Annotated in this window: 36 protein-coding genes; 18 read left to right on the top strand and 18 right to left on the bottom strand. The window is 48.7% G+C overall.

What is annotated here, in order from left to right:
* A partial coding sequence (locus KK062_RS26670; protein ID WP_254087437.1) for a DEAD/DEAH box helicase occupies positions 1 to 1,113 on the bottom strand: 1,113 nt, incomplete at its 3' end.
* Positions 1,074 to 1,724 carry a cellulose binding domain-containing protein gene (locus KK062_RS26665; RefSeq protein WP_262899326.1) on the bottom strand — a complete coding sequence of 217 codons (651 nt, stop codon included), beginning with the start codon at positions 1,722 to 1,724 and terminating at the stop codon, positions 1,074 to 1,076. The genes KK062_RS26670 and KK062_RS26665, both read right to left, overlap by 40 nt.
* A gap of 257 nt (positions 1,725 to 1,981) precedes the next feature.
* Here KK062_RS26665 and KK062_RS26660 point away from each other — a divergent pair, with 257 nt between their 5' ends.
* The 8 genes from KK062_RS26660 to KK062_RS26625 all read left to right on the top strand — a co-directional run bounded on the left by KK062_RS26660 (position 1,982) and on the right by KK062_RS26625 (position 10,576).
* The gene (locus KK062_RS26660; RefSeq protein WP_254087435.1) at positions 1,982 to 3,328 is read left to right on the top strand and encodes a hypothetical protein; all 1,347 of its coding nucleotides are present in this window, start codon (positions 1,982 to 1,984) and stop codon (positions 3,326 to 3,328) included.
* A 131-nt stretch (positions 3,329 to 3,459) separates the two neighbouring features.
* Complete coding sequence (locus tag KK062_RS26655) at positions 3,460 to 4,002, top strand: Crp/Fnr family transcriptional regulator (protein ID WP_254087434.1); 543 nt, start codon at positions 3,460 to 3,462, stop codon at positions 4,000 to 4,002.
* A gap of 73 nt (positions 4,003 to 4,075) precedes the next feature.
* A complete protein-coding gene (locus KK062_RS26650) occupies positions 4,076 to 5,248 on the top strand; it encodes an epoxide hydrolase family protein (RefSeq protein ID WP_254087433.1) in 1,173 nt (390 codons plus the stop codon).
* A 1-nt stretch (position 5,249) separates the two neighbouring features.
* Positions 5,250 to 6,299 carry a winged helix DNA-binding domain-containing protein gene (locus KK062_RS26645; protein WP_254087432.1) on the top strand — a complete coding sequence of 350 codons (1,050 nt, stop codon included), beginning with the start codon at positions 5,250 to 5,252 and terminating at the stop codon, positions 6,297 to 6,299.
* A 28-nt stretch (positions 6,300 to 6,327) separates the two neighbouring features.
* Entirely contained in the window at positions 6,328 to 6,801 is a 474-nt protein-coding gene (gene greB, locus KK062_RS26640) for a transcription elongation factor GreB (RefSeq protein WP_254087431.1), read from the top strand.
* A 17-nt stretch (positions 6,802 to 6,818) separates the two neighbouring features.
* Positions 6,819 to 7,394, top strand: a complete 576-nt coding sequence (locus KK062_RS26635) for a Crp/Fnr family transcriptional regulator (protein ID WP_254087430.1) — start codon at positions 6,819 to 6,821, stop codon at positions 7,392 to 7,394.
* Between the two features lie 83 nt (positions 7,395 to 7,477).
* On the top strand, positions 7,478 to 7,924 hold the full coding sequence (locus KK062_RS26630) for a DUF4267 domain-containing protein (RefSeq protein ID WP_254087429.1): 447 nt from the start codon (positions 7,478 to 7,480) through the stop codon (positions 7,922 to 7,924).
* Positions 7,925 to 8,113: 189 nt separating this feature from the next.
* Positions 8,114 to 10,576 carry a glutaminase family protein gene (locus tag KK062_RS26625; protein WP_254087428.1) on the top strand — a complete coding sequence of 821 codons (2,463 nt, stop codon included), beginning with the start codon at positions 8,114 to 8,116 and terminating at the stop codon, positions 10,574 to 10,576.
* An 86-nt stretch (positions 10,577 to 10,662) separates the two neighbouring features.
* Here KK062_RS26625 and lgt read toward each other — a convergent pair whose 3' ends face one another.
* Together lgt and KK062_RS26615 are read right to left on the bottom strand one after the other, a co-directional pair.
* Positions 10,663 to 11,478, bottom strand: a complete 816-nt coding sequence (gene lgt, locus KK062_RS26620) for a prolipoprotein diacylglyceryl transferase (RefSeq protein ID WP_262899324.1) — start codon at positions 11,476 to 11,478, stop codon at positions 10,663 to 10,665.
* Between the two features lie 162 nt (positions 11,479 to 11,640).
* Entirely contained in the window at positions 11,641 to 12,237 is a 597-nt protein-coding gene (locus KK062_RS26615) for an RNA polymerase sigma factor (protein WP_254087426.1), read from the bottom strand.
* 311 nt (positions 12,238 to 12,548) lie between these two features.
* On the opposite strand from KK062_RS26615, the gene KK062_RS26610 reads away from it, so the two are divergent.
* Together KK062_RS26610 and KK062_RS26605 are read left to right on the top strand one after the other, a co-directional pair.
* Positions 12,549 to 14,939 (top strand): RICIN domain-containing protein, encoded by a 2,391-nt coding sequence (locus tag KK062_RS26610; protein ID WP_254087425.1) that lies wholly within the window; start codon positions 12,549 to 12,551, stop codon positions 14,937 to 14,939.
* Positions 14,940 to 15,049: 110 nt separating this feature from the next.
* Complete coding sequence (locus KK062_RS26605; RefSeq protein WP_254087424.1) at positions 15,050 to 16,264, top strand: FG-GAP repeat domain-containing protein; 1,215 nt, start codon at positions 15,050 to 15,052, stop codon at positions 16,262 to 16,264.
* A 16-nt stretch (positions 16,265 to 16,280) separates the two neighbouring features.
* Here the strand turns inward: KK062_RS26605 and KK062_RS26600 are convergent, their stop codons facing one another.
* From KK062_RS26600 to KK062_RS26580, 5 genes are all read right to left on the bottom strand, one after another.
* Positions 16,281 to 17,444, bottom strand: a complete 1,164-nt coding sequence (locus tag KK062_RS26600; protein ID WP_254087423.1) for a DUF4998 domain-containing protein — start codon at positions 17,442 to 17,444, stop codon at positions 16,281 to 16,283.
* A 4-nt stretch (positions 17,445 to 17,448) separates the two neighbouring features.
* On the bottom strand, positions 17,449 to 18,630 hold the full coding sequence (locus tag KK062_RS26595; protein ID WP_254087422.1) for a DUF5000 domain-containing lipoprotein: 1,182 nt from the start codon (positions 18,628 to 18,630) through the stop codon (positions 17,449 to 17,451).
* A gap of 44 nt (positions 18,631 to 18,674) precedes the next feature.
* Positions 18,675 to 20,570 carry a RagB/SusD family nutrient uptake outer membrane protein gene (locus KK062_RS26590; RefSeq protein ID WP_254087421.1) on the bottom strand — a complete coding sequence of 632 codons (1,896 nt, stop codon included), beginning with the start codon at positions 20,568 to 20,570 and terminating at the stop codon, positions 18,675 to 18,677.
* A 10-nt stretch (positions 20,571 to 20,580) separates the two neighbouring features.
* A complete protein-coding gene (locus tag KK062_RS26585; RefSeq protein ID WP_254087420.1) occupies positions 20,581 to 24,021 on the bottom strand; it encodes a SusC/RagA family TonB-linked outer membrane protein in 3,441 nt (1,146 codons plus the stop codon).
* A 146-nt stretch (positions 24,022 to 24,167) separates the two neighbouring features.
* On the bottom strand, positions 24,168 to 25,199 hold the full coding sequence (locus KK062_RS26580) for a FecR family protein (protein ID WP_254087419.1): 1,032 nt from the start codon (positions 25,197 to 25,199) through the stop codon (positions 24,168 to 24,170).
* 133 nt (positions 25,200 to 25,332) lie between these two features.
* Between KK062_RS26580 and KK062_RS26575 the strand changes: the two genes are divergently transcribed.
* Entirely contained in the window at positions 25,333 to 25,911 is a 579-nt protein-coding gene (locus KK062_RS26575; RefSeq protein ID WP_254087418.1) for an RNA polymerase sigma-70 factor, read from the top strand.
* Here the strand turns inward: KK062_RS26575 and KK062_RS26570 are convergent.
* The 9 genes from KK062_RS26570 to KK062_RS26530 all read right to left on the bottom strand — a co-directional run bounded on the left by KK062_RS26570 (position 25,888) and on the right by KK062_RS26530 (position 35,454).
* The gene (locus KK062_RS26570; RefSeq protein WP_254087417.1) at positions 25,888 to 26,592 is read right to left on the bottom strand and encodes a hypothetical protein; all 705 of its coding nucleotides are present in this window, start codon (positions 26,590 to 26,592) and stop codon (positions 25,888 to 25,890) included. The two genes, KK062_RS26575 and KK062_RS26570, sit on opposite strands and share 24 nt — an antisense overlap.
* 256 nt (positions 26,593 to 26,848) lie before the next feature.
* Entirely contained in the window at positions 26,849 to 27,244 is a 396-nt protein-coding gene (locus tag KK062_RS26565) for a YciI family protein (RefSeq protein WP_262899323.1), read from the bottom strand.
* A gap of 10 nt (positions 27,245 to 27,254) precedes the next feature.
* Entirely contained in the window at positions 27,255 to 27,863 is a 609-nt protein-coding gene (locus KK062_RS26560; protein ID WP_254087415.1) for a dihydrofolate reductase family protein, read from the bottom strand.
* Positions 27,864 to 27,969: 106 nt separating this feature from the next.
* Positions 27,970 to 29,220, bottom strand: a complete 1,251-nt coding sequence (locus tag KK062_RS26555; protein ID WP_254087414.1) for an RNA polymerase sigma factor — start codon at positions 29,218 to 29,220, stop codon at positions 27,970 to 27,972.
* Positions 29,221 to 29,575: 355 nt separating this feature from the next.
* Positions 29,576 to 30,451, bottom strand: a complete 876-nt coding sequence (locus KK062_RS26550; protein ID WP_254087413.1) for a lysophospholipid acyltransferase family protein — start codon at positions 30,449 to 30,451, stop codon at positions 29,576 to 29,578.
* On the bottom strand, positions 30,448 to 31,374 hold the full coding sequence (locus tag KK062_RS26545; RefSeq protein WP_254087412.1) for a DUF6268 family outer membrane beta-barrel protein: 927 nt from the start codon (positions 31,372 to 31,374) through the stop codon (positions 30,448 to 30,450). Before KK062_RS26545 ends, KK062_RS26550 begins: the two co-directional genes overlap by 4 nt.
* Before the next feature lie 327 nt (positions 31,375 to 31,701).
* Positions 31,702 to 32,457: a LytR/AlgR family response regulator transcription factor gene (locus KK062_RS26540; RefSeq protein ID WP_254087411.1), complete on the bottom strand. Its 756-nt coding sequence runs from the start codon at positions 32,455 to 32,457 to the stop codon at positions 31,702 to 31,704.
* Complete coding sequence (locus tag KK062_RS26535; RefSeq protein ID WP_254087410.1) at positions 32,454 to 33,479, bottom strand: sensor histidine kinase; 1,026 nt, start codon at positions 33,477 to 33,479, stop codon at positions 32,454 to 32,456. Before KK062_RS26535 ends, KK062_RS26540 begins: the two co-directional genes overlap by 4 nt.
* A 205-nt stretch (positions 33,480 to 33,684) precedes the next feature.
* Positions 33,685 to 35,454 (bottom strand): glycosyltransferase family 39 protein, encoded by a 1,770-nt coding sequence (locus KK062_RS26530; protein WP_254087409.1) that lies wholly within the window; start codon positions 35,452 to 35,454, stop codon positions 33,685 to 33,687.
* A 492-nt stretch (positions 35,455 to 35,946) separates the two neighbouring features.
* On the opposite strand from KK062_RS26530, the gene KK062_RS26525 reads away from it, so the two are divergent.
* The 7 genes from KK062_RS26525 to KK062_RS31280 form a co-directional block, all read left to right on the top strand.
* Positions 35,947 to 36,978, top strand: a complete 1,032-nt coding sequence (locus KK062_RS26525) for a helix-turn-helix domain-containing protein (RefSeq protein ID WP_254087408.1) — start codon at positions 35,947 to 35,949, stop codon at positions 36,976 to 36,978.
* A gap of 120 nt (positions 36,979 to 37,098) precedes the next feature.
* Positions 37,099 to 37,584, top strand: coding sequence for a (2Fe-2S)-binding protein (locus KK062_RS26520; RefSeq protein WP_254087407.1), 486 nt, complete (start codon positions 37,099 to 37,101; stop codon positions 37,582 to 37,584).
* A gap of 6 nt (positions 37,585 to 37,590) precedes the next feature.
* Positions 37,591 to 39,762: a xanthine dehydrogenase family protein molybdopterin-binding subunit gene (locus KK062_RS26515; RefSeq protein WP_254087406.1), complete on the top strand. Its 2,172-nt coding sequence runs from the start codon at positions 37,591 to 37,593 to the stop codon at positions 39,760 to 39,762.
* Between the two features lie 156 nt (positions 39,763 to 39,918).
* Positions 39,919 to 44,106, top strand: a complete 4,188-nt coding sequence (locus tag KK062_RS26510; protein ID WP_254087405.1) for a hybrid sensor histidine kinase/response regulator transcription factor — start codon at positions 39,919 to 39,921, stop codon at positions 44,104 to 44,106.
* Positions 44,107 to 44,313: 207 nt separating this feature from the next.
* Positions 44,314 to 47,442, top strand: coding sequence for a SusC/RagA family TonB-linked outer membrane protein (locus KK062_RS26505; protein ID WP_254087404.1), 3,129 nt, complete (start codon positions 44,314 to 44,316; stop codon positions 47,440 to 47,442).
* An 11-nt stretch (positions 47,443 to 47,453) separates the two neighbouring features.
* The gene (locus KK062_RS26500; RefSeq protein ID WP_254087403.1) at positions 47,454 to 49,130 is read left to right on the top strand and encodes a RagB/SusD family nutrient uptake outer membrane protein; all 1,677 of its coding nucleotides are present in this window, start codon (positions 47,454 to 47,456) and stop codon (positions 49,128 to 49,130) included.
* A gap of 65 nt (positions 49,131 to 49,195) precedes the next feature.
* Positions 49,196 to 49,713: glycoside hydrolase (locus tag KK062_RS31280; RefSeq protein ID WP_317195815.1), on the top strand; the 518-nt coding region annotated here is incomplete at its 3' end.

Here is a 49,713-nt window from a genome sequence, read left to right as displayed (position 1 = left end):
GATGTACAGGCATACAAAATACGGCGGCGGGGGGAGCACGAGTTTCGGGCTTAGTTTAATCTCGGTGATTTCGTCATCCATGTACGGCGGAACTATTTCATCTTCGGCGAGGACAAAATACGCTTCCCCTTCGGCGTGCATGCGTGCGGTGCGACCGTTGCGATGAATGAATGCGTCGCGTTGCTGGGGCAATTGATAATGGACAATGTGTTTGATCTCCGGAATATCGAGGCCGCGGCTGGCGAGGTCGGTGGCGATGAGAACATTGTGCGCGCCGGCGCGAAACTTGATGAGGTTTTTCTCGCGGTCGATTTGTTCCAGGGCGCCATGCAGGATGCCGTGGGCAAAGTTATGCCTACTGAAAAGCGCGCTGATGCGATCCACCGCTTCACGGTGATTGCAAAACACGAGGCATACTTCCTGGTTAAAGCCTGCCACCAGGCGCATGAGCGTTTCTACTTTCTCTGTGCTGAGTGTGTGAACGCTCTTAAGCTTCAGCCGGGTGGGAGCGGTGTCGTGGAGGTAGCTGATGCGTTCGGGCTGCGAGAAGGGAATAAAGGACGGCATTACATCCAACGACGTGGCCGACGTGAGTAAGTGACGCTGTTTGCCGGTGAGGGACTTGAACACGACGGCGAGCTGAGGCTCGAAGCCCATTTGCAGGGATTTGTCGAATTCGTCGAGCACTACCCAACGAATCGTTCTGGTGTCGAAGGTTTTGCGCAAAATGTGGTCGGCCAGGCGACCCGGGGTGCCTATGATCACCGCCGGCGGTGTGCTAAGACTGCTTTCTTCGATTTTCATGGCATGGCCACCGTAGAAGCAAGAAACCTTATAATTTGTCTTGAGGCTGCGAAACACCTGCTCGATTTGAAGCGCCAATTCGCGTGAAGGCACGATGATGAGCGCCTGCACCTCACCTTTTTCGGGTTTCAGGGCCTGGATGACCGGCAACAAAAAGGCAAGGGTCTTGCCCGACCCGGTGGGCGCGAGAAGCATCAAATTCGGGTTAGTGGCCGCCTTTGCAATCGTTTCTTCCTGCATCGGATTGAGTGTTTCGATGCCTATATTCTTTAAGTAGTCAGCCTGGGTGGCCTTGGCGGTGATTTGCATGGGGCAAAGGTACGGTAATCTGACGGCAACTTTTTTAAAATTCCTTTGGTTGTGGCTCCATCACCGTAGAGGTAGGCTGGCGTGAATCCATCCGGGTGGTACTGGAAACAGATGGCCCGACGGGCAGAGAAAATCTTTAGCTTTATTACAGGAGCTTCTGTCAGAGGTTCTGTTCCCCAAACAAGCACACCATTACGGTACAGTGTGATCGTACTCTTATCAGCATACGGAGAGTTCGTTCCGATGGAATGATCGTTTGCTTCGTTGAAGGTAGACCAGTCTGTATTCGCGTATCGCGACTGAATTTCTCCTGAATTACCTCCGGCTGCAAGTGAGCCCGCGGAAGTTGTGAAACTGTATTCAATGTATCCAAGGGCGTTCACTCCTGGAGTGCTAAGTGATACATATTTCATGATCACCTTACTATTTCCCAGCGGTGCATAATCGATCCACATGCCCAGGCTGCCTTTAAAATTTTCAGGTGTGATCCAGTAACGTGCGGTTACCTGGTTGTAAGGCACTGCTGTGGTTCCCGTATTAACGATCTTCAAGTAAGGTTTACCTTCGTTATTGGTAAGTGATCCGTCTGCATTACGATACTGGACTTTCAGATTCAGTGGTTCCGTTGTCAGTACTTATAGTTCTCCGGGCACGAAAGAAATGGAAGCGGGGGAGGTGCACTAATGTATATATAACTGTTTATAATACATATAAATTTGGTGAAACGAGGGACTACGAATCCCATTACCTGCCGCGGTAATGGGCTTTTTTATTATTGCTTTGTAGCAACAGTCAATGGAAAATCTTAACTTCCATTACATCATATCTACTTTTTTCGAGCCTACCATTGCATCTAACCCCTCATTATATGCATATTTTTACCCTATTGTTTCACCCTAACCTCCGAAGGTTATTCATTTCTTTGACGGTCTTGTTTTGCAGTGTAGCCCATGCGCAAGATACGTTGACCTATAAGACCGATGACCTATTCGATCTATCGCTGGAAGAGCTCCTGCAAATAAGTGTAACGGAACTGAACCGGGAGCTCAAGCTGTACGGATACATCAATACCAATGCGGAGCAGCAGTTTGTTTTTCCCAGCGTGGGTGCCGACGGTATCACCGTCAAAAAAAACGACCCTTTTGAATGGGTGCCGGTCAAAGCCTTTCACCTTTACGGCTCCGCATACCTGTCTGAAAAGATCGACGTGCTCTTTAACCTGGCATATGTTGACGAGACCATCGAAGTTCGTAACGCGTGGGGCAATTTCAAGATCACCCGTGAGTTGCAGGTAAGGGTTGGCAAGATGTATCGCCGTTTCGGGTTGTACAATGAAAAGCTCGATCAGATCCCTACCTTCACCGGTATCGAGCCTCCGGAGATTTTCGATGCGGACCACCTCTTCATTACACGCACCACTAACTTCATGCTTCATGGCAATCGTAATTTCGGATCGACCAATGTTCAATATTCCCTTACCACTGAAAATGGTGAAGGCGGCGCAGCGCCAGGCGTAGTGCCCCTCGGTTGGGATCTGCGTATGAAATCCGACAGGCATTCGCTGGTGTTCGGCACCTCCGGTTTTGCCAGCAGCATGAATGGCAGGAATACCACATCGACCGTGGAGTTTAACGACGGGCCTCCCCAAGGCGGCGTGCTGCCCTGGATGGACGGCGATCATTTTTTTCTCACGGGCCTCTTCGGTGAAAAACAGATCGGCAGAGTCAACCTGCAAGTAGAATACTGGATCGCCAGACACGATGCCCTCCGCAACCCCGACAATGTGCTGACACTGGTCCGCGAGGCCGGGATCAATCCGCAACAGCGTCAACGGTTCCTGGGCGCCAACAGCAACAAAGCGGACGACCAGCTTACTACCGCCGATGTCGTCGTGCCCGTATCATATGACGTCAAAACCTACTATATACGCCTCGCCTATAATATCGATACCCGTTACGGCCAGTTTGTGCCCTATCTGTTTCTCGACTGGATGTCGCATCCCGAAGTGATCAACAATAAAGACTTTGGCGGCGACAAAGAATCCGGCCTGGCCGACGATGGCGTCTTTACGAAAACCTCCGCAGGCATGGTGTACCGGCCTGTACCTACGGTGGCCATCAAGCTGGACGGGAGTATTCACAGCCAGAAGTTCAATGGCCAGACGGTGAAGTATCCAGAGATCAGGCTCGACCTTTCGTGGGCATTTAAAAATTAACTTTCAGTAATAGCATACTAACTTACCCGGGATCAAGCATCGTAAAAAGGCAACCTCTTTGATTTGCAAATGCCTCTCATCTCGCGTTACATCGCCAGCCAGAAAATAGCAGAATTTTATTAATTTTCGCGATGGTAAAAGACCGCGAACAACTCAACGCTGAATGGGAGAGGTTCAGGCATTTTTTTAAACGTGAAGAAATGCCTGCCAAAACAGTTTTATTGAAGGAAGGTCAGATTTCTGAAAGAATGTTTTACATAGAAAAGGGATGTATCAGACTGTCTTTTAACAAGGACGGAAAGGATATAACTTTTCAGTTTTTTTTTGAAGGGGAGGGGGTTTCATCAGCCGAGAGTTTTCGCGGCAATGAGCCGAGCTTATTTTCGATTGAAACGATTGAACCTTCCATACTCCATACCTTAAAAAAAAGGGATTGTGTGACCATGGTAGAAAGCTCTTCACTTATCAAACAGGAATTGGAGGACCAGACCTTTCAGCGATTAATGTATTACCAGAAGCTATTTCTTTCAAGAATTAAAAATAGCCCCGAAGAGAGATATAACGAGCTATTGCAGCAAAGTCCTCACATCCTGCAAAGAGTGCCCCAACACTACATCGCGTCGTTTCTGGGGATCACATCCGTGTCACTAAGCAGAATTAGAAATAGAAGGTGACATTTCTTAACAATTGTTATCGCTTTAGGGGCGTGTCTCAAGCCAACTTTGTCTTAAACAAAAGCCAAAAGCGATGAAACAATTCAAAATCCAAATTGCTGAGCATGAGATCGACGACCTGAACCAAAGATTGTCAAAGACACGCTGGCCCGGTGAAATGATTAATGAAGGATGGAAAAAAGGAGCGCCAATAGATTATTTAAAAAAACTGGCGGATTATTGGCAGCACAAATTTGACTGGAAAAAGCAAGAAGCGCTGTTAAATAAGTATCCCCAGTTTATAACTGAAGTCGATGGCCAGAACATCCATTTCCTTCATATAAGATCGAATGATCCCAACGCAACTCCGCTTATGTTAATTCATGGATGGCCGGGATCCTTCGCAGATTTCGCCCAAGTGATTGAGCCACTTGCTAATGGGAATGGACTCAACTCATTTCATTTAGTTATCCCGTCTATTCCCGGGTTTGGTTTTTCAACTCCGGTTAGAGAAAAGGGGTGGAATATGTTTCGAATTGCTGCGGCCTTTGCCACGCTGATGGAGCAATTAGGATATGCAAAATTTGCCGTTCACGGCGGTGATATGGGCGCGGGGATCGCCAGTATAATGTCGGCAGTAGCAGCAAATAAACTGATCGGAACACACGTGAATACCGATTTCTACTCCGTGGCAGGACTGGGGATGTTTCCATCGGATACTTCATTTTTATCTGACGAGGAAAAGTTAAGGCTGGAACGAATGAAAGAATATAAGAAGAACGGCACAGCGTATCTTGAAATACAATCGACAAGACCACATACCGTTGCTTATTCCTTGTCGGATAGTCCGGTGGGTCAGCTGGCATGGATCGTTGAAAAATATAAAGAATGGACCGATGAGGACAAGGAATTACCGGAAGACGCCATGGGCATAGATCAAATTTTGACGAATGTCTCTTTGTATTGGTTTAATAAAATCGGGGCTTCGAGCGCTGAGGTGCTTTATGAAAACATGAGCATGGCTTTTAACTGGGGAAGTGAGAGTGGGACACAGGATTCCAGTCAATGGACGCCACCGAAGGTACCTTCTGCCATGACTGTGTTTGGTAAAAGCGCTGATAAGTCTCTCTTTAAGAAACTGCTGTCCATGACCGGAGAACCAGATCACTATATCTTTCATGAAAAAGGTGGTCATTTTCCTGCCATGGAGGTTCCTGAATTATTCGTGAAGGATCTCAGAGAAGTTTTTGGACAAAGTGGATCTTAATATGACGGTTAAAGAATTGATACAACGAAGGTTGATTAATCAAAGATTAGCCTCTACGGAGTTTGAGTCTTGTGTGGATGTTGTCTCTCATTTCGGTGCCATGCAATCCCAGGATTACGCCATGGCGAAATGGGCAGTGGGTATGCGAATGCGCACGGCTTCCGACCTGGATATTGAGATGTGTGTCAATTCGGGCGAGATCATCCGCACGCATGTTCTTCGGCCCACCTGGCATTTTGTTAACCGTAACGATGTCCGCTGGATGATGGAGTTATCTGCACCGTATGTAAAGAAAGCAACACAATATTACGATCGGCAGGTAGGTCTTACAGACGAAGTTTTCAAAAAAGTATGGAAGGTGATCGAAGTTGAATTGCAACGCGATGACAATCTTTCAAAAGAGGATTTAATGGATCGACTCGCGAAAAGGAAGATCGACGTTGATAATTTGATGGCTACGCAGATCTTGATACGAGCCGAGTTGGAAATGCGTGTGTGCAGTGGGGTAAGAAAGAAAAATAAAGCTACTTATTCTCTCTTCGATAAAAAGATTCCGCAGGCGGAGAAAATAGCCAAAAAGGACTCGCTTGTAAAACTCGCGTCGGTCTATTTCAATTCGAGGAGTCCTGCCACCGTAAAAGATTTTATGTGGTGGAGTGGGTTGAGTCTGTCAGATGCAAAATTCGGAATATCCGGACTGGGCGAGGGCCTCCAGCGCGCTTCTCTGGATGGTTTGGAGTATTTGTACTTTGAAAAGACGCATTATCAGAAAAAGAAAATATCGGTGCTGCTTCCTGCTTACGACGAATATATGGTCGGTTATTCTGAAGGCAGAAACATTGCCTTCCCGCCTGATATTGATAAGTCCCTGTTGGGCAATGGAATATTTAAGCCAATAGCTTTATTTGATAATACGATAGCCGGTACATGGAAAAAGATAAACAAGGATCCCTTTGTCGAAATACAATTTCTGGATGACAACAAAAAGTACAATGGTGTAAAATCAAAACTCGGAGCGTTTGGGCGTTTTTTACGGAAACAAGAAAAATAGATACCTTGTCGGCCAAGACGACAAAACCATGAAAACGCCCTTGATTACGCCAGAAGGTTTGGAGAAGCTAAAAGCTGAGTTGGATCATTTGTGGCGCGTTGAGCGGCCGGACACCACGCAAAAGGTGGCCTGGGCCGCGAGCCTTGGCGATCGTTCTGAAAATGCAGATTATCACTACAATAAAAAGCGCCTGCGCGAAATTGACCGGCGATTGCTCTATTTACGGAAATGTATTGACGACTTGAAGGTCGTGAGTTATTCACCCTTTCAGGAAGGGAAAGTATTGTTTGGCGCGTGGGTGGAAATTAGAAATGACAGAGGTGATCAAAAACGCTTCCGTATAGTAGGGTATAATGAGATTTTTGACACGAAAGATTACATCTCTATAGACTCACCGATGGCAGTCGCACTCATGAAAAAAGAAGTGGGTGATGAAGCTGTGGTGAAAACAGATGCAGGTGAGTTTGTCTGGCATGTTACCAAAATTGAGTACCAGAAATAACTGACTGCCGAACGCCGATGACCCGACTCATAGCTACGATAAGGAACCTGATCCAGATCAGTGCCGATGAAGAAGTAATACTAGCTGGTTTATTCAAACCGCTTAAATTGAATGCCGGCGAATATTTTCTCGAAGAAGGGCAGCTATGCCGTTATGTCGGATTCATTGAAGAGGGATTAGTACGTTATCACATGAACGATAACGGCAGTCAGAAAACTTTATATTTCAGTAAAGAAGGTGAATTCGTTTCTAACTACCAGAGTTTTCTTCCCCGGGAACCTTCTAATACCAGTATACAAGCCATTGAGGATACCGCTTTGCAGGTTATCAATTATGAAAATTTGCAACAGCTGTATTCAGGCGTTAGCGAAGGTGAAAAATTAGGGCGGTTAGCGATTGAAAACGTTTTTTTAAGCAGCTTGCAGCAGTTAAAATCTTTTTATAAGGATTCTCCTGCTGAACGATACCAACAGTTTTTGCGATCCTATCCCAGTCTTGCGCAAAGGATTCCGCAATATCATATTGCCTCTTATGTGGGTATCAAACCTCAGTCATTGTCCAGGATCCGGAAAAGAATGGTCACGCAAAAATGATCCGCGTTTCTTGTATTAGTTAACCAGGGTGAACGAGAAAGGTTGGTCAGTGTAGGAGATTTGTGTCATTAATCAATATTATAATGGAAACACAAGTCAAACAACAACAACACTACTGGGGTATGCGTTCGGTTTCTTACTGGATCACGCTCGTCTTGGCACTGGGAATTATTTTTATCGGCGTACGCTTTATTCTGCAGCCCGTGGTTGGTGCGATCGGCTACGGCGTAGCTTTTAGCGATGAGCAGGATGCCGTGTATGGTAAAATCAAGGGTATTCGTGATGTGTTTTCGGGCATTGTTTTGCTGCCTCTGCTGATCATGCGGATGCGAAAAGCCGCGGCCTGGGTGTTTACAACTGCCATTGTCGTTCCTGTGGTCGATTTCCTGATCATACGCTTCACGAATGGCGCCGGGGATCTTGAGCACCTTTTAGTGCATGGCGTAACGGCGCTGGTGATGATCGCAAATAGCTTCCTGCTATTCCATATGCGTAGCAGCCTTAAAGGCGATCACGCACATAGGAAATAGTTACGCGGTGCGGGAAACGATTTTCCCCGTGAGAAATCAATTACTAAAAGACAACTTAGGGCTGCTGCCCCAGTGTCCCGGCGGTGGTAGGGGGTCCGTGACATGAAATTCTGACCGATTGCGTAGTTTTGCTGTGCATTTCTTTGCAGAGAAGCGCTATTTTGTAAACGTCATAACTACGAATCTTAAATGCTTACACGAAACAAACCAGGATTTCTGGCTCTGCTTGCTTGCATCGCGTCGATCGGTGCGCTTGCGCAGGACCGGAAAGCACCAGCCTATCCGCTGATCACGCACAACCCCAATTTCAGTATTTGGTCGAACACAGACGAGCTGAATTCCTCGACCACCACACACTGGACAGGCTCGGAGCATTCGCTGCTGGGGCTCATCAACGTAGACGGCGAAATCTATCGTTTCCTTGGAAAAGAGGAGACAAATTACAGCACTGTGTTGAATGCGTCGGATGAAGCTGCTTATACGGTAGCCTATACCGAAGCAGCGCCACAGGGAAACTGGTTCTCACCTGACTATAAAGCGGAAGGTTGGAAGTCTGGCCCGGCGCCGATCGGCGACGATAACAAAACTGCAAAAACGCTCTGGAAGTCTCATGACATTTGGGTGAGACGGTCGTTTAATGTCGGCAACCCTGCCAGCATCAATGAATTGTTTTTGAAACTGAACCACGATGATAACGTCACGGTGTTTCTGAACGGCGAGCAGGTCTATGAGAAAACGGGATGGACCAATAGCTTTCAATATCAGCCAATCAGTAAGAATAGCCTGAAGGCCGGCCAGAATGTCATTGCCATCCATCTGGTAAATACAGCCGGTGGCCGGTTCCTGGATTTCGGGCTGGTGGATAGGGTGAAAGACAATTCCGGTACTACACAGCTGGCCGCGCAAAAGAACGTGGAGGTAACGGCTACGCGGACTATTTATAATTTCACCGCCGGAAAGATCGACTTGCAGGTGACGTTCACGTCACCTCTTTTGCTGAACGATCTAAACCTTTTGTCGCGTCCTGTATCCTACATAACATATAGCGTAAAGGCGAACGACGGGAAAAAGCATTCTGTGAAGGCTTTTCTTGGTGCATCGTCGAGTATAGCCGTATACCAGCCATCGCAGGCTGTCACGGCTCAAAAGTATGCCACGGACAAGCTGTCGATCCTGAAAACAGGTACGGTTGAGCAGCCCACGCTGCAAAAGGGCGCCGATGACATGCGCATTGACTGGGGCTACTTCTATGTAGCCGCTCCTAAGTCCAGTGGCGCCGAGCAATTTATCAGCAAGAGCGCTGAAGCGGCCGGTGCCTTTAAAAAGGGCACTGTAAAATCGACCGAGTCAAAAGGCCGGTCATTGTCGCTGAATACGGTGATTCCTTTTGGAACCGTCGGGGACGCCACGGTGGAGCGCTATGTCGAGCTGGGGTATGACGAGATCTATTCCATCCAGTACTTCAATACTAACCTGAGACCCTATTGGAACAATTCCGGCAAAGAGACGATAGAGGGTCAGTTGACCAAAGCGTCGGACGAATACAGCGCGGTCATGCAGAAGTGCGCGGCCTTTGATAAGGCTGTTGCCGGCGAGGCATTGAAGGCCGGAGGCGAGCAATATGCGCATTTGTGCATTCTTGCATATCGTCAAAGCATCGCAGCGCATACGCTCGTGAAAAGTCCCCAGGATGAAATTCTGTGGTTGTCGAAAGAAAATAACAGCGGTGGGTTTATTAATACGGTAGACGTAACGTATCCTTCTGCTCCGCTTTACCTGCTCTACAATCCGGAGTTGATGCAAGGTATGCTCACGGGTATTTTCTATTTCAGCGAATCAGGAAAATATCCTCATCCGTGGGCGGCACACGACCTTGGCACGTATCCTAAGGCGAATGGACAGACGTATGGTGAACCGATGCCGGTAGAAGAGTCCGGCAATATGATCATCCTTACGGCGGCTATCGCAAAGGTGCAAGGCAACGCGGACTACGCAAAAAAACATTGGAAAACGCTCTCCACGTGGGTGGATTACCTTGTCAGGGAGGGCCTCGACCCCAAGACGCAATTATGTACGGATGATTTCGCGGGGCACCTTGCCCGGAATGCCAACTTGTCTGTTAAAGCGATTGTAGGAATTGCCTGCTATGCGCAGCTGGCCGAAGCGCTGGGCGAACACGAAACTGCAAAAAAATACAGTGCTATTGCTGAAAGCATGGTACCGAAGTGGATCGAAATGGCGGATGCCGGCGACCACTACGCCCTGACGTTTGATGACAAGAACACCTGGAGTCAAAAGTATAACCTGGTTTGGGATAAAGTGCTGCAACTTAACTTGTTCCCGCAGAAAGTTTATGAAACGGAGACCCGGTATTACCTGACGAAGAACAATAAATTCGGTATACCACTGGACAGCCGCAGAGCCTATACCAAAAACGATTGGATTTTGTGGACGGCCACATTTGCGCCCACGCCAGCGCAATTTGAGGCGCTCGTCAAACCGGTATACGTACATGCACTCGAAACTCCCTCACGTGTTCCGCTCAATGACTTTTACGATTCGAACACCGGAATCCGTGACAACTTCAAAGCGCGGAGTGTGGTGGGCGGATTCTATATGAAGATCTTATCCGATAGGTTACGGGGCAAGTAGTGTCTGGACTTACAGTAAGATAAAATACAAGGCCGTTCCGAGACTGGAGCGGCCTTTCTATTTTGCGCTCGCCTTCCATTCATTGCTTAGGTTTGGCTAGTTGACTTTTTGAAACTCCATACCATAATACAAATTCCGATTATGACGAAGGGTAAGCTTAGTATTTGTCCCATATTCAGCGGCCAATTTTGTTCAAACGCTTTCTGATTTTCTTTTAAAAATTCCAGTAGGAATCTTTGTGCGAAGATTAATGACAAGCCAAGTCCAAAGAGAAAACCTTTGTGATTTTGGGTCTTCCCCGATTTCCATAAAAGAAACAAAATTAAAGAAATTGTTAGGTAGAATAAAGCTTCATAGAGCTGTGCAGGGTGTCGCGGAACCTGATCGATACGAATGAACACAAATGCCCAAGGTGCTTGCGCGGGTATTCCGATGATTTCGGAATTCATCAAATTACCTAATCTTATGAAGCATCCAAGTAATGATCCTGCTATGGTTAACCTGTCCAGCGTCCACAAGAAATCTTTTTTGTGTTTTTTACTATATAGATATACTGTCGACAATGCACCTAAGACTCCTCCATGACTTGCCAGTCCCGTAAATCCTATAAATTCGAATTTGGGTTTTATGCGGATAGGTAGAATCTCTATGGGATTGTTCAGGTAGTAAATGGGGTCATAAAAAAGAATGTGCCCGAGGCGCGCTCCGATAATGACCCCCAGTACTATATAAATTGTGAGGTTATCCAGGCCAGATTGCGCATGCGCTTCAAGCTTATAAATCTTGAGCATGACCTGGTATCCCAGCATCATCCCGATGGCCCAGCAGAATCCATACCATCTTAAGAACTCTACACCTGCGGAAATCCTTGGGTCGATATCCCAAATTACATAAGAACTCATCCTCCTTGACAGCAAGTCGTTAGAATGATAAATATGATGGTTGTCATGTATCCAGGTAATCTTATTATTGACTGTTGATCAGTCTGTTCTATAATACATAAGATTTCTTCCCGATTTAGTGGCTCCATGGAATTGACGAGCAGAAACTGTTTCCATGCGGGTTTAAGATTGTTTAGATTCATGACGATGGTTTTTGAGTTTTACTTTTAGTTCGGTCGTTATTCTATTCAGCCTGGTACTTACGTTAGTGGGGGTTAAGTCCAGCATTAGGGAGATTTCCTTGTTTTGGTATCCTTCCAGAGATAAGATGACGATAGCCTTGTCCACATCTTTTAAAGATTGAATCACGATACCCAGGAGCTCACGATCATCATCCGCCATTGCCGGCGGATTAATCAGGTCCGGGAGTAGTAAAGGCTCTGTGATGATCTTGTTTCTCTCGTTCCGGACTTTGGTGAGCAACGTGTTGAGACTAACGCTGTAAATCCATGTACTGATTTTTGACTCGCCGCGGAAGGTGTCAAAGGATTTCCAGAGTTGCAGGATGATGTCTTGGTAAGCATCGCGTTGGTCTTCATAACGGGCATAATAGGCTTTGCAAAGACTTTTGATAATCCCCTGGTTCTCGCGGATGATTCGGATAAAGTTTTGCTGTTTCAATTCCATCTGTACGATGATCTTTCGATCATTAGTAGCGTGTTTTGAAGAATTGTCACAGCTTCGCGAATTTTTTTCCAGGGGGGGCTGTATTTGCCCCATGTTCGCCGGTAAGGGAGCTAGAATACATAATATTTAGGGTTAGACGAGTAAAACCAGGCCGTTTTATGCACTATAGGTTGAAGTGGTTGGCAAGGCGTTTAAAGAGGCGATTTGATTGTGAAATTTTTCAATCCGGCTTCAGTGCTGTTATCCTCGGTCAGCACAAAACCCGAATGATTGATATCAGTTTATGGTAGGGGAAGCTTGGCGGCGGACCGTTTTTGGTCCTGGCTGGAGAGGCCCACATTTACTCGAGCCGGTAAACCGGTATTGAACGACAATTTTTAAGAATACCCAAAACCTTAGTTCCCATGAAAAAAAATGAATGGAGTGTTGTGGGCGCGCCCCGACAGTTCGGTTGGCGCATGTGCGGTAGAGAAAAACTTGTATTACTAAAAAATCTTACGGTATTTATTTTTGTGTTCGGCAGTTGCAATCTGTTTGCGCAGGCAAACGACCCACGTGCCGAGAACATGCAAAACGGCTTGTTTAACATCTTCATGTCGGCAGACCGAAGTTATTTCAAACACAACAGTGCTTCGGACAACGATCCCTATGGCTATGGCTATTGGGTGACGGCGCATGGGCTCGAAACCATGGCTGACGCCTATCAGCGGACGCGCAACAGCGTTTATCGCGACCGGATGAAAAGCATTTTGGCAGGCATCCGGAAATATAATTTATATGGTGCCGGCACGTATCATAATGATTACTACGATGATTTGGAATGGTTGGGCCTGGCCTGTTTTAATGCGTATAACGCTACCAAAGATCCAGAATATCTGGATGCGGTTCATCAGATATGGACTGAAATTAAAACAGGATACAGTGGGGGAAAGATGTCGTGGCGGAAAGGTTGCACTACTCCCTGTAACAATGCGATCGGCAACAGCCCGGCCATTGTTTTGGCTGTCAGGCTTTATAAGCTGGAGAACGATGCCGCCAATTTACAGATGGCAAAAGATATCCATGCCTGGATGAAGGCCAATCTATTAAACGCCAACGGCGGTATCTGGGACAGTCCCGGTAATTTTGACCCTGACTGGCAATTTTCTTACAACTCCGGACTTTTTATTGCTGCGAGCCTGGAACTGAATATTGTGACGGGTACACAATCCTATCTGGACGATGCCATTAAAGCCGCCGAGTTCATGATGAATTTCAGAAACTATAATGGCGGTGTGTTTTTCCTGAATGAAGTTGGTCAGGGCGATGGCGGGTTGTTCAAAGGCATCTTTGCGAAGTATTTCTCTGAGCTTATTCGTAAGGGCAATCTGACAAGCGGCCAAAGAGATCGCTACTTACAGATACTGAACTACACGGGCAATTCAGTATGGAATAATGCAGTCAATAAATCGAACTACCTGATTAGTCCGGTATGGTCGGCCATGCCGAGTGGAACGATCGATTTATCTACGGAGCTAAGCGGTGTCCACTTGTTTGAATCTTTAGCAGGAATGACGAAAGTGCATGCCTATCAGGACATCAATTACAGTGGATTTTATTCGCAGTTGGCCGAGGGAACGTACACACTGGCGCAGCTTCAGGCCAGGGGCGTTACGGACAATGGCATAACATCCATGACCGTTCCGGGTGGATATTCCGTCACGGTGTATGAGAATGATAATTTTACGGGCGCTTCCAAAACGTTCACCGCCAATGCGACGTGGCTGGCGGATTGGAATGACAGAATTTCTTCGATAAAGATCGCCTACATTGGCGCACCCGTGAGTGTGTATCAGGATATCAACTTTGGCGGCTATGCGGGGGGACTTGACGTCGGTGACTATACACGTGCCCAGCTCCAGGTGAAGGGTATCGCCGACAATGATGTCACGTCGTTAAAGGTCGCACAGGGTTTTACGGTGACGGTATATGACGGCGATAACTTCAGTGGGGCCTCCAGCGTCTATACGGCCAATACGGGCTGGCTGGCGGACTGGAACGACCGGGCGACCTCGCTGCGCATCAGTACCACGGGCGATCAAACCCTCAGCGGAATTTACCTGCTGCAAAATCGCAACAGTAGTCTATACATGGATATCTCGGGTGGTACCGGCTCAACCAACGACGGCGCCAACGTGCATCAATGGAGCGTGACGCAGGCTACTAACCAGCAATTCCTATTCGAGCATACCGGCAATGGCGCGTATAAGATCACGGCCGTAAACAGCGGCAAAGCGCTTGACGTAAATTCGAATGGCAAGGATAACGGGATCAACGTGCAGCAATGGAGTTATTTCGACTATTTCAATCAGCAGTTTGTTGCGGTCTCTACCGGCGATGGCTTTTTTAAACTGATCGCGAAGCACAGTGGGAAATTGCTGGAGGTGGCCGGATTCAGTACGGCAAATGGAGGGAATGTGCAACAATGGGAGAACCTCAATCAGAGTAGTGGCATGTGGAAGCTAATCAGGCCTACTGGCGTTACGGGTGGTGGCGGTGAAGAACCGGTTACTCATATCTATCCTAATCCGGGCAGGAGCGGGCAAAGCAATGAAGTGGTCATTACGTTGAACAAGCCATCAGATCATGTGCAGCTGACGCTGATCAGTGATCAGGGACGCATGATCATGAGTGGCGGGCGTAAGGTTGTGGATTCGAAGGTGTCGGTTTTAATTCCACCCGTTTCAGCGGGGTTGTATTTGATACGGATGCAGGATCAGACGCATGTATGGACGGAGAAGTATTTGGTGAAGTAGTGCCTGATGATAATCTGTAGTCATACGCTTGCCGGCCGCAAGGGCTGGTAAGCGTTTTGCACAATGGTAAGCTTAATACATTATATTTGGCTGGTTAACAAGGTGACGAAATGTTTAGAAATCTGTTACTAGTAGGTTTGACCAATTGCCTGTTTTGCGTAGTGCCATTGGCAGTACAGGCACAACAAAGTGAAACTGCCTGGTTTAAAGATGTTACGGCAACACACGTACCCCTGGATGGTAGGGAGCATGCGCTGGACGTGGCTTTCCTGGATGTCGACGGCGATCATGACCTGGATGCGATTCTGGCGTTGGAATCGGAGCCCAACCGTTTATACCTGAATGATGGTAAAGGAAAATTTACATGGAAGAAAGGCGCTTTTGCGGAGAGGAATCACGATTCAGAGCATGTACGGATAGCCGACTTTAATAAGGATGGTATAGCCGACATTATTTTTGCGGCGGAAGACGACCAAACACATGAGTATTATACAGGCAATGGCGACGGTACGTTTGTTGACGTAAGCGACCGTCTGCCGGCTAAAAGTGAGGCCAATGGCCTGGACGTAGGTGATGTGAACGGCGACGGATTGCCTGATATCATCGTCGGTAATTCTGGTTCAAACGCGCAGGATTTTTTATGGGTCAACGATCCTGAAAAACCCGGTTACTTTAGTGACTATACAACTGGTGGGCTGCCCGCGATTGAAGACCAAACCCAGGCAGTAAAACTGGCCGATCTGAATGGTGACCGTACATTGGATGTGGTAGTAGGTAATGAAGTACCGCCGAATCGGTTATTTTTTAACGACGGCAAGGGCAAGTTCACGGAGCGCCCGGAGAATCTTGAGCTCCTGGTGCCATTGCACACCCGCGATGTGTTGGTGTTTGATGCTAACCGGGACGGGCATGCGGATATTCTATTTGTTAACCTGACCAACAACGGTGGTCCATGGGATAAAGATCCTACGGCTCGCTTGCTGATAAATGATGGCAAGGGAAATTTTAAAGACGAAACTGCCAGAAGGATTCCCGCCCAGAAACTATCCAGCTATTCGGGTGCTATCGTGGATTTTAATCATGACGGTTACGCGGATATTATTCTGAGTGCTATAAAAACACCTCCCTTCGAAGCGGCCCAGGTGCAGGCTTTGCAAAATGATGGCAAAGGCATATTTACGAATGTAACCAGTCAAGCAATTCCAGCCACAACGGTATGTCGTGGCTGGGGTATTGCTGTGGGGGATGTAAACGGTGATGCGGTCCTGGATTTGATGATTGGTGGATGGGGATCGCAGGTGCGTTTATTACTTGGGAAAAAGTAGGGCGTCGGTTATTGTATTATTCGACATAGAATGTTGAGATCTCTGCCAGTCCGGGTTGTTGGTTGGCATCATGACCGGATAGGGGTTTCAATTGGAAGTACCGGAATGATTTTCTGGCCGGCAGATCGAAATACAGCTCCACGCCTTGTGTGTTGGGCAGGTTGAAATTCCCCAGGCTTTCCCAGTTCTCTTTGTCATTGCTGCTGAGCAGCTCCAGAACTTTGATTTTCCGGTCGCCTTCCTTTTGCAGTATCACGAAACCATCTACATCGTGTTCAGATTTCATGTCTACCGTTACCCAGTGGCCCTGTGCATACGATGTAGCATTGGTGGAGTAACGTGCTATCCACCAGGTCTTGTTATTCCCGTCTATAAGCCTTGCTGCCTGTCTGTCATTGGAGGGCTCTTCCGAGCTAAAACCGATCACGCTCCATACGCCTTTGGGGTATGGTATTTTTTCGGGGCGTATCGCAGGCGTAATCGTCTGCCACTTGGTGTAGAATGAGTCGATGGCGAGTTTACCGGGTTTAAAGACGGTTCTGTGCCGCATCGCGCTTCCTTCTTTGAAGCTGGACATCCTGGCTCTGAGTTCTTCTGCGGGCACAAATAAGGTTTGAGGAGTGCCGTATTCATCTTCATATTCAAACTGGGTGCCGATGGCCTCCGGGCCGGTCGAGCCGAAACGCGCGGTGCCGCGATTTTCCCATGTGGTTGCTTCGAGTATTGGCCGGAGAAGGAGCGACTTTTCGTAGTCATCCCCATAGGCGCTCCCGACGACTTCTGTCACCATGGAGGCGTGACCCTGGTCATCGTAGGCGATGATCTCGAATACATACGACGATTCATCGAGATCATTCAGCATCACTTTTACGGTATCGACAGACGAGGTCTTCTTGATTTCTACCGCTATCGAGTCTTTCCGGTTGTTCCAGTATACTTTCGCGCGTTTCACTTTCGGGTCGGCCAGGACGAGCCAGGTTAACTGCAGACGGTGTCTGCCGGGGTGTACCTTGGCGGAGTCTGCCTTGGCGGGATATATTTTCTCGCCGCCTTCCAGGAATTCTTTATAGTGCTCGTCCATTTCTCCACACGAGGCGATCCAGACAATGATTGCCGGCAGGATAAAAAGAAGTATGTGACGGTTCATGACGTTGTGGTTTACTTTAAAATTGTCATTCATGAGTCTATTGGGCAACCTGGCCCCAGAATGTTAATTCTGATATGTGTAGGTAATCGGTTTGCCCCCAGGTTTGGGTAATCTTAAATCGGAGATACTGATACGCCGGCAGATCGTCGGGAAAGTTGAAGTCCTCGCCGTTGATAATGCCGTACTGCACGTCTTCGTTGGTATACGTACCTAACGCGGCGTCAGAAGGTTTGAATGAACTGCAGTCCGTGATCCTGGTCCAGTTCACCCATCCGCCATCTTTGTCGGGCTCGTTACTACCCCAGACCTCCCAAATCTTTACGGCGGCGCCGGAGTAGATATTTTCACCCGCTCTGTGATACAATTTATAGCGGCTCAAGTGCGCTTTTACACCCAGGTTGATGGTAAAGCTACTGGGAATGCCACTGCCTATAACGGTCTGGAATATATTATCCCTGTTGTTCCAGGTGTCATCCCACATTTTCTCCATACTCCACTGCGTGAAGTGTGGCGCTGTGTTATCGCCGCCCAGCGTTTTGAGTGCCTGAAATTTCTTCTTGTCCAGCAATTCTTCGTAGATGGGAGTCAGCTCCTTCGTGATCGTGTCGGATACATTGCCCCAGCGGTCCTTGACATAGATCCCGAAGGTGCGTGTGACAGGTTCAAAGCCCCGTGAATAAAAGGTAGCCGCTTTGGATTTGCTATAGAAGGTTTCCACCGGCCGTACTTCACCATTCTCACTGGGGGTTATCACGGTAATAGACACCGCCGCTTCGCCGCTGTTCTGAAAGGAGAGGCTCAGGCCGCCATACGTTTCCTTGATGGCCAGGGTTTGAAAGACCTCTTGAACAGGGGGCGTAAGCGGGCTGACGCTTACGGTTACCGGTTCCGACATGATTTCACCGCGGCTCACAGCGTACAAGGTTACCTCGTAATCGTCGGCGTTGGGAAATCCTTCTACCGTCAGATTATTGACATAGAAGGAAGACTTCACCTCACGCGTGAGTCCTTCGCGGACTGTAAAGACGGCCTTTACGTATAGCAGGTTTTCGCTCTCGGGCAGGTTATACGTGATTTTAGCACCCCCGGCAAGACTCTCTACGTTCGTAATGCTTACAGGGCCCGGCGCGCCGTCGTTTCCGTTCAGGGGTGATATTACTCGTTCGTCACTGCAGGCCGTTGCGAGTAGCAGAGAGGCATAGGTCAGTATGTTCTTCATGAGTTTCATTGCATGGTCATTTAGCGTACGACATCCAGCGTATATCACCATCCATAGGTTTGTACTACTTTGCGGTTGGTGAGCAGCTCGTTCTCTTTGATCGGCCACAGATAATCGCGTGTTCTGAATACCTGTTTGTAGAGGTGCTTCTCGCGATAATAGTTTTCTGCGGTTTCCTGCTCGATGTCCCATCCGGTTATTGGTTTGTTCAACTCGACGATGGCTGTTTTCCATCTGCGCAGGTCCCAGAAGCGTTGTCCCTCGAACATCAGCTCGATGGTTCTTTCTTGTTGAATGATCTTGCGTAATCCTTCCTTATCATTGGGTTTGTTGGGATCTATGGCATGGTTCGTCCACGCGTCGATCACGCCGGGTAGGCCGGCCCTTTCGCGTATACGGTCAAGATAGGGGATCGCCTCCGCGCCTCTGTCGACTTCATTCAATGCTTCGGCGTATAATAGATACAGATCGGCCAGACGCAAAACCGGCCAGGGGTATACCTCCAGTGTATAGCCGCTGTCGTTGATCAGGCTGGCGATGTTGACCAGTTTTTTGGGCCAGTAGCCCGTTACCGAATAAGAATCCTGCGTGGCATAATTATGCACTTGTGTCTTCTTGGCTTGAATGATCCAGGGATCTTTATCGTTGTATTTGCCGTGTCCATACCATACGGCGCCATCGAATCCCAGCGAGGCATAGAAGCGCGGCTCGCGGTTGAAATGCATCTGGGCCGTCGTATAGTCTTGTTTTACATAAAACCGGTCATCTATCGTGGCGGCTCTCAGATCGAACCGGGCGTCATAGCTCCAGCTCTTATCTTCGGTAATCGGCACGCCGTTCGCAGTGTAAAACAGTTCAACCATTTTGATGGGCACGGCCAGGTTGCCACGCGCATCGGTATTGGATTTCTTGGCGGGATCGAGGCCCCGGGGTGTAGCCTGTCGCTGAATAGTTTCAGCCCGGCTGGAGGTATTGGCCCAGATCACCTCGGCGTTCCATTTCGCAGTAACGGCGTTACGGATATTCATTTGTGTACGTATTGTGTCAGACACGGAATATTGCTGCACGCTCTGGCTGTAGTAATACAGCCTGTTGCCCATGGCTTCGCAGAGCTGTATTGCTTGTAAACAAGCATCGGCGGCGACGACCCACTTGGTGGCGTCCCCGCCAGGGAACAGCCGTGTTCCATCTTTGTTTGTAAACTGACTGTAATCGTCATTGCCGTTGAATAAGGGGCTTGCTGCGGTTACGAGCACATACGCCTTGATGGATAAAGCGATGGGCTTGGTGATGCGTCCAAGCTCTGATGTTTCGTCAATGATTCGGTCGGGCAGATATGCGGCGGCTTCGTCCAGCAGGCTTACGATGTAGGCCACAGATTCATCTACCGTTGCTCTTGTTGCTTTCACGTCTTCGGTAGGGACGGATACGGGCAGATTTTCCTTAATCAGCGGAATGGGACCATACATTCTGAACAGCCAGAAGTGATAGTAAGCTTTCAGAAATTTGGCTTCCGCGATCCACCGGTTCCGTTCTTCTTCGGTCAAATCCGGCACCTTCGCGACGCTTTCAATAAAGATATTGCACTGACGTATCCCTTCGAAGGTGTCTCTGCCTTCCTGTTCACCCTGCCAATAGTTCAGAAAAGGATCGACCACGTTTTGATTCCCCAGGGCAATCTGCCGGCCGGGTGAGGCGAAATCGGTAAAGTTTTGTCTGAACCAGAATTCATCTGCCGATATAAATCCGGGGTTGGCGGAAAGACTGGCATGCTGGGGCATATACGAGTAGCAGGTAAACAGATATTTCTCCGCCGTGGCGCGCATGGCGAAGGCGTTGTCTATTGTGGCAATGTTGTCTGGCACAATGTCCAGGAAGTCACCACAGGAAGTGGAAATAGCTACGAGTGAAGCGATGATCAATGGTTTTAGGATTCTCATTCCGGATAGATTAAAATGTCACATTCAGACCCATGTTGATTACGCGCTGTATGGGATAGCCGAGACCATTTCCGGCCATTTCGATATCCCAGAGCTTGAACTGCGACCAGCATAAAAGGTTGGTGGCGTTAACGTATATGCGCAGGTTCTTCAATCTCACTTTATTGAGCCTTTCGTCAGAAACCGTATATCCAAGTTCCACTTGTTTCAATCTCAGGAAGGCACCGTTGCGCATAAACCAGGTGCTCCGCTGCGTGTTGTTGCCGCTCAGCGTAGGGCTCAGGCGTGGCCAGAGCGCGTACAGGTTTCTGTTCTCTTCTGACCAATGGTCATCCGCGTACGCTTTCAGCAGTTGCGTATTTCCCACCTCACCGTAGGTGTCATTCGGATCGTAGTCGATGAAGGGAGCCGTAGCGCCGGCATCTATCCAGAACGTCTCGCGACCCAAGCCCTGGAAGAACGTGGAGAAGTCAAACTGCTTGTACCCTACAGAGAAGCCGAAGCCGTAGACAATCTCCGGTCGGTCGGGAAATCCGATTGGCACCTGATCGAGTCCGGTGATCTGTCCATCGCCGTTCACATCTCTGAACTTGATGTCACCACCGCCATATTCACCAAAGTTCTGCTTCGGTGAATTGGAAGCCTCATAGTCGTCTACGAAAAGACGTTCTGCAATGAGCCCCCACTGCTGAGACAGCGGATAGCCTACATGAGATTTCCATGGCTCATTTTCGTACAGAGGTTCTTCATAGGCTATGTATTTACTGGTGGCGTAGGTAAAATTCACCCGGCCCTGAATCCAGAAATCTCTGCGGAAGTTACGGCTGAAATCAAGCGAAAGGTCTACACCACTGGCTTCGGCCTTACCGACGTTGGCCTGAGGCTGTGACTCCAGACCCATCGTGGCGGGAGTGCCCATACGGGTCATTAGTATATTATTGCGTTTCTCGGTGTAGTATTCCCCTATGAAGTTGACGTTTTCGAACAGTCCGATCTCTATCGCGTAGTTCGCTTTATGGGCTGTTTCCCAGGTGATGGTAGGGTCGGAATAACGCGAGACGGAAATGCCGTTGCGGGTATAAGTGAAATCTCTGCCGAAGGTGGCGGTACGGTTGGTTGCGTCCATATTGACGTTGGAGAGGTATAAAAAGCGATCTCTTTCATTGCCGATTGCGTCGTTGCCCACCAGGCCATACGTAGCACGGAACCTCAGGTTATTGACGGTTTCCCTGAGCGGTTCGAAGAACTTTTCGTTAGACACCGTCCAGGCCACGCCGGCCGAAGGAAAGAATCCAAAACGTTTTGATTTATAAAAACGCTCCGTACCATTATAACCAAAGTTGAATTCGGTGAAGTAGCGGTTGTCATACGAATAGGTGGCTCTTCCTGATAGTCCCAGGTTTCGGAAGGGAAGCGAAGCCTGCAGATCACCGGCGTTGGCGTTTTGAGCCTCGCGCATAATGTATACCAACAGACCGTTTACGTTATGTTTTCCTCCAAACTGATGGTTGTAGTTCAAAGTGGATTGCAGGTAAAGCACCGAGTTGACGGTTTTGGGCCCTTCAAAGTAACCCAGGTATTCGGTGCCGCCATTGGGATTGATCACGCCCACGTTATACTCTTCCGATCGGGTATCATAATTCTGCATCTGATACCAGAAGGGATTGTAAAAGCGGTTCACATCGAAATAGGTATAGCGTGATGTATTCGCCATGGTGTTGAAGGTCAATCCTTTGATGAGCGACGACAGGTCCTGCTTGATCTCGAACTGGGCGATCATGTTAGAGCGTGACATCTCCTTGTAACCTCTCACCAGGTCGGCGTAGGGGTTTGTATAGTTTCCTGCATCATAGTTTCCGAACATGATGTGCTTCACGTGAATGTGTTCATCGTCTTTCGGGTAGTAGGCGGGGAACCTCACGGGGTTGGCCCGCATGACCCTTCTGTACATCTCAGCGCCCCCATATACCGGACCCTTGTATTCGTCAAAAGCGCCGCTCAGACGTATAATCAGCTCTGTGGTCCTGGACAGGTTTACGTTTACATTCGAGCGCAGGGAGTAGGTTTGCAGCTTGATGTTGCTGTTGAAGTTGTTTCGCCTGTCCACTTTGAGAATGCCGTTATCCTGCGTAAATGCGCCGGCCACATAGTAGCGTGCTGCCGGCCCACCGCCGCTCACGTTCAGGTTGGCGCGCTGGTTCATGGTGTAGTCTTTCATCAGCTCCTTGCGCCAGTCGGTTGCAGGATAGATCATTGAACCTGATCCCGGTATGGTATTGTCGATCTGATCTTGCGAATAGGGCAGAGGCTGCAGCGGGTCTCTGGTGAGCACAGCTTCGTTTTGCAGCCTCATATAGGTTACCGGGTCGGCCAGCTGCACATTGCGTGTGGGCGTGGAGATGGAATTCTCCAGGCGGAGCTTGACAATGGGCGTGCCTGTTTTTCCTTCCTTGGTCTTGACGAGGATCACTCCATTGGCAGCACGGGTGCCGTAGAGTGCTGAGGCGGTAGCGTCTTTCAAAATAGAGAAGCTTTCGATATCGTCGGGCTGCAACCGCGCCAGGTCCTGGGTGGTGAGCTCCACCCCATCGATCAGGATGAGCGGATCCTTTTTATATCCAAACGAAGTAACGCCGCGGATGAAGAAGTCGGCATTGTCCTGGCCGGGCTCGCCGCTGCGTTGGTAGGCGATAACACCGGCTACACGGCCGGCGAGCGCTGTCGTCAGGTTGCTGGACGGTACTTTCAGTTCTGACGGCCTGACGGTGGTTACAGAGCCGATGACATCCTGCTTTTTCTGTTCGCCAAAGGCCACGACCACTACTTCTCCCAGCGATTGAACGTCGGGCATCAGCCTTACCCTTATACGGGTCTGCGCGCCAACGGTGACTTCCTGTTTTATATATCCGATGAAGGTGATGGTTAGCACGTCTGCATCCGCTGCTTCCAGCGCAAATTCACCTTCTACATTTGTCGTGGTGCCGATATTCGTACCTTTTACCAATACGCTCACGCCGGGCATGGGTACGTCCGTCTCGTCTGTAATGATCCCGGTCAGGGTTTTGGGAACGCCTATATCGGTGGTAAAGGTGCTTGCGGGGGCAAAGACGATCTGATCTCCGACGACCTCATAGCTGACGTTGGTTCCCACCAGGTGGTTGAGCACGTCGCGCAGGGCTGTGTTCTGAAACGAAACCGAAATGTGGTCCCGGCCTTCAAACAACCGCAGGCGGTATGCGAACTTGACAGGCACTTTCTTCTCAATTTCATTGAGAACGGTTTTGATGCTCATATCTTCGACCTCCAGGGAGATCGTATTGTCCAGCACACCCTGGCTGAACGATTCGAAGCCGTAACTGGAGATGGAACATACGGCGGCGAGTATGATCTGTACTACCGTGATTCGCATGATTTTAAATAGTGCATCGTGAATAGGTATAGGTTTTTTCATATCTTAACCGAGGTTTTTGTTGACAAAAGGCAAAAACAAATCTGTCCTGCATCCCTGGGATGCTGGCGGGTACAACGAGCTGCTGATGGTGCAATCATCAGCAGCTTCATTTTTTTATAGCGGGTGGCTTACACGATGTGCATAGGCTAAGGCATTTTATTGGATATGATAATCTGAGCGCCCGACACGACGTAATGTGCTCCGGCGGCCTTGCAGATGATGTCAAGACGTTCAAAGAGGTTTTCCTTGTCAAATTTGGCAGTGACAAAGCATGCGCTGATCCGCTCGGGGTCGAACACGATATCGACCTGATACGCCTGCTCCAGATCTTCCAGTATCTCGGCGAGTGCTATATCGTCGAACGCCATTTGCTCGGGCGTTGTCTCTGGAGAGATCACCTGCGGTGCATCGACCAGCCCCGTAGAAAGTAGTTTTTTATCGATATTAAAAACCGCCTGTTGATTGGGTGTCAGTACGGCTTCCTGTTGATAGGATGCTTTGAGCCCGAACAGCTCGCGCTGCCTTGTGGCAACCGCTACCCGCCCGGTGTTAACCGCTACGATAATCTCCCCCTTGGAACCGACGGTCTTTACTGTAAAGGAAGTACCCAGCACCCTGGTAGCCACTTCGCCTGTAAATACATAAAAGGGTCTTTGCGCATCGCGCGCCACTTCAAAGAAGCCTTCGCCTTGCAGAAAGATCTCCCGTCGGGTATCGTTATAGTTGTGTGCATCATAGCTAAGTGTGCTGCCGGGCTGGAGTGTTACTGTACTGCCATCTGTAAGTTGCACACGGCGCAGTTCGGTGGCAGCCACGGTCACCAGTTCGTCAGCATCTTCTGCCGAACGCACCGGTATGGTTGTTACCTGCTCTGGTATCGATCCCGGTGAATAGAAATAGGCAAGGAAAACACACACCAGTAAAAGGCTGGCGGCGATTGCCGCAGTCTGCCAGAAGCCCAGGAAGCGCTGTTTCCCGGTTTTTGCAGCAGTAGCTATATAGTGATCGATGTGTGCCCGAAACTGCTTTTCCAGGGCCAGTTCCTCATCGGGGCTCATGTGCGTGAGCTCCCCCCGGCCCAGGGTGTCGTACCATTGCTCGATCAGCTCACGCTCGGCAGAGGTGGCAACCCCGGTCTTGTATTTCTTTAATAAGTAACGGAATTCTTCTTGCGTCATAACTGGTAGACAGGGAACCAGCGGCAATTCCTAAACTCTTTTTGAAAAAAATGTAAAATCAATCGGTTGTGCAATCGAAGCTTGGTTTTTTAAACCGGGTATGGTAACATTGTATTAACCTAAAACTGTTCTGTTGAACGCATGCGAGACCTATAGTGATGAGCAACTCTTGAGCGCCATACGAAATGATGACGCACAGGCCTTCTCTGAATTTGTCCGCCGCTATTGGAAAAAGGCGTATCACATCACCTATTCCAAAGTGCGCTCGCAGTCCGTCACGGAGGAGATCGTTCAAGATCTTTTTACTACCCTCTGGGACAAACGCGCCACCTTGTCCATCAGCAATGTCGATGCATTCATCTTCACCTGTCTCCGGAATAAATCGATCAACTATATTGAGGCGCAGCTGGTGCGAAAAAAATATTGGGATTACTACAAAGCGTTTATCCCGCAGCAGGAAGAGTCCACACGCCGCGAGGTGGAATTCAACGAATTGATGCAAGCTGTGGAAACCTGCGTGGAGACACTGCCGGAGAAATCCAGAAGCGTGTTTCGCCTCAGCCGCCTGGAGGGAGTTCCCAACCGGGAGATCGCCGAAAGACTCAATCTGTCCGAGAAAGCGATCGAGTATCATCTGACCAAATCGCTCAAGGTCATACGGCTGGCGCTCAAGGATTTTACCCTGCTGCTATTGGTCGCGTTCCATCTCTAAGGCCTGAGCGAGAATTTTACGATCATTCCGTCTTGTTTCAGGTGTCCACCCAACCTGATATATGTTGTCGCCACTTCCCATGGCTTCTCCCGTTGATGTAATAGCAATGAACAGCCACTTTTTGTTATTGGAATCAATTTTTTCTCCAAGAACCAGTCCCCGCCTGGTTGTTATGAATTGGCTGTGAGTCGCGTCTATAGCCTGCGGTCGCGAACTGAAAATAATGGAATCACTGCAAAATGTTCTGACCGGATACTTTTCATATAGTGATGTTGGCAACTCAGTGGTGTCGGACATTTCACTCTGGAAGAATTTCCTTAACGTTGGCTTTTTATTGTTGTAGTCGATTTCGTAGGAAATCTGCTGTGTAACATTTGCGGAGTCTGTCTCGATCGTGCGCTCAAAATATAGCCTTTTTAGAACGCGGCTTTCGAAGTCCATTGACTTCAACGATCCTAATACGGAAAACGCCATGTTATTTATCTTAAAGACGGCTATCATTTCTTTGGTATCAAATCCCGGCCCGGGACCGGAGTAAACATAGTCGGTAGCACCGTCAGCGTTCATATCAAACACGTGGGTATAATCAGCATTTCCGTCTATGGGTCCGTACATGGAGTTGTGCCAGTAAACAGTATCCATAAATTGTCTTCGCTGAGCGACAGGTACCTGGCCTTCCATAGACTGCCAATTCACCCACCTGGCGAGATATGGAAACAATGGCTTGCTAGCCGCGCTACTTCCAAATTCAGTTGTGGAGTACGTGTCACATTGAATGTCTTCGCGTGTTTTTGAGCAAGACAGGATGCTGATCAGCAGTATTCCTACATGACCATAACGCCATAACTTTCGACTGGGCATTTGCTTATTGAACGCTATTAAATTTATACTGGAGATTTTATGTTGAGCATGGAAATAGGTAAAGTTACGTTAAAAGTCATGACTTTCGCCGACTGCTCTCTTCCATAAAGGGTGTCAGGTCGACAGCCGGCCGGATTTCCCAACTATTACCTCCGCGTCCCAGCCGGAGAGAGGGATGCTTTGACAGCAGGCGGACAGCATGATTCAGATCGGTGGCTTCCAGTATCATGATGCCACCGATCTGTTCTTTGCTTTCGGCGAAGGGGCCATCGGTCACGGAGACCTTGCCACTGCGCCATCTCAATGTGGCAGCATTCCGGGCTTCCTGCAGGCCCTCGCCACCTGCGAAGTGGCCATTCTCGCGAAGCTCCTTATCATAGCTGAAACACTCGTCCATAAAGGTGTTCCGTTCGTTTTCGGATAGTGTTTCCCAAACTTCTTCATTCATATATCCAAGACAGATGTATTTCATAGGGTTCACATTAATGGGTAGTTGTATAGTGCAGTGTAACAACGCCTGATTTCAGGGTTTTTGAGTTTACTAATTTCAGGAGACTTTTTGTGGTATTGTTGGTGAACACGCTGATGCCGCTGCCCAATATAATGGGGTGTACCGTCAGTTTGTATTCGTCGATCAGGCCCAGGTTCATAAGGGTAGCCGCCAGGCCGGGACTGCCAAATATAGCCAGGTCTTTTCCGGGCTGTTGTTTCAGTTTTTTCACTTCTTCGGCAATATTGTCTTTTATGAGTCGGGTATTGTTCCAGGTTACTTCGGTCAGGGTTTTTGAAAACACAATTTTAGGTACGTTTTCAACCCATTGGGCATGTTCCAGCGCATGCTTGTCGGCATCGGGTTTTTTCAAAACGGTTGGCCAGTAGCTTTCCATCAACTGGTAGGTGGTTCGTCCATATACCGGTGAACCTACTGTCTTAACCAGTTCATCGGCGTATTGCTCCAGCTCTTTATCATAGGTAAGAAAATCCAGTCCGCGGTTCGGGTCTGCTGCAAACCCATCGAGGGATATATGCATGAATAGTACCAATTTTCTCATTTGATTGTCTTTTTCGATGTTCTTTTTGTTTTCAGCCATGATCCATTATTTGTTTTATGGTGATCTAATTTTCTTTTCATTCGGTAGTCGAATGGCCGACGACAAAATCGACAAACATATTTGAGATTTTTTACACGGTCGGGAATTACGTTCCCAGTTCGCTAAGCTTTCGTTCTATAAACCGCCGTTCCGGGTCTTGTTGTGCCAGGGCGAGGGCACGTTCCCATGAGGCCTTCGCCTGGTCTGTACGGCCTGTTTTCCGGCACAGTTCCGCCCGTGCGGAGTGTGCCAAATGATAGCTGTTTAAGTCACCGCGCTCGAGGATCGCATCAATCTGCCGCAATCCTGCTTCAGGACCCTTAAGCATGGCTATGGCGATAGCACGGTTTAATTCAATGATAGGAGATGGGCTTATGCGCAGCAGCAGGCTATACAGCCCGGTAATCTGTCTCCAGTCCGTAGCATCGGGCCGCGCTGCTTCGGCATGTAGGGCCGCGATGGCCGCTTGTAGCGCATAGGGGCCTGGTGGTTTGGATGAAAATGCCTGTTCTACCAGCGTCAACCCCTCTTCAATCATATCGCGATTCCAACGCGATCGATCCTGGTCTTCCAAAAGAATGAGATCTCCCTTTGATGAAGTGCGGGCCGGTCGGCGGGATTCGTGCAGTAGCATGAGGCCAAGCAATCCTGCGACCTCGGGATCAGGCAGCAAAATGTACAGTAGGCGCCCAAGCCGGATAGCTTCGCCTGATAGGTCGACACGGGTTACCGACTTGCCGGATGAGGCATAATAGCCTTCGTTAAACACAAGGTAAATCACCTGGAGTACGGTCTCGAGCCGGGCGGGCAATTCATGTCCGGGCGGCACCTCAAACGGTATTTTTGCCTCCCGAATTTGGGCCTTGGCGCGAACAATTCGTTGGGCCATGGTGGATGGCGTAATAAGAAACGCGCTAGCGATCGCTTCGGTGGTCAGATCACACACTTCACGCATGATCATGGCCGTGCGTGCATCGAGCGACAGCGCGGGATGACAGCAGGTGAAGATCAGCCGAAGCACATCATCTTCAATAGCTTTGTCGACCAGTCTGGAAGGATCAATGGCCTCAGCATCCATTTGCCAGACTTGCTGCTCTTGCAGGGGGTCGAATTTTGATTCGCGCCGGATTCGGTCGATTGCTTTAAACCGCCCAGTGGAAACGAGCCACGCCAGCGGATTCGACGGAACGCCTTTTTTGCCCCATTGTTCAAGCGCCGTCTTAAAAGCGTCGTGCATGGCATCTTCGGCGAGGTCAAAGTCTTTAATCAAGCGGACCAATGTGGCAAACACTGCGCGCGACTTATTTCGATAAATTTCACCGACAAGTTGAGAAATATGTTCCGGAGAATATTGCATTGGTCGTTTGTTCGCCTTAGACATTCAACTGAATTGCGACTGGGGCGAAGAGTATCTGGGAGTTACCTCACCACCTCACTAACAGTTTAAAACTTCATATCCAATATCCGAACAAGGCATATATTTACAAAACGATATTTTTCGATGAAGTCATGTTCCCGCCTATCGATGTTAGCATGTTGCCATTCCTGGTGCCATTCATAGTGTTGTCAATCGGTCTGTACGGCTTTTGGAAAATTCAAAAATACGGGTGGGCTGGTCGATCTGCTGGGCCCCGCTGTACAGTTCCGAGGCCTTCGGCCAATCAAGCTACGTCGATGTGCGAAACAATGGTTGGGAGCTGAGTAGACCATTGTTAACCTTTCCATCGTTTATGCGTCCATAGCCAACCGTACGGTTCTTCTTTGATATTCTCTGTTAAAAAGTCTACATACTTTTGCGTTATTTCGCCATCATTCGTGGATTCTGCGCTAACGCATACTGGTATGCAGGTTATCTTGTAACTCCCTTTGGAAAGTTGTGTAATATGAAGGTAAATGACTGCCGCTCCACTTGTACGTGCCGATTTTTCCATGCCAGAAAAAACGTATGTTTCCTGGTTTAATAACGTAAACTTATATTTTTCCTCCTTTATAGGAGGATATTGGTCCGTTAGAAACAGATAGACGCAAGGGGGTGATGTTTTAGATAGAATATGGCCTATAACTTTTGTGTCAGGTATTAACTTCAATCCGAAACGAGACCGAAGTTTGATCATCAGCTTGTTCATTGTTTCCGATTCAAGAGGCTTGTAAACGGCGTATGCCTCCTGATGAATTTTATAGGGGATGAAGTTGATCATTTCCCAGTTTCCACAATGTCCCAGGCAGGCAATGACATTTCGTCCTGAGTCTGTGTGTCGATTTATCAATTCCAAATTCTCGAACGTCAGTTTCTTATCGAGCACCTCCGCAGGAACGGAGATGCTTTTTATGATCTCGGCAAAATACGCTGCAAAGCAAGCGTAGAACTTTTTTATAATCGCATGAACTTCGCCGTATTGTTTATCTGGAAAGGACCGTGCGACGTTTTGAATTACTACTTCTTTTCTGTATCCAATAATGTAGTAAGCAAGGAAAAAAGTAAAAGACGCCATCGCATATAAGAATGTCATTGGTAGCAGGCTTAGAATGTACGTTGCAGCGTAAACACTTCGATATGCGACAATCTCCAGGGCTTGTCTTACTTTCATTGTTTAAATTTCATTTTCAAACCAAGTGAGATATACGGGGAGACGGAGAAATAATAATCATTATCTGATGCGAATACCCCTTTTAGCGTCCTATCGCTGTAAGAAGCAGGACGGTATAAGTTTAGTCCTGCCATACCGGTCATTGATAACCCTGATTTGCCGAACTTTACTTCTGGACGAAATCCCGTAACGATATATTGATGGGAGAATATTACGTCTTTGCCGTCCTCTTTTAACAAGGCGGCCTGCCCGTTCATTTCAATTGCATACGATAGTTTGAACATATCACTGAAACCATACCCTGCCGATACTTCCAAACCTTCGACCAGCTCAAGATTTACATCGAATTTTCCTTTAAGCTTCCAGTTAACGTACACTGCGGGAAATATCATGGGATATCCTAAAGAGCTATTTATAGACACACCTCCCCCAATATCCAGGTTAGGTTTCAAGTGGCGGATGAAGACAACGCCTCCGCTTCCCAGCACATTTTTGAAACTGATTTTGGAAAAATCAGTCGAGGGAGCAAATATGCCCATCCCAAGGCTTGCCTTCATTGACCATTTGTCATTCAACGGACGCAGGTGATAAATGCCCAATTGGATATTCATAATTTCGGAAACCATGGATTCCGTGAAGTTTTTATTTTTCAACGAAACATATGCCCCGCCGAAGCCGATGCCCCAGGCAGTCGGCCGTTTGTTGTTATTTAACTTCATAGATAGTGGTATATTGAGCGACCCCTGGTAAACCATGGCGGAGCCTTTGGCATTGCCGATTTTTTCTTTTGGTTTGTCGCCCGGGGGCAGATAATAGTAGCCAGAACTTCCCATGTATTCTGTTTTAAAAGATACTGTCTGCGCTTTTCCTTCCAGACATAAGAGTGTTGCCAATGTGCCCAGGAATAATGATGTTAACTTCATGTGATTTTAGATTTTTATTACGTGCGCTGATTTTGAACAAAAGAATAGAGAATGAAGTTGAGTAGAAAGCAATAGATGGCAGACTTCAGAATCGGGTAGATGAAATGTGGAATGAATAAAATGAAATGAGCTCTTAAATGTGTCTGATGAGGTAACAACCTGAGAGATGGTGTTAAGAATCGATTACGTACAACAATTTTAAGCAGGGCAAAAAAACCTGTATGCAATCTGCTTTTAGACGTCTCGTAATTTAGAAGAATAAAAGGAATGGGACTTCCGTAGCTGAGAAGTAGTATGAAGGGTGATCGGATGGATACCGGCTCAGCGTTAGTCCACAATCCCGTCCATCCATTTCAAGAAGTCGGGAACGCGTACGCGGCTTACCAGAACCTCATGTGGGCATGGAGGTGAAAATGAAAGTTTCAGCCGACTATTGAAGTGTTTGGTGACATTTTCAATAGCTTTTACATTTCCGATGCAATTGCGGGATACACGAAAAAACAAACGGCTATCAAGCTGTTGCTCTAACTGGTCTAACGTATAGTTTATAATATATCGCTTGTCATTGAATGTATGAAGGAAAACGACCCCATCTTCGCTATAAAAATGACCGATATTCGTCGTTTCTATGTAATGATAGTTTTCTCCTTTCGATATCAGGAAGCGGTTTTTTTCTTTGAGAGATAGTATCTGCTCAAAATTCTTAGGGCCGATTTTAGAAGCGTGATTATGAAAGATGTTTTCGAACTTATTTAGCGCTGCTTCTAATTCTTTTTCGTCAAAAGGTTTTAACAGGTAATCGATACTGTTCAACTTAAACGCTTTGATGGCATGTTCATCGTAAGCAGTGGTAAATATAACTGGTGTGCTTACCTCTACATGATTGAATACCTCGAAGCAACTGCCATCGGCAAGACGGATATCCATAAGAATTAAATCGACAGAAGATGCTTTCAGAAAATCGATTGTTTCTATGACTGTTTTAGTTTGCTTTTCCAGCTGATAACCGGTACGTAAATTTGTCATCATGCGTTTCAGTTCCTGGGAAGCAAACCGTTCATCTTCCACGATAAGGTATTTCATGGCTGTATATAGGGGATTTTTACAATAAACATATGTGCAGCACGCTCAATAATGACGTCCTTAGCGTACAGTTTATATTGCTTGGTGATGTATTTCAGTCCGATTCCTCGTTTATCGGAATCGGTTGATGGTTGGATATTGTTTTTAACCGTGATATAATTATTATCGATAGTGATTTCTATATTTAGTAGTGATTCTTCGGTGGCGATATTGTGCTTAAAGGCATTCTCTATTAGCAATTGCAGGGTAAGAGGAATAATCTTGTTCCTTTCGGAATCGGATATTTTGTTTACTGTGAAAGTGAAGGAGTTTTCAAATCTCATTCTCATCAGAAATATATAGGAATCGAGGGCATCTAATTCTTCCGCAACGGAAACCACCGGCTGCCGGGTAAGGGAAAGCACATACCGATAAGTCTTAGAGAGTGCTTTTGTAAACTTATTGGCGTTGTCTGAGTTTATATATATTAAAGAAGATAATACATTCAGTGAATTAAACAGGAAATGCGGGTTTAGTTGTGCTCTTAATGTTTCGTGCTGGAATAGCAGGACTTCACGTTTCGCTTTTTCGGAATCGGCTATGGCTTTTTGTTCTGAGCGAAAATAATAGATCAGCTCAAACACCAGTAGGATAGGGATGTTTGCAGCCATTCCAAAAGCAAACTTTATAAGAAGTGAGGGCATTCCTTCTCGGGAAATGTTAAATACATCGTAGATGATGTAATTAAATATCCATAAGAGCATCAAGGTGATGAGGGTTATCCCTGTCGTGCCGGCTATGATACGGTAAAATATATTCTTTGAATAGGGCAGATATTTGTTCAAGAATAGCAATAATCTGTAATCTGCTATGCACATTGTAAAGATCACTACATAATGGGCAGACAATTGAATATGGAAGTTGCTCCATAAGTCCTCCTTCATCAGCAGAACGCTGAATAGCATCTGACACAAGGCATAAATCAGTGTTGAAGCGAAGAATATTAGCAGCTTTTTTGTACTTATCCTTTTAATTTGCCCCATGTTTCAAAAATAAAGTTTCTGCGAGAGTTACGGCTGAATCTTTTGTTTTTTCTGATGAAGTTCATTTTTTCGATGATGAATTTAAGACAGGGGGCATTGGATGTTACGAAGCTAGATCTAGCCGGAGAAACGCCCATCAATTGCTTGTCTGAGTAGCGGGTAAAATTACAAATATTCGGTCACACGAAGTCATACGGATGGATAGCTACAGGCCATCATCGGTCTGAAAGCAGCTTGAATCAATGGTGGGTATCCTATTTCGCTTTAAGTAAATGTCGCCGAAATCTGAAGCGCAGACCTGGAGATGCCCTTCTAACACATGCGGTGGATGTTCATAGAAGATGCAAACGTCACAGCTATCGGCTTGTGCCTGGCTGTATTCAAAAACCAGTGGGACGCTTCGGCGAATCGCCGCGAGCCGGGTGTAGAAACTAAGGAAACGGTCTTGTCGGTCCTCGTAGACAGCTTTTGGTTGTGTGGAGACGATGCAGTCCGCTATCTGATCGAGCCGTTTGTAGAACGCGTGATCTTGGATATCGCCGATGAGTCGGGTCTGCCATCCGTAGTGAAAAATGTAAATACTGCCCAATATCTTTGCGGCCAACGCAACGCTGTAGAAAATATTCACTTCGTGTTCTTTTTGAATCAACTTGGGAATAAACTCTGAAATTCCCAAAGCCAATAGACCGAAGAATATAATATTCAAGTAGATCAATGCACGACCTGGTGGATACACGTGCACCGCAAGAATGAAAATGGCTAATGCGAAGATATTAGCAGCGGCGACCGTAAATAGGAATTTTAGGTTATTGCTTGCTCGTTTGTAAAACAATATACCGACAAGTAGATAGAGCACTAAAACGATATAGGTTTTGGAATTGACATCCGTTGCGATGCTCATCGTTTCGAGTAACAATGGGAAATGTTCCGGGAAACTATGTAAGACTAAATGCGTGGCAAATACGGCTTCACCACCGGACCATAGATACATGGGAAGATAGAGCAGCAGTGTGAGAGTAGCAATCGTTGCGGTGACGAGAATTATTTTTAACGTGTTTTTTTTGATGGTGCCAAATTTTATTTCAAAGCAAATCCATGTAAGCACCAGTCCACCCAGCGGGATAATGAATATTTTGCTGGCATACATCCCTATGGTTGAAATGAAGATAAACAGGTATTGACCTGCATTTCCCCGGCTTCTTATAATTCGTATTAGTGCTGCCATGCCGATGAGCCAGCAGCACGTCATTAACATATAGGTTGTGCCGATTGTGCTGAGAACGTTGACCCATAGTGTGACACCTGTCAAGAACATGGTCCATAAGGCCACCGTAAAGGAAAAGAAATGGCGGGCCAAAATGAAAATCACGAAGTGTACCACCATTCCAGCCATGATGCTGGTTATCCGGCATGTGTATAAAGGATCAAGACCAGTTTTCGACCAGGCACTCGAAAATAGATTGTATAGTATATGATTGTTACTAAAGGTAGTCGTTAGGAATAAGCCTTTGTCGGCGAAGTAGACAAAGTTAAATGCTTCGTCGACACTGAACGGCAAGATAAGGAATAACACAATTTTGATCCCAAACATTGCGCTCAGCGTAATGGTCACAATTGATTTTTGTTTACGTGTCAATGAGCGCCACGACCGGCGTACGAAGTTGAATGCGGATGACAAATCGCCAATAAAATTTCCTGTGTGGCGAAGTCCGTCGTTCCAAAAGATGGCCATGAGCGCGATGAAGCCTCCAAGAAAGCCGATGATCCATGGGCTGGTGACCTTCAAAAAATTGTGATGAGCTACTGTGAAGTAAGTAGTTTCGAATTCGGAAATGAGGTATGCCTCGGGAAACTTATTTTTAAACCAACTTGTCAATACAAGATGGTCTAATGATGCCATGAGCAATATGGTGATAATCACATACACCAAATAACAGAGCAGCAAAACAAGGAGAATAGTCTTGACTTTGTTCACAGTTTGTTTTCAAAATATTGTTTTCATTGTAATGAAACACTGATATCATTTCTCATAATTTCATGCAGGTAGACAGCGCGTTATGCGACGCGGGTAACAAAGTAGTACAAAATTTTCCTAAAGATCCAAAAGTCTGGTTTAAAGGTTAGAATTAATGAAATATCTATTAGAAACCCCGTTAAAAGGAACCGTCGGCCGCGGAAAATATAAGACAGATAGCGTCACTTGCATCCTGTACGTGAGAGCTTCGATCGGACAGTATTTGTTGTCTGTATTCATGTTTTGCGTTTCGTTATAGATTACCTTAGAGAGTGTCACCACATTTACTTGTGGTGCAATCCTAAAATATTTCACTGTTGGGCATAGAAAAGGTCCTTTGCCTGGCGAATGCACCTTTTTACCTGCCGAAAAGCGCAAACCTTTCCTGTGACGCGCCGTTTTTCTATCATGATCCCTTCGGTTGTAAAGCGGAAGTGCTTAATTTAGAACCTTATGAAGATGCCGTTCGAAATGCTTTTGGTCACCAGCTGTATTGGCGCTTTTCAAAGTGTTTTTTTTGGAGTTTACCTTTTCACTGTTCGCAAAGGGCGCGCGATCGCCGATGTATTACTGGCTCTGTTGTTGATCGCTTTCGCGATTAGGATATTCAAATCGGTCGGATACTATTTTTCGGATGGCCATGTAATCCCTAACGTACTGATGAACTTTGGGTTTGGCACTAACCTGGCCATCATGCCCTTGCTATGGCTTTATCTAAATGCATTTGTAAACAAAGAGTATCGGTTTTCCTGGCGCCGTGATTTTATCCAGTTAGTTCCTTGTATTATTGCGCTGCTGCTCAGTCCGTTTCTCACCGACTATTTCTGGATGAACCAGAATGGCTATACAATTTCCCTTTTGTCGATGCTGGTGTATTTGCCTTTCTGTGTGCACCTGATAATAAAACATCAAAGCTGTCTTTCCAGAATTCAGCGTCTTTGGCTCATCAGCCTGATGTCAGGAGTGACGGTTGTGTGGTTCGGTTATCTTGGCAATTTCGTATTCGGGATTGTCCCCTATATCGCTTCGCCCGTAATCTTCTCCGTGGTGATTTGTTTTCTGAGTTTCCTCGCCTTAAAGGAGAGTTCTGTTTTCATGCGCGAAATGAAATACCGAAGCTCTTCCTATACCCAAGCGCAGATCGATGTTTGTTATTCGCAGTTGCAACAATTGTTATCTCAGGGCCAACCCTCCCGCGATCCCGGCTTGACACTGCCCAAACTTGCCAGCAAGCTAATGGTCACGTCGAATCTGCTTTCCGAAACAATTAACAAAAAAGCGGGCCTTAATTTCCCGGATTTCATCAACAGCTACCGGATCAGTGATGCTAAAGCACTGTTTGAAAACCCCGCGTATGACAATCAGAAGATCGCCACCATAGCTTTTGAGAGCGGGTTCAACAGCCTTTCGGTCTTCAACATCGCGTTCAAAAAAGTCACATCCACCACACCTTCAGCTTTCCGCAAGTCTCTTAGGAAAGTGTAAATGCCCATTTTCGCTACCGGATTTACACTTCCGTCAGAGGTTACCACGTTGCTTGATAGATCCCGCCCCAGCGCTTAACTAGTTTTGAGCTTATCTATTCGCTTAAAACAAATTATCGCTATGCCCAAGTACATTCTGACGATAAACAAGAAGCAACACATCGTTGAGGCGGATCCCGATGTCCCCCTGGTATGGGTGCTGAGAGACTATGTGGGACTGAAAGGTACCAAGTTCGGTTGCGGGATCGCCTCATGCGGTGCCTGCACCATTCACTTGAACGGAAACCCGGTGCGTTCCTGCCAGTTAAAAATTGCCACGGTCCCGGCAACGGCAAAGATCACAACCATAGAAGGAATAGGAGAACAAGGTCTCCACAGCGTGCAGCAGGCCTGGCTGGAATTGCAAGTCCCTCAATGTGGTTATTGTCAATCAGGACAGATCATGTCCGCCGTGGCACTGCTGAGGAAAAAACCGAATCCAATAGACAAGGACATCGATACTGCCATGGCGGGAAATCTTTGCAGGTGCGGAACCTATGAGCGCATCCGACAGGCCATTTATCGGGCCGCAGAAATGGAGGCTGAAGTTGTGACAAGAGATAAATAATCATGTATGCTGGCAGAATCCCCAAAAACAAATCGCCGAGATTTCATTAAGACGTCAGGTCTTGCAACACTCGGCCTATTGATCGGACTTGACGCGAAGGCAAATCTTCTCAACCTTTCGTCCAACAACGCTGCGGCACTTCCGGTAGAAATAAATCCTTTTATCCTGATTGGCATGGACAACACGATTACTATTATAAACCCACGCCCGTGCATGGGTCAGGGAACAATTCAATCAGTGCCGGCGATGATTGCCGAAGAACTTGAAGTGGATATGGAGAAAGTCACGATCATCCAGAGTGATGGTAAAAGTAAGTACGGCGCCCAGACTTCTGGAAACAGCAGCTCAATCCGAAGACTATGGCTTCCGCTTCGTAAAGCGGGCGCAGCCACAAAGGAAATGCTTATCGAAGCAGCCTCCGGGAAGTGGAGCATATCGCCAACGCAGTGCTATGCTGAAAACGCTAAAGTATTTCGGAGAGACAACGGTCAGAGTTTTACCTACGGTGAACTGGTTGAGGCGGCATCTAAACTCAATGTTCCGCAAGAGCCCGTACTCAAACAAAAAAACGAATTCAAAATTTTAGGCAAACCAGCCAGGCGTTTCGATTTGCATGATCGTGTGACAGGCAAAGCAGTGTATGGACTCGACATCGATGTTCCCGGAATGGTCTACGCCGCCATATTACATAGTCCGATGATATTCGGTAAACTTGTATCCATTGATGATGCCGAAGCGATGAAAATTCCTGGCGTAATCAAGACGCTTCCATGCGAACGCACCATGATCTATACCACCACGGATTCGGTGGCGGTGATTGCCTCCAACTGGTGGGCGGCAAGCAAAGGAAGGTCTGCATTGAAAGTTACCTGGGATAAAAATGGACTTGATACAATACTCGATAATGAAGAATATATGAGCCGGTGTTACACGGCTGCAAAGAAAGATGGCATTCGTTTCGAGGAGTTCAACGATTTCCAAAGTAAGTTTGAAACACCACAATCGAAACTGGATCTGACGTATGAAACCCCGTTCTTGTCGCACGTCCCTATCGAACCGGAAACAGCAACAGCCCATGTGAAAGAAGATGGTTCAGTAGAAATCTGGGCACCGCTTCAGGGGCCGGGTGAAACACTGGAAGAGGTCGCCCGCTATCTGAACATCTCAACTGACAAGGTAAAAATTCATGTGGCGTTAATGGGCGGATCATTCGGAAGGAAAGCCTATATGGATTTTATAAAGGAAGCGTGTTTTCTTTCAAACAAACTTAAGATCCCCGTGAAAGTGATCTGGACACGTGACGATGATATTGGTCAAGGTCCTTATCGCCCTGCATTACTCAGTCACATGCAAGGTTTTGTAAAGGATGGAAAGATCAAAGGCTATCATCATCATATGATTGGAGAGTCGATCCTGGGACAGGTATTCAAAGGACTTGCTGACGATAAAGCCGATCCATGGATAGGAGAGGAGTCGAGCCCGAACAATAACAAATACATGTTCACCGAAGCTCACAAGATCAGTTGGACGAATGTTAAAACTGTCATTCCTATTATGTGGTGGAGATCGGTCAATGCGTCAAACATTGGTTGGGGGCAGGAATGTTTCATCGATGAGCTCGCGCACCTTGCAGGAAAGGATCCGCTGCAGGCACGCCTTGATATTCTTGAAGACGAACGGTTCCGAAAAGTACTTACCACGCTTACCGAAAAAACAAACTACCATCAGAAACTTCCACAAGGATCAGGTCGGGGCATTGCAATCACCCGGGCTTTCGGAACGATCGTTGCATGCTGCATCACTGCCACAAAGTCCGGTAATGGCGTAAAGCTTGACAGTGTAGTTTCTGTTATCGACTGTGGGATGTATGTAAATGCCGACACGGTAAAAGCACAGACAGAAGGCAACATCATCATGGGCATCACAGCTGCGATCAAGCCGGGGATTGTTTTCAATAAGGGGGTTTGCACGCAAAACAACTTCAACAACTATCCCATTCTCAGAATAAATGAAACACCAAAGATTGAGGTGTACATCATCGAAAATGCGGAAGCCCCGGGTGGTGTGGGGGAGGCCGGGCTTCCGCCTGTTGCGCCCGCGTTGGGTAACGCTATCTTTGCTACTACGGGTATCCGTAAGCGCAGTTTACCTATCGACATCACCAACCTCACTGCGTGACGGAAATCAAAATCATTGGCAAAATACTTCCGCACATGGTGGAGTTGGGAAGGAAGGCGTTTTTAACCCAAATACCCCCTATAGTTTATACAAATCCCCCCATTGCCGGCGCGTTAGGTTATGGTAACTTGGCTCTCTGGCTTATCCGTGGGAACCATGAATCGGGATACGAAGGGACTTTGTTTTTCGCACATGTTGCGAGGGTTTATATTGGTTGCGTCCGTGCTGTTGCTGACGGCGTTCATACCGCACGAGCCTAAGAACCGCATTCGGCATTACGGCATCAGGGAGGGGCTGTCGCAGGGCGTGGTGAACAGCATAACGCAGGATGAGCAGTCGCTGATGTGGTTTGCGACCGAGGACGGCCTGAACCGCTTTGACGGCTACTCTTTCAAGGTCTTTAAATACGACCCCGACAATGCGCGCGGGCTGGCGGACAACTTCATTCAAAGCATTTTTAAAGACTCTCAGGGGGATTTTTGGGTCTCTTCCCGAAAAGGGCTGCACCGCTTCGACCAACTCAAGGAACAGTTTACGTTGTACAAACACTCATTGCCGGCGGGTGCAGCCGGCAATGGCAACGATGTGAGTTTCATTGCAGAGGGCGGCGCGCGTAATTTGTGGGTGGCGTGGTATGGGGCTGGTTTTGCGTCGTTTAATACGACTACCCATACTTTTACACCTTATACAGACAAGACGTTGTCTGGGCTCACGAGTACGCAGACGCTTACGCTGCTGGAAGATAAGTTTGGGTTACTGTGGGTGGGAACGCAGAACGGCGGGCTGGATGTGTTTCAGGTGAGCAAGGGCGCGGTTTTGAAGAAACACGAAAGTTTGTCGGATAAGAAGTTGCTGCCGTCGCATACCGTGCGGTGTTTTGCGGAGGACCAGGCGGGTAACCTTTGGATCGGTACGGCCAATGGGTTGGTGTTGTACAAGCGACAGGAAAATACTTTTTATACCTTCAACGGTGCACAATTCGGCATTGCGGGTAAGAGCATCTTTACCCTACTGGCCGATAGCCACGAAAACCTTTGGATTGGCGTGCAGGGTGGTGGCCTTTATGCGCTGGACCTGCGGCAGCTCGGGAGTCGTAATCTGGACGATGTCATTTTTAAGCGTATTCAGAATCTGGATACGTACAATATCTCCAAACGCACTATTCTGTCGCTGTACGAAGACAAAAACAAGAACCTGTGGGTGGGCACGTTTGGTGACGGCGTATATATGATGAGTGGCTTGCCTGAGAAGTTTGTAAAATTTCAGCGCAAGCAGTATAACGACGAGTCGCTTAGCTATGTGCAGTACTACGGCATGTGCTATGATGCTGACGGCAACTTGTGGCTGGGTACCGATGGCGACGGTATATACCGCGTGCGCAGTACGGGTGAGACCACCGGGCACTACAAGGCTGACGGCCGGCCGGGGAGTCTGAAAGACAACGCTGTGCTTAGTGCTTTTCGTGACCATCATAACAACTTGTGGTTCGGCACTTATTCACAGGGTTTGTTTCGCTATGACAAACAGCACGACCGTTTCGAGCACTACCGCTACCTGGGCGACCCGGCGCTGACGGGGGCGCACGACGTGCGTGTGATCTTTGAAGACGTTCAGCATACATTGTGGGTGGGTACCAACCGTGGGGGGCTTTGCCGGGTGGATGAAACGCGCCGCGGCTATAGCCAGGTGCCAGGTGCCATGGGAGTACTGCGCGATGGCGACATCCGCGCGATTGCGGAGGACAGTACTGGTGGCCTGTGGCTGGGCTGTTATGGCGATGGCGTGCATTATCGCGCGGCGGGTGCGGCGCGGTCCCAACGATATTTCTATTCGTCGGATACCGTAGATCAACTCAAGAGCAATGTGGTCTTTGCGTTGCGTTTCGACCGCAAGGATATGCTCTGGATCGGTACTGGAGGGGGAGGGTTAAGTGTCTACAACCCGGGTCGGAAGGCGTTGCGCCGCTTTAGTGACAAACGCGGGCTGGCGAACAATACTGTCTACGCTATTCTGGCGGACCATGCCGACAATCTATGGCTTAGCACCAACAAAGGCATCTCGAAGTATGATCCTACGGCGGAGAAGTTTATCAATTACGATGTAAACGACGGTTTGCAAGAGGGCCAGTTCAACCCGGGAGCGGCGCTGTATAATGAGCTGGCGGGGTACATGTGCTTTGGCGGTACGATGGCTTACAATCTTTTTTATCCCGACCAGGTGGAACAGGATATTATGAAGCCGCGCGTGATGATTTCGGGTTTTCAGCTGTTCAACAAACCGGTGGAAGTAAATGCCCGCAATGGCAGCGACTTTGTGTTGCGTCAGGTTATCAGCCGCACGCCGGCCATTGCGTTGACGCACGATCAGTCGGTGTTTACGTTTGACTTTGTCGGCATTAACTACAGCTACCCTGAGAAAAACGTCTACGCCTACAAGCTGGAAGGGCTTGACCGTGATTGGAATTATGTCGGCGCGCAGCGCTCGGCCACGTATCGCTATGTCGCGCCCGGCGACTATGTATTTAAAGTCAAGGCTTCCAACCAAGAGGATGCGTGGAGCGATGAGTATGCTCATATTGCCGTGACCATTCTGCCGCCGTTTTGGCGTACCCCGCTGGCGTATAGTCTGTACATGGTGGTTGGCGGGGGATTGTGTTTTGCTATCGTGACGGTGCGCAAAAAACAGGCTACCCTGCGCAAGCGGCTCAAGATCGAGAAGGCACAACGCAAGCGCGAGCGGCGCCTGGTGCAAGAAAAGCTGACTTTCTTTACCGAGATCAGCCATGAGTTCCGCACGCCGCTGACGCTGATGATCGGTCCGCTGGAGGAGATGGTGGTGCGCGAGGGGAGCTATACTCCGAATGGCCGTAAACTGAAGATGGTATATCGCAACGCGCACAAGCTGCTGAGCCTGATCAATAAACTGCTGGACTATCGTAAGATCGAGAGCGGCAACATCGTTCTCCATGTCACGGAAGACGACCTGGTGGCATTCGTCGAGGAAATCTGTATTACCTTTCAGGAACTAGCCGTGCGTAAAAACATTGCCTTCCGGTTTCATGCAGATTTGCCGTCGCTGCCGGCGTGGTTTGACAAGGAGAAGATGGAGATGGTGATTACGAATATCATTTCCAATTCCTTTAAATATATCGGCAACGGCAACGAGATCAGCGTATCGCTGCACCGGCAGGCATCTGAAAAGTGGCCGCAGGGCAAGGTGTTGATCAAAGTGAAGGACAACGGCATCGGCATTCCGCGTAAACAGCTTGGCAGTGTATTCGACTGGTTTTACCGTGGCGACAGATTCATGCCGATGAGCTCGGGCATCGGCCTGGCGCTGGCCAAAAAGCTGGTGAACCTGCACCGGGGGGAAATTTATGTCGAAAGCACGGAGGGAAGCGGCTCGACCTTCAGCGTGAAGTTTCTGCTGGGTAAGGATCACTTCAAACCCAACGAGATTGTGGCTGACGCCGGTGAAAACAAGTTTCTCTTACAACCGGACCCCGCCCCGGTGCCGTCCTCATCGTTGCTGCTCGAAGAGGCTGTGAACGATACCACGGGCCGCAAGGGACAGCGGTGCCTGCTGATTGTGGAAGATGATGAGGACATCCGCACATTTTTGCGTGAATATTTTGAGAAAGACTACCACGTGCTGGAGGCGGTGGAAGGACGCGAAGGACTTACGCTGGCGGCGGAGCACCACATTGACCTCGTGATCAGCGACATTATGATGCCCGGCATGAACGGCATTGACTTTTGTCGCGAGTTGAAAAACAATATCCGTACGAGCCATATCCCGGTGGTACTATTGACAGCCAAAACATCGCTCACTCACCACAAAGAGGGGATCGAGATTGGTGGTGATGCCTACATTACCAAGCCGTTTAGTCCGGAGATGCTTACGCTGACGATCAACAACCTGCTGCAGTCGCGGGAAACCCTTAAGCGTTTTTACCGCAACCTCTTTGCGACCCAGACGCCGGTAACGGCACTGTCGGCGTCACAATCTCCCGATGAGAAGTTTCTGCACGCCATTTATGAAATGCTGCTGACCAACCTCGATCACAAGGATTTCAATGTAAACGAGCTGTGCGAGGCGCTTAACATGAGTCGCTCTTTGTTATATAAGAAGGTGAAATTGCTAACCGGCCTCTCGCCGGTGGAATACTTGCGATCTCTCCGTATGCAGGAGGCGGCCAAGCTGCTGAAGTCCAAAAAATATAAAGTCTTTGAGGTGGTATACATGGTTGGCTTCTCAGACCTAAAGTATTTCCGTCAGTGTTTTGTCAAAGAATTTGGCTATTCGCCGTCTGACTTTCTGAAAAACGCGGGGGAAATGGGTTAATCTTTGGCCTCTCCGGAGCCGATGCCCCCTGTACGCATTCTTTTACGGTAATAGATCATTAAAAAAGGCCTCAACGCAGTGTTTTTGAGGCCTTTACCCATCCGCCCCTCACGAAATACAAGTTTACCCCCGTTCGGAACAAACGATTTCGGTCACTTTTATGCAATGGTTTGCAGAAGCCATTTCCGAGACCTCAAAAACAAACCTATGATGAAAAAACATTTACTAAACACCCTGGCGCCCGGGGTGCTGCTTCTCCTGGCAGTCTGTGGCGGCCTGCTTTCCCCCGGTTCCCTGCGGGCGCAAACGGAGGTGACCGTGACGGGCGTGATCACGGCTCAAGAGGACAATGCCCCCTTGCCCGGGGTGAGCGTGATTCTGAAAGGGACCTCGCAAGGCACGACTACCGACACTGACGGACGTTACACCCTGCGCGTATCTGGCCAGGAGCCGGTGCTGGTCTTTACCTTTATCGGCTACACCTCTCAGGAGATGTCCGTCGGTACCAGGACCTCTATTGATGTCGCCCTAGTGACGGATATCGAGACCCTGTCGGAAGTTGTGGTGGTGGGGTACGGTGAGCAGAAACGCGAGACGCTGACTGGATCGGTTTCGCAAGTCAAAGGCGGCGACCTCGTCAAGAGTCCGCAAACCAACGTGTCCAACTCTCTGGCGGGTCGGTTTTCGGGCATCATTGCCAGCAATCGCGGCGGTGAGCCCGGCTACGATGGCAGCAGCTATAACATCCGCGGCCTGGCCACGACGGGTAACAACGACGTGCTGGTGGTTATCGACGGTATACCCGGTCAACTCGGTGGCCTGGAACGGCTCAATCCGAACGACATTGAAAGTATTTCGATTCTCAAAGACGCTTCGGCCGCTGTGTATGGCAGTCGTGCTGCTAACGGCGTGATACTCGTTACTACCAAACGCGGCAAGAGCGGCAAGCCTACGATTTCGTACAGCTTCAATCAGGGTTTTTCATCACCCACCCGGTTGCCCGACATGGCCGATGCGTTTACCTATGCTACCATTCAAAACGAGATAGATTACTATAATAACAAGGCGGGCGGCATGAACCAGCACTATAGCGAAGAGCAGCTGCAGCGCTTCCGCGACGGTTCGGACCCCATCAACTATCCCAACACCAACTGGGCTGACGAAACGCTCAAGTCTGTTGCGCTGCAAAACCAGCAGAACCTTTCCATTAATGGTGGTACGGAAGACATTCGCTACTATGTATCGCTCGGCAAAATATACCAGGATGGTCTGTACCGCCACGGCGCGACGAAATACAATCAGTATAACTTCCGGTCGAATATAGACGCCAACATCAGCAAGGACTTTAAAGTATCGTTGTCGCTGGCCGGCCGCGAGGAGGACCGCATCTTTCCCACCACCGGGGCGAACGATATTTTCCGGTCCATTTACCGTGCGTACCCGACGGTCATTGCGCGTTACCCCAACGGCTATCCGTCCACGGGTATCGAAAACAACAACCCCATTATGCTGGCAACAAGTGCCGGCGGTACGAACAAAAATCCCATCCAGGTGTTCAATGGCATCCTTCGGGCGAGTTATGCTATTCCGGCGGTGAAGGGGCTTTCCGTGGATGGCTTTTATGCGGTGGACAAGACGTGGAATTTTTCCAAGTCTTTTGCCAAGCCGTACGCTGTCTACGGCTATACCAGCACTACCGATGTTTATACCCGGTCGGTTACCGGTGGATCTTCCGGTGCCGCGAAGATGACGCAGTCGCAGGAAAACAACAGCCTGATCAGTTACAACGGTAAGTTAAACTACGAGCGCCAGCTGGGCGACCACAACATCAATGCCTTTGTGGCATACGAGCAAAGTAAAACGCATCGTGAAAATATGGGTGCCACGCGTCTGAATTACCCGACGTCACTCACCCCCGAGCTGACCCAGGGGGGATCAGCGGCTACCGACCGCGACAACACCGGATCCAGCTACAATTATACCCGTCAAAGCTATATTGGCCGCGCCGCGTACAACTACAAAGAGAAGTATCTGGCCGAAGTGCAGGTGCGGGTCGATGGCTCGTCTACCTTCCCCGGCGGAGAGCGGTATGGTACCTTCCCGGCGGTTTCTGCAGGGTGGAGGATTTCGGAGGAGAGCTGGTTTGCAGACAACGTGACGTTTCTCAACGACCTTAAAATTCGCGCCTCGCACGGCCGGTTAGGAAACGATAACGTAGGCCAGTTTCAGTATTTCAACAACTATTCATTTAACAACGTGTACGTGATCGGCAGCGACAAGCATCCGGGCATTGATTTGACCAAGCTGGCCAACCCACAGATTACCTGGGAGGTTGCCAAGAAGACCGACATCGGTCTGAACGCTACCGTGCTGCGCAACTTCTCACTGGAGTTTATATACTTTATGCAAGACCGTTCCAATATTCTGGCACCGCGCAACGCTTCGATACCCGGCAGCTCGGGCATTGTCAATCCTTATGATCCGAAGGATCCGAACAATCCCTACAACCCGTTGGTACCGTCTGAAAACATCGGCGAAGTAAAGAGCCGCGGTATCGAGATGACCGTGGGGTATAAACACACCGGCGATTTCTGGTACAACGTTTCTGCCAACATGACGTATGCCAAAAGCGAGGTGATCTTTATGGATGAGGCCTCTTCGGTATTGCCTTACCAGCGCCAGACCGGCAGGCCCCTGAACAGCTATCTGTTGTACAACACTATTGGTATCTTCCGCAGCGCCGAGGATCTCGATAGCTACCCGCACCTGTCCAATGCGCAACCCGGCGACCTGATCTACGAAGATTACAACAACGACGATAAGATTACGGCCGATGACCAGGTACGTACCAGGTATGGTAACATTCCGGAACTGACCTACGGCGTAAATGTCAATGCTGGTTGGAAGAACTTCGATGTGTCCATTCTCTTTGCCGGGCAGAGTCGCGTGAGCCAGTACGTGCTGGCGGAGTCGGGTACCGTCGGTAACTTTTACAGCACCTGGGCCGATAATCGCTGGAGTCCCTCGAACGTCGACGGCAGCTACCCGCGTGTAGACACCCGGGCATCTGCGTCGATCAACGGTGGGCTGTATAAAAACAACTTCTGGCTGAACGATGCGTCTTTTCTGCGTCTGAAAAATATCGCTATTGGTTACAATGTGCCTGCTCCATTGGCCTCTAAGCTGCGCCTGTCGAACCTGCGTGTATATGCCAATGCCTTCAACCTGTTTACCATTACCGATGTGAAAGATTACGATCCGGAAGGCAGTAGCGAAAGCGGTCAGTTTTATCCGCAGCAGCGCATCATCAATGTGGGTGTCAATCTTCAGTTTTAATCATTATGACTATGAACTTTAACGTAAAATATATATACCCGGTGACGCTGGCGGTCCTGGCCGGCCTGGCAAGCGCCTGCAGCGATGGGTTGCTGGACGTGGACGCGACCGACCGTATCGGCGACGACCCGATTGTAAACGACTCGTCGTTGTTCGAAGACTTTGTGATAAACCGCTACATGGGTGTGCGTCTGCAAGACAAAGAAGCCGAAGGCACACCGCCCGGTTTTGGCCGCGGCTTTGAATACGCCCTGTGGGCATCGCTTACCGATGAAGCTATTTACAACAACGATGATAACACCTGGGTGGTGCAGCGTGGCCAACTGGCGCCGGAGAACGTCGGCATTGCCGGCACGCAGTGGGCGCGCAGCTACCGTAGTATCCGCGAGTGTAACTACGCGTTGAGCGTGATCGACCAGGTGCAGATGAGCGCTGTCCATAAGGCGTGGCTCATGGCCGAGCTGAAATTTATTCGCGCTTACCGCTACCACGACCTGGTTCGCAACTATGGTGCAGTGGTGCTGACGGGCGACAAGGTTTATAACCTTACCGACAACCTGACTGCCGAGGAGTTGTTCGAGAAATCGACGATCGCCGAAGGCGTACAGTACGTGGTTGCCCAGCTCGATGAAGCAGCTTCCGGGTTGCCCGCTTCGAACAACTCGGCGTGGCAACTTGGCCGCGCTACTCGCGGCGCGGCACTGGCGTTGAAAGCACGCATGCTGCTGTATGCCGCCAGTCCGTTGTACAACGCCGGTACCTGGCAGGCCGCGGCCGATGCTGCACAAGACGTGATGGACCTGAGCTACTCGCTACACCCGGACTATCGCTCGCTGTTCCTGTCCCCTTCCAGCAACGAGATAATTTTCGAGCGGCTGTATGCTGTCGGCGCGCGCCATGTTTGCCTTGAAATTTCCAACGGTCCGAACGGCTACGGTGGCTGGGCAGGAAACTCACCGCTGCAGAACCTGGTGGATGCTTACGAAGTGAAGGTGGATGCGACCACGGCTGTACCCTTTGATTGGGACAACGCAGCCCATAAAGCCGCCCCCTACGCCAACCGTGACCCGCGTCTCGATGCCAGCATTCTGCACAATGGCTCGGATTACCGCGGCCGTCAGATCGAAACCTTTCTGCCCGGCGGCAAAGACAGCAAAGACGGTCAGGACAACTGGAACGCTTCGAAGACAGGATATTATCTGAAGAAATTCCTGAACGATGCACTGCCTATCCAAAACCCGTGGGACGTTGCCGGCACACAGCCGTGGATCTACCTGCGCTATGCCGAGGTACTGTTGAACTACGCTGAAGCGCAGAATGAAGTGGCCGGCCCCGACGCCTCGGTGTATGACGCGATCAACCGCATACGCCAGCGCGCAGATATGCCCGTTCTACCGGCGGGACTCGATCAGAACGGTATGCGCGACGCCATTCGCCGCGAACGTCAGGTGGAACTGGCGTTCGAAGAACACCGCTTCTACGATGTGCGGCGGTGGATGATCGCCATGGACACTGAGAACGAACCCGCTTACGGGGTATCGATCGCCAAAAGCGGTAGTACTCTGACGTACCAGAAGGTAGTAGCACTCGATGGACGCAAGTTTGAGGAAAAACATTACTGGCTCCCCATTCCCCGCGCAGAGATTCAATCGTCCGGCGAGCGCCTGAATCAGAGCCCACATTACTAGCCATTGTACGGTCGACCCCGGAAGCATCTTGCTCCCGGGATCGATGTTGAAGATATATACCATCCATGCAATCTCTCTTTACACATTTCAGACTCTGGTACCTTGTGCCGGTGGTCCTTCTGACGGCCTGCTCGCGGAATGATTCGGCCACTGTCACGAACGACGCACGTGTTGTTACCATACACGTAGACGATCGCCGGCAAAGCATTCATAATTTTGGCGGATCGGACGCCTGGGCTTGTCAGTTTGTAGGCCGATGGCGCGACGACAAACGCCAGCAGGTAGCCGACTGGTTATTCAGTATGGAAGACGACGCTGACGGGAAGCCCGAGGGCATTGGTTTGTCGCTGTGGCGTTTTAACATCGGCGCCGGCAGCGCGGCCCAGAACAATATCGTCGATGAATGGCGTCGTACAGAGGGCTTTCTCAATGCCGACGGGAGTTATACCTGGACCCGGCAAGCCGGGCAGCAGTGGTTTCTGGAAGCCGCCCGTCAGCATGGGGTAAATCAGTTTGTTGCGTTTGTGAACAGCCCCCCGGTCCCTGTCTCTTATACCCCTCTGACGCTGCCGACGAAGTTGGC

This window comes from Dawidia cretensis (assembly GCF_018598175.1).
Lineage (GTDB): Bacteria > Bacteroidota > Bacteroidia > Cytophagales > Cyclobacteriaceae > Ohtaekwangia > Ohtaekwangia cretensis.
Note: the sequence above shows the minus strand (reverse complement) of the source record. Positions and strands in the feature narration are given on the sequence as shown.

Excerpts from the sequence above, each read along its gene's own strand:
- KK062_RS26660 (WP_254087435.1), top strand. The coding sequence starts at position 1,982 with ATGCATATTTTTACCCTATTGTTTCACCCTAACCTCCGAAGGTTATTC.
- KK062_RS26655 (WP_254087434.1), top strand. The coding sequence starts at position 3,460 with ATGGTAAAAGACCGCGAACAACTCAACGCTGAATGGGAGAGGTTCAGG.
- KK062_RS26650 (WP_254087433.1), top strand. The coding sequence starts at position 4,076 with ATGAAACAATTCAAAATCCAAATTGCTGAGCATGAGATCGACGACCTG.
- KK062_RS26645 (WP_254087432.1), top strand. The coding sequence starts at position 5,250 with ATGACGGTTAAAGAATTGATACAACGAAGGTTGATTAATCAAAGATTA.
- greB (WP_254087431.1), top strand. The coding sequence starts at position 6,328 with ATGAAAACGCCCTTGATTACGCCAGAAGGTTTGGAGAAGCTAAAAGCT.
- KK062_RS26635 (WP_254087430.1), top strand. The coding sequence starts at position 6,819 with ATGACCCGACTCATAGCTACGATAAGGAACCTGATCCAGATCAGTGCC.
- KK062_RS26630 (WP_254087429.1), top strand. The coding sequence starts at position 7,478 with ATGGAAACACAAGTCAAACAACAACAACACTACTGGGGTATGCGTTCG.
- KK062_RS26625 (WP_254087428.1), top strand. The coding sequence starts at position 8,114 with ATGCTTACACGAAACAAACCAGGATTTCTGGCTCTGCTTGCTTGCATC.
- lgt (WP_262899324.1), bottom strand. The coding sequence starts at position 11,478 with ATGAGTTCTTATGTAATTTGGGATATCGACCCAAGGATTTCCGCAGGT.
- KK062_RS26615 (WP_254087426.1), bottom strand. The coding sequence starts at position 12,237 with ATGGGGCAAATACAGCCCCCCCTGGAAAAAAATTCGCGAAGCTGTGAC.
- KK062_RS26610 (WP_254087425.1), top strand. The coding sequence starts at position 12,549 with ATGAAAAAAAATGAATGGAGTGTTGTGGGCGCGCCCCGACAGTTCGGT.
- KK062_RS26605 (WP_254087424.1), top strand. The coding sequence starts at position 15,050 with ATGTTTAGAAATCTGTTACTAGTAGGTTTGACCAATTGCCTGTTTTGC.
- KK062_RS26600 (WP_254087423.1), bottom strand. The coding sequence starts at position 17,444 with ATGAATGACAATTTTAAAGTAAACCACAACGTCATGAACCGTCACATA.
- KK062_RS26595 (WP_254087422.1), bottom strand. The coding sequence starts at position 18,630 with ATGAAGAACATACTGACCTATGCCTCTCTGCTACTCGCAACGGCCTGC.
- KK062_RS26590 (WP_254087421.1), bottom strand. The coding sequence starts at position 20,570 with ATGAGAATCCTAAAACCATTGATCATCGCTTCACTCGTAGCTATTTCC.
- KK062_RS26585 (WP_254087420.1), bottom strand. The coding sequence starts at position 24,021 with ATGAAAAAACCTATACCTATTCACGATGCACTATTTAAAATCATGCGA.
- KK062_RS26580 (WP_254087419.1), bottom strand. The coding sequence starts at position 25,199 with ATGACGCAAGAAGAATTCCGTTACTTATTAAAGAAATACAAGACCGGG.
- KK062_RS26570 (WP_254087417.1), bottom strand. The coding sequence starts at position 26,592 with ATGGAAGGCCAGGTACCTGTCGCTCAGCGAAGACAATTTATGGATACT.
- KK062_RS26565 (WP_262899323.1), bottom strand. The coding sequence starts at position 27,244 with ATGAAATACATCTGTCTTGGATATATGAATGAAGAAGTTTGGGAAACA.
- KK062_RS26560 (WP_254087415.1), bottom strand. The coding sequence starts at position 27,863 with ATGGCTGAAAACAAAAAGAACATCGAAAAAGACAATCAAATGAGAAAA.
- KK062_RS26555 (WP_254087414.1), bottom strand. The coding sequence starts at position 29,220 with ATGCAATATTCTCCGGAACATATTTCTCAACTTGTCGGTGAAATTTAT.
- KK062_RS26550 (WP_254087413.1), bottom strand. The coding sequence starts at position 30,451 with ATGAAAGTAAGACAAGCCCTGGAGATTGTCGCATATCGAAGTGTTTAC.
- KK062_RS26545 (WP_254087412.1), bottom strand. The coding sequence starts at position 31,374 with ATGAAGTTAACATCATTATTCCTGGGCACATTGGCAACACTCTTATGT.
- KK062_RS26540 (WP_254087411.1), bottom strand. The coding sequence starts at position 32,457 with ATGAAATACCTTATCGTGGAAGATGAACGGTTTGCTTCCCAGGAACTG.
- KK062_RS26535 (WP_254087410.1), bottom strand. The coding sequence starts at position 33,479 with ATGGGGCAAATTAAAAGGATAAGTACAAAAAAGCTGCTAATATTCTTC.
- KK062_RS26525 (WP_254087408.1), top strand. The coding sequence starts at position 35,947 with ATGAAGATGCCGTTCGAAATGCTTTTGGTCACCAGCTGTATTGGCGCT.
- KK062_RS26520 (WP_254087407.1), top strand. The coding sequence starts at position 37,099 with ATGCCCAAGTACATTCTGACGATAAACAAGAAGCAACACATCGTTGAG.
- KK062_RS26515 (WP_254087406.1), top strand. The coding sequence starts at position 37,591 with ATGCTGGCAGAATCCCCAAAAACAAATCGCCGAGATTTCATTAAGACG.
- KK062_RS26510 (WP_254087405.1), top strand. The coding sequence starts at position 39,919 with ATGAATCGGGATACGAAGGGACTTTGTTTTTCGCACATGTTGCGAGGG.
- KK062_RS26505 (WP_254087404.1), top strand. The coding sequence starts at position 44,314 with ATGATGAAAAAACATTTACTAAACACCCTGGCGCCCGGGGTGCTGCTT.
- KK062_RS26500 (WP_254087403.1), top strand. The coding sequence starts at position 47,454 with ATGAACTTTAACGTAAAATATATATACCCGGTGACGCTGGCGGTCCTG.